Raw genomic sequence first — 54,356 nt, 5'->3', positions numbered from 1 at the left:
GGACCCGCATTCGCAGCGCATCCTGCAGTCCTGCGACTATGCGGGCATGTCGATCACCGAAGAGGACGTCCGCCGCTCGCGCCGGGCCTATTTCGCCAACATCTCCTATCTCGACGACAAGGTCGGCGAACTGGTCGACACGCTCGAGCGGACGCGGATGCTCGATGACACGCTGGTCCTGTTCTGCTCCGACCACGGCGACATGCTCGGCGAGCGCGGGCTGTGGTTCAAGATGACCTTCTTCGAGGGCTCGGCGCGGGTGCCGCTGATGATCGCCGGCCCCGGCGTCGCCCCCGGCCTGCACCTCGCCCCCGTCTCCAACCTCGATGTGACGCCGACGCTCTGCGATCTCGCCGGGATCTCGATGGAAGAGGTGATGCCGTGGACGGACGGCGAGAGCCTTGTGCCCGTCATCAACGGGGCGGAGCGGACGACGCCGGTGCCGATGGAATATGCGGCGGAAGCCTCCTACGCGCCACTCGTCGGCATCCGCGAGGGCAAGTGGAAATACATCCACTGCGAACTCGACCCGGAACAGCTCTACGACCTTTCCGCCGACCCGCTGGAACTGAACAATCTCGCGACTTCGGACAATCCCGTCATCCGGGCGACACTGGAGGCGTTCAGGCAGATGCGTGAGGCGCGCTGGGACATGGAGGCCTTCGACCAGGCCGTGCGCGAAAGCCAGGCGCGACGCTGGGTCGTCTACGAGGCGCTGCGCAACGGCGCCTACTACCCCTGGGACCACCAGCCGCTGCAGAAGGCCTCCGAACGCTACATGCGCAACCACATGAACCTCGACAACCTCGAGGAAACCAAACGCTACCCGCGGGGAGAATGAGATGAGAGCCCAGCCGAAAGCCAGCCACTTCATCGACGGCGCATATGTCGAGGACACCGCCGGCACGCCGTTCGAGAGCCTCTATCCCGCCACCGGCGAGGTGATCGCCAAGCTGCATGCGGCAACGCCTGACATCGTCGAGAAGGCGATCGCCTCTGCCAAGCGCGCGCAGCCGGAATGGGCGGCGATGAGCCCGACGGCGCGCGGCCGCATCCTCAAGCGCGCCGCCGAGATCATGCGCGAGCGAAACCGCGCACTTTCCGAGCTTGAGACGCTCGACACCGGCAAGCCGATCCAGGAGACGATCGTCGCCGATCCGACCTCCGGCGCCGACAGCCTCGAATTCTTCGGCGGCATCGCGGCGGCCGGGCTGAACGGCGACTACATTCCGCTCGGCCAGGATTTCGCCATCACCAAGCGGGTGCCGCTCGGCGTCTGCGTCGGCATCGGCGCCTGGAACTATCCGCAGCAGATCGCCTGCTGGAAAGCCGCTCCGGCGCTCGTCTGCGGCAATGCCATGGTGTTCAAACCGTCCGAGAATACCCCGCTCGGAGCCTTGAAAATCGCCGAGATCCTGATCGAGGCCGGTCTGCCGAAGGGGCTGTTCAACGTCATCCAGGGGGACCGGACGACCGGGCCGCTGCTCGTCAATCACCCTGATGTCGCCAAGGTGTCGCTGACGGGATCGGTGCCGACCGGCAAGAAGGTGGCGGGGGCGGCTGCGTCGTCGCTGAAGCACGTGACGATGGAGCTCGGCGGCAAGTCGCCGCTGATCGTCTTCGACGACGCCGATCTCGAAAGCGCCATCGGGGGCGCGATGCTCGGCAATTTCTATTCGACCGGGCAGGTCTGCTCGAACGGCACCCGCGTCTTCGTGCAGAAGGGCATCAAGCAGAAATTCCTGTCGCGGCTGAAGGAGCGGACGGAGAAGATCGTCATCGGCGAGCCGCTGGACGAGGCGACGCAACTCGGCCCGATGGTGTCGAAGGCGCAGCGCGACAAGGTCATGGACTATATCGAAAAGGGCAAGGCCGAAGGTGCCACCCTTCTCACCGGCGGCGGCATCCCCAACCACGTCTCCGGCGAGGGCACCTACATCCAGCCGACCGTGTTCTCCGACGTCACCGACGAGATGACGATCGCGCGCGAGGAGATCTTCGGGCCGGTCATGTGCGTGCTGGACTTCGAGCATGAGGACGAGGTGATCGCGCGCGGCAATGCCACCGAATTCGGCCTCTCCGGCGGCGTCTTCACATCCGACATCACTCGCGCCCACCGCGTCGTCGACCGGTTGGAGGCGGGGACGCTGTGGATCAACACCTACAACCTCTGCCCGGTCGAGATCCCCTTCGGCGGCTCGAAGCAGTCGGGCTTCGGCCGCGAGAACTCGCTGGCGGCGCTGCAGCACTATTCGGAGCTGAAGACGGTGTACGTGGCGATGGGGCCGGTCGAGGCGCCGTATTGAGGGAAAAAGTCCCCTCCCCAACCCCTCCCCACAAGGGGGAGGGGCCAGACTGCCGAACCCGCCTTGGCCGAAGCAACCCCGCTTCAAGAAGAAGAAGCCGTGGGAACCGGACAGGGTGCGGCAGTTTAAGTCCCTCCCCCTTGTGGGGAGGGGTTGGGGAGGGGTTTGCGGGGACAGGAATTCAAAGGGCAAACGTCATGCAGCAGGCAGACTTCATCATCATCGGCTCCGGTTCGGCCGGCTCGGCGCTGGCCTATCGTCTTTCCGAGGACGGCAGGAACACCGTCATGGTGCTGGAATATGGCGGTTCCGACATCGGGCCGTTCATCCAGATGCCGGCAGCGCTTGCCTGGCCGATGAGCATGAAGCGCTACAACTGGGGCTATCTGTCCGAGCCCGAGCCGAACCTGAACAACCGGCGGATCACGGCACCGCGCGGCAAGGTGATCGGCGGGTCGTCGTCGATCAACGGGCTCGTCTATGTGCGCGGCCATGCGGAGGACTTCAACCGCTGGGAAGCGCTCGGCGCGCGCGGATGGGCCTATGCGGACGTGCTGCCCTACTACAAGCGCATGGAACACAGTCACGGCGGCGAAGAGGGCTGGCGCGGCACCGACGGGCCGCTGCATGTCCGGCGCGGGCCGGTGAGGAATCCGCTGTTCCGCGCCTTCGTCGAGGCCGGCAAGGAGGCCGGCTTCGAGCTCACCGACGACTATAACGGCTCCAAGCAGGAAGGCTTCGGGCTGATGGAGCAAACCGTCTGGCAGGGGCGGCGCTGGTCGGCGGCGAATGCCTATCTCAGGCCGGCGATGAAGCGGCCGAACGTCGAACTGGTGCGCTGCTTTGCCCGGAAGATCGTGATCGAGAACGGCCGGGCCGTCGGCGTGGAGATCGAGCGCGGCGGCAGGATCGAGGTAGTGCGGGCAAACCGCGAGGTGATCGTCTCGGCTTCCTCGTTCAACTCGCCGAAGCTTCTGATGCTGTCGGGCATCGGCCCGGCGCAGCACCTGAAGGATATGGGCATCGAGGTGAAGGTCGACCGGCCGGGCGTCGGCGCCAACCTGCAGGACCATATGGAGTTCTATTTCCAGCAGGTCTCGACCAAGCCGGTGTCGCTCTATTCCTGGCTACCCTGGTTCTGGCAGGGGGTGGCGGGCGCGCAATGGCTTCTGTCCAAGGGCGGGCTCGGCGCCTCCAACCAGTTCGAGGCCTGCGCCTTCCTGCGCTCCGCCCCGGGCGTGAGGCAGCCGGATATCCAGTACCACTTCCTGCCCGTCGCCATCTCCTACGACGGCAAGGCGGCGGCGAAGAGCCACGGCTTCCAGGTGCATGTCGGCTACAACCTGTCGAAGTCGCGCGGCAACGTGACCTTGCGGTCGGCCGATCCGATGGCCGATCCCGTCATCCGCTTCAACTATATGAGCCATCCGGAGGACTGGGAGAAGTTCCGCCACTGCGTGCGGCTGACGCGCGAGATCTTCGGCCAGAAGGCCTTCGATCCCTATCGCGGGCCGGAGATCCAGCCGGGCGAGAGCGTCCAGAGCGACGAGCAGATCGACGCGTTCCTGCGCGAGCACCTGGAGAGCGCCTACCACCCCTGCGGCACCTGCCGGATGGGCGACAGGAACGACCCGCTCGCCGTGGTCGACCCGGAAACGCGGGTGATCGGCGTCGAGGCCCTGCGGGTGGCGGACTCATCGATCTTCCCGCATGTGACCTACGGCAACCTCAACGGCCCCTCGATCATGACCGGCGAGAAGGCTGCCGACCACATCCTCGGCAAGCAGCCCCTGCCCCGCTCCAACCAGGGACCGTGGATCAACCCGCGCTGGGAGACGAGCGACCGGTGAGGCGACGAACGGCGAGGACGATCAGTGGTAGTCGTCCTCGCGCTGGTGGCGGACGGCGGCGATCGTCACAGAATCTTTGCCGTCTATCTTGAACAGCACGATGTAGCCGGACGAGCCGAACGGGACCAGAAGTTCACGAAGCAAAGGGTCGTCTCCGCCAGCCTTCCGGCAAGTGAAAGGGAACTGCCGCAGGACAGCCATCGACGATGTGATCGCTTCCAGCGCCCTTGATGCGGCTTGCTCGTCGCGATCAAGCATATAGGCGTAGAGACGCCTCAGATCCTGGCGCGCCTTCTCCGTCAGCTTGATCGCGTATCTCATTCGGATCGCTTCTCAGCGCGCTTCGCCTCCAGCATCTCTCGCAACTCACCGAGGACCTCCTCGGATGTATAATAGACGCCGGTCCGCCTTGCCTCTTCCAGCGAGGCCAGCCCGCGGGCAATGAACTCCGCCTGCGTCTTGCGGTACTCGACCTGCCGGCGGAGCGAACTCTCCACGAAGGAGGACAGCGTCTCGCCCTCCTTCAGCACGCTCTCGGCGGCTGCGCGCAGTTCGGGTTCGACGCGCAGCGATGGAATGGTGGCGGTCTTCGCGGATCCGGTCGGCATGGCGGCACCTCGTGCGTTGCAATTGCGATGCAGTATGGCCGAGGGCGGGGTTGCGATCAAGCCGGTCAGAGAAACCCGATCCAGCGGCCGGCGACGACGGCGGCGATCCAGACGAGGAGCGAGGCGGTGGCGCCGAGGCGGAGCATGGGGCCCGGCGCGCCGCCTTCCAGCACGGTCTTCCAGCCAGAGCCGCAATGGACGACGGCGACGTTGACGAGGCCAAGCGCGATCAGGCTGAGCTTGGCGAGGAAGGCGGGGTTGGCCGCATATTCGGCCGGCCGGACCGAGAACAGGCAGAGGCCGGTTGCGATGGCGAGCGCGAGGCCGGTGGCGGCGATCCGCGACAGGTAGGGCGCAACGGCTGCAAGCGGGACCGGCCGCGCCAGCCCGAGCAGCCGCAGGTCCAGCGCCAGGATCGCCCCGAACAGCATGCCGATCGACAGGATGTGCGCAGCGTTGACGAAGAGGTACAGCGTCGCCGATCCCTTCAGGGCCATCGCGAGTGCGGATCCCGCGATCCATCCCGGGAGCCAGTCCAGCGCCTGCATGCGCGCCGCCTAGTTCGTCCGGATCCGGTCGGGATAGATATCGAAGACCTTGCCGTTGACGGTGATGCGCACCGCCTTCATCCGCTTCTCGTTGCCATCGAGCGAGCGGTTGCCGAGCACGACGACCTCGTCGCCCGGCTTGGCCGAACCCTCGACGAAGCCCGCCCGCTGCGTCTGGCGCGGATTGCCGAGCTCGATCTTCCACAGACCGTCGCTCGTCGTCTCCACCTCCAACGCGGGATGCGGCGGGGCGATGGTGACCGTGCGGATCGTGCCGGTCAGTTCGGTCTGCTCTTCCTCGGCCCAGCCCCACCCGTGATGGGCGAGCGCTGCGGTGGCGGCGAAGACGACGGCGGCGGCGCCCGCCGTGAACACGGCGTTCCTCAGGTGCATGGCGCGTTCCTTTCCTTCCGATGGCTGGGACCATAGGTAGCGTACCTCCACTGGAAGGCGAACGGGATCACCATTGCTTGATCGGTTGCCCCCGGGCACGTGAACGGTGCCGGCCGGGGACTGACGGCGGAGGCGGAAGTCCTTGCGGGCCGCCGCCTCCGGCGGCCGGCAAGACCGTCAGTAGAACAGCTTCCAGCGGGTCGGACGGAAGGACAGGATCGAACCGTTCGAGGCGGCCGCTTCCAGCGGCACCTCGATCTCGACGTGACAGGGCTCCTGGGAGGAGCCGAGCTCGATCTCGGCGATGCGGGTGCCGGCGAGGCGGCGGCTGGAGGTGACGGGTCCGGTCATGCCCGGCCCCTCCTCGATCAGCGCGACGTCCTGCGGGCGGAAGAACAGGCGCGCCTCGCCGTCGCGCTGCGCCGTCAGCCCGGTCGGGGCGCCATGGAAATGCACAACGCCGCCCTCGACCCTGACCGGCAGGTTGGCGCTTTCGCCGATGAAGGAGAAGACGAAGGGCGAATTCGGCCGGTCGTAGACGTCGTCCGACGAGCCGACCTGCTCGATCTTGCCCTGGCTCATGACGACGACGCGGTCGGCGAGTTCCAGCGCTTCTTCCTGGTCGTGGGTGACGAAGACGGTGGTGTGGCCGGTGCGGTCGTGGAACTCGCGCAGCCAGCGGCGCAGTTCCTTGCGCACCTTGGCGTCGAGCGCGCCGAACGGCTCGTCGAGGAGGAGCACCTTCGGCTCGATCGCCATGGCGCGGGCGAGCGCCACGCGCTGGCGCTGGCCGCCGGAGAGCTGGTTGGGGAAGCGCTTTTCCAGGCCGGTCAGTTGCACCATGTCGAGCAGTTCCAGCGCGCGGCGACGGATCTCGGCCTTGGGCGGGCGCTGCCCCTTGGGGCGGACCTTGAGGCCGAAGGCGACGTTGTCGAGCACGCTCATGTGGCGGAACAGGGCATAGTGCTGGAACACGAAGCCGACGTTCCGTTCCTGCACCGACCGGTAGGAGGCGTCCTCGTTGCCGAAGAAGATGCGGCCCTGCGTTGGCTGTTCGAGGCCGGCGATCAGGCGCAAGAGCGTCGTCTTGCCCGAGCCGGAGGGGCCGAGCAAGGCGATCAGTTCGCCCGATTCGATCTTCAGCGAGACGTCGTGCAGAGCGGGGTAGAGGTCGAATTCCTTGCGGATCTTTTCAACGCGAATTTCCATGTGCGATCTGTTCTTCTCAGTGTTTCTGGCCGGCCGACAGTTCGGAACCGTAGCGGGTTTCAAGGACTGTGCGAAGCACGAGCGTCAGCAGCGCCAGGAGCGCCAGAAGCGATGCGACGGCGAAGGCGCCGACCACGTTGTAGTCGTTGTAGAGGATCTCGACATGCAGCGGCATGGTGTTTGTCAGGCCGCGGATATGGCCAGAAACGACCGAGACGGCCCCGAATTCGCCCATGGCGCGGGCGTTGCAGAGCAGCACGCCGTAGAGAAGCGCCCATTTGACGTTCGGCAGGGTGACGTACCAGAAGGTCTGCCAGCCATTGGCGCCGAGCGAGATCGCCGCCTCCTCGTCGCCGGTGCCCTGGTCCTGCATCAGCGGGATCAATTCGCGGGCGACGAAGGGAAAGGTGACGAAGATCGTCGCCAGCACGATGCCGGGCACGGCGAAGACGATCTGCATGCCATACGACTTCAGGATCGGTCCCAGGAAGGAATTGGCGCCGAACAGCAGCACGTAGACCAGGCCCGAGATGACCGGGGAAACCGAGAACGGCAGGTCGATCAGCGTGATCAGGAACGACTTTCCGCGAAACTCGAACTTGGCGATCGCCCAGGAGGCGGCGAGGCCGAAGAGAAGGTTTGCGGGAACGGCGATGGCGGCGACCAGCAGCGTCAGCCTGATCGCCTTCACGGCGTCTGGCTCCTGCAGGGCCAGAATATATTCCTCCCAGCCCTTGCTGAAGGCCTCGGTGAAGACGATCACCAGCGGCGTGAGGACGAAGAGGGAGAGGAAGGCGAGAACGGCTGCGATCAGCGTCCAGCGGACGGGCGCGCTTTCGGTGATCGGGTTCTTGAAGCGCTCATTGCTCATAGCCGAACCTCCGCCTGCTCCAGGCCTGGATGAAATTGATGAGGAACAGCATCAGAAACGAGATGATCAGCATGACGGTCGCGATCACCGTCGCCGCGCCATAGTCGAACTCCTCCAGCCGGATGACGATCAGAAGCGGAGCGATCTCGGAGACGAAGGGAATGTTGCCGGCGATGAAGATGACGGAGCCGTATTCGCCGATGCCGCGGGCGAGCGCGAGCGCGAAGCCGGTGAGGATCGCCGGCGTCAGGCCGGGCAGGATGACGCGGAAGATCGTCTGGAAGCGGCTGGCGCCGAGCGAGGCCGCGGCCTCCTCGACCTCCTGGCTGATCTCCTGCATCACCGGCTGCACCGTGCGCACGACGAAGGGCAGGCCGATCGCGATCAGCGCCACGACGATGCCGAGCGGCGAATAGGCCACCTTGATGCCCAGCGGCGCGAGCAGGCTGCCGATCAGGCCGTTCGGTGCATAGATCGCCGTCAGCGCGATGCCGGCGACGGCGGTCGGGATCGCGAATGGCAGGTCGACGACCGCGTCGACGATGCGGCGGCCGGGGAAATTGTAGCGCACCAGCACCCAGGCGGCAACGACGCCGAAGACGACGTTGACGACGGCGGCGATCAGCGCGGTCGAAAACGAGATCCTGAGTGCCGCCAGCGTGCGGGGATCGAGGACGAGGCGGAGAAAATCGGTCCACCCGAGAGAAGCCGAACGCCAGGCGAGAGCGGCCAGCGGAATGAGGATGATGAGCGTCAGGTAGGCCAGAGTAAACCCGAGCGTCAGTCCGAATCCCGGAATGACGCTCGGGTTTTTCCAGTGCCACCGCGCAGCGCTGCGGGCGGATGTCATGTGTTGATCGGTTCCCCTCGGTCTCAGTTGCCGGGCTTGTAGACCTGGTCGAAGATGCCGCCGTCACCGAAGAATTCGGGCTGCGCCTTCTTCCATCCGCCAAAGGCCTCGATCGTCACGAGTTCCAGCTTCGGAAACTTCTCCAGCAGCGCGGGATCGACGATGGACGGATCCGACGGGCGATAGAAGTTCTTGGCCGCGAGATTCTGGCCGTCCTTGCTATAAAGATACTCGAGATAGGCGTTGGCAAGCTTTTCCGTGCCCTTGGCCTCGGCATTGCCCTTCACCACGGCCACCGGCGGCTCGGCGTAGACGGAGATCGACGGGGCGACGATCTCGAATTCCTCCGGGCCGAGCTCCTCGAGCGCCAGCCAGGCCTCGTTCTCCCAGGCCAGCAGCACGTCGCCGATGCCGCGTTCGACGAAGGTGGTGGTGGAACCGCGCGCGCCGGTGTCGAGAACCGGAACGTGCTTGAACAGCGTGGTGACGTATTCGGTCACCTTGGCCTTGTCGCCGCCGAATTCCTTTTCGGCCCAGGCCCAGGCGGCAAGGAAGTTCCAGCGCGCGCCGCCTGACGTCTTCGGGTTCGGCGTGATCACCTGGATGTCGTCCTTGATCAGGTCGCCCCAGTCCTTGATGCCCTTCGGGTTGCCCTTGCGGACGAGGAAGACGATCGTCGACGAATAGGGCGTCGACTTGTTCGGAAGCAGCGTGCGCCAGTTTTCCGGGATCTTCTTGGAGTGCTCCGCAATGGCGTCGATGTCGGCCTCGAGCGCCAGCGTCACGACGTCGGCCTCCAGGCCGTCGATGACGGAGCGGGCCTGCTTGCCGGAACCGCCATGCGACTGCTGGATCGAGACGTCTTCGCCGGTCTCGGCCTTCCAGTGGGCGATGAAGGCGGTGTTGTACTGCTTGTAGAGTTCACGGGTCGGATCGTAGGACACATTCAGCAGCGTCGTTTGCGCCCAGGCGGCGGTGAGGCTGCCGGCAGCCAGGCCGAGGCCCAGGGCGACTGCGCTCAAGCGTTTGGAAATAATGGACATTTTCCACTCCCTCTTCGGTTTGTGAACAAACTCTATCTAGTCAGTAGAGTAAGTCAACATTGAAGGCGGACTTCGCAAAAGTGGTTCCCTGCGGCGCTTCGGACTGCAAAATCGTTCCCGTGGCCGGGGGTCCCGGCGACATGCTTCTGCCGCAAAAACGCCGCGACGCGAAACGCGACCGGCACCGAATTGGCCGGGCGGAAGCGGGTTTTCCACCGTCTCCCGGCCCGCAGGACGCGCATTGCCGCGGCACGGACCCCGCCACCTTAGGGCAGAAACCACGCCTGCGGAAGCCGCCGCATCGGGCGGCCATGGCCCCGTGACAATCCGGTCGCCGCCCGGAAACTGGCCCGGTGGCACTCCTGCGAGGCCTTGTGAGAACCCCTCCCCGGGACGGATGGCCTCGACCGCGGGGCGGCAGGATTTCTGTCATCGGCGCGAGATAGAGAGATATTTGCTCTAAGCCAGAACGAATGGAAATCCGTTTTTCTGTCCGCCCCGGAGCCCGCCTGCGATAATCCGGCCAACTTTGGACAGGGTCTTTTCCATGACTGCAATGACGGAACACAGCGCCGCCAGGACGCTCAACGAACAACTGGCCGAACTCGACCTCGCCGGGCGGCTCGCGCTCGTCGCCGGCCTCGGCGGCCGCACCGTCTTCACCACCAGCCTCGGCATCGAGGACCAGGTGATCACCGCCGAGATCGGCCTGAACCGCCTGCCGATCGACGTCGCCACGCTCGAGACCGGCCGCCTCTTCAAGGAGACGTCGGATCTGATCGGCGAGACCGAGGAGCGCTTCGGCATCGAGATCACCCGCTTCCACCCGCAGAAGGACGACCTGGACGCCTACATCGCCCAGTACGGCCTGAACGGCTTCTATGAAAGCGTCGAAGCCAGGCACGCCTGTTGTGGCGCGCGCAAGCTGAAGCCGCTTGCGCGTGCGCTCGAAGGGGCATCCTTCTGGATCACCGGCCTGCGCCGCGGCCAGTCCGGCAACCGGGCGGAGACGCCCTTTGCCGAGTACGACGCCGAGCGCAACCTGATCAAGGTGAACCCGCTTGCCGACTGGGACCTCGACACGATCAAGGCCTACGTCGCCGACAACGCCGTGCCGGTGAACCCGCTGCATGCGCGCGGCTATCCCTCGATCGGCTGCGAGCCGTGCACCCGTGCCATCAAGCCGGGCGAGCCCGAGCGCGCCGGCCGCTGGTGGTGGGAAAACGACGAGAAGCGCGAATGCGGTCTCCACGTTCCCGAGGCCGCCATCCCTTCGCTCAATTCCAGTTCGCTCTAAGGCCCTTTCCCCGGCCGAACAGATTTCCGGAGACCGTCAGAGAATGTCCGATATCCGCAACGAGGCGGAAGCCAAGGGTGCCGCCGCATCCAAGCCGCCGCTCGATCCCCATCTCAAGGCGCTCGAAAACGAGGCCATCCACATCTTCCGCGAGGTCGCCGCCGAGTTCGAACGGCCGGTGATGCTCTATTCGATCGGCAAGGATTCGTCGGTCCTTCTGCATCTCGCCCGCAAGGCCTTCCATCCCGGCCGCGTCCCCTTCCCGCTGCTGCACGTCAACACGGGCTGGAAGTTCGCCGAGATGATCGCCTTCCGCGACGAGATCGTGAAGCGCTACGACCTCGACCTGATCGAGCACGTCAACCCGCGCGGGGCGGCCGAGAACGTCACGCCGTTCACCCACGGCTCGGCCCGCTACACCGACATCATGAAGACCGAGGCGCTGCGCCAGGCGCTCGACGCCGGCAAGTACGACGCGGCCTTCGGCGGCGCGCGGCGCGACGAGGAGGCCTCGCGCGCCAAGGAGCGCATCTATTCGTTCCGCACCCCCGACCACCGCTGGGACCCGCGCAACCAGCGCCCGGAACTGTGGAACATCTACAACGGCATGATCAACCGCGGCGAGAGCGTGCGCGCCTTCCCGCTGTCGAACTGGACCGAGGTCGACATCTGGCGCTACATCCAGGCCGAGAACATCCCGATCGTGCCGCTCTACTTCGCCGAAAAGCGCCCCTTCGTGGAGCGCGACGGCATGATGATCCTCGCCGAGGACCCGCGGCTGGAGCTTCTGCCCGGCGAGACGAAGCAGGAGGGCGTCATCCGCTTCCGCACGCTCGGCTGCTTCCCGCTGACGGGCGCGATCCGCTCGACCGCGACGACGCTCGACGACATCATCACCGAGCTGGAGACCGCCACCGTCTCCGAACGCCAGGGCCGCGCGATCGACCGCGACCAGTCCGGCTCCATGGAAAAGAAGAAGCGCGAAGGGTATTTCTGAAATGACCGCATCGGCAACTGCAACCGTTAGCGCCTTCCCGGCCGTCGAGACCGAGCGCGTCACGCGCGATTCGCGCCCGCTGCGGCTTATCACCTGCGGCAGCGTGGATGACGGCAAGTCGACGCTGATCGGCCGCCTGCTCTGGGATACCAAGGCCGTCAAGGAAGACCAGGCGGCAACGCTCGCGCGCGATTCCTCCGGCAAGCAGAACGATCTCGGACTGCCCGATTTCGCGCTTTTGCTCGACGGCCTGCAGGCCGAGCGCGAACAGGGCATCACCATCGACGTCGCCTACCGCTATTTCTCGACCGACCGGCGCTCCTTCATCGTCGCCGACACGCCCGGCCACGAGCAGTATACCCGCAATATGGCGACCGGGGCCTCGACCGCCGACCTCGCCGTGCTCCTCGTCGATGCCCGCACCGGCATCCTGGAGCAGACGCGCCGGCACGCTACGATCGCGACGCTGATGGGCATCCGCCAGTTCGTGCTCGCCGTCAACAAGATCGACCTGACCGGCTACGACCGCGCCCGCTTCGAGGAGATCAGCCACGAGTTTAGGGAATTGGCGCTGTCGCTCGGCGTCAAGCAGATCACCGCGATCCCGGTCTCGGCGCTGAAGGGCGAGAACGTCGTCTATGACGGCCGCGCCGCCATGCCGTGGTACGAGGGTCCGACGCTGGTCGAGACGCTGGAGAAGGCCACCGCCCGCTCCAACCAGACGGTCGGCTTCCGCCTGCCCGTCCAGCGCGTCTCGCGCCCGGGCGAAAGCTTTCGCGGCTACCAGGGCACGGTCGCCGGCGGCGCGGTCAAGCCCGGCGACAGCGTCGTCGTCGTTCCCTCCGGCATGGTCGCCAACGTCAAGCAGATCGTCACCTTCGACCTCGTGCGCAATGCCGCCGTCGGCGGCGACGCGATCACGCTCGTCCTCGACCGGCAGGTCGACGTCTCGCGCGGCGACATGATCGTCTCGATCGACAGCCAGCCGATGACCGGGCGCAGCTTCGACGCCCAGATCGTCGCCCTGCAGCCGGAAGGCATCGAGCCCGGCAAGCGCTACTGGCTGAAGAGCGGCAGCCGCCGCCAGCGCGTCAGCGTCGCGCCGGTAAGCCAGCTCGACCTGAAGAGCGGTCACTGGACCGCGACCGACAGGCTCGCGATGAACGCCATCGGCAAGGTGGCGCTGTCCTTCGACGAGCAGGCGATCTTCGACACCTACGAGCAGAACCGCACGACCGGCGCCTTCATCCTGATCGATCCCGACACGCACAACACCGTCGCCGGCGGGATGATCACCGGCCGGCATTCCGAGCTTGGCGGCATCCACAAGGACGACGAGCGGGTGATCCTGTCGCTGCCGGCCGATCTCGCCGACAGGCTGATGGCGACCGAGATCTTCGCCAACCGCCGCCACGACGCGGACGTGCGCCACACCAGCGCCGGCCGCGCCGCCGAGATTCTCGCCGACCTCGACGAGTAGGCGGACGTTCCGGAACGCTTTGGCGGGGCCGCAGGTGCGGCCCCTCGCCTGAAGATCGACAAGAAACCGCCTGCAGCGCCGACGTTGCAGGCGGCATTTTTTGGGCCGGACCAGCGGGCAGGCTTCATCCTGCGAACGCGCCTCGCGCGCAGCAAATGCTTGTGCTCGCATCAAGCATCGTGGCATTAGGACGTCTTCCTTCCGGAGACGAGACATGATGAAAACCCGCATGGCCGGACGAGCGTTAAAAGGGCTTGTATTGACCGCATCCCTCCTTGCGTGGATGCCGGCGAATGCGACGCCCGTGCTCGTCGTGGACGCCGACAGCCGCCAGGTGCTCCATCAGGAGGATGCCGACGTGCAGTGGTATCCGGCCTCGACGGCCAAGCTGATGACGGCTCTCGTGGTGTTCGAGGCCCTTCAATCCGGCGAGGTGAGCCTGACGACGCCGGTCACCATGTCGCGCAATGCGATGAAACAGGCGTTTCTGGAGTCCGGCCTGACCGTCGGTCGCGCGATGACGCTCGAAGATGCGCTCTACGCCCTGATCACCGCTTCGGCGAACGACGTCGCGGTCGCGCTTGCGGAGGCGGTGTCCGCCGACGAGGCCTCCTTCGTCCGGCGCATGAACGACACGGCAGCACGCCTCGGTCTTACCGGCACCCATTTCTCCAATCCGAACGGCCTGTTCGACCGGAACACCTATTCGACCGCACGCGATCTGGCGATCCTCGGGCTGGAAGTGGACCGGACGTTTCCCGAATACCGGCGCTTCTTCCTGGCCTCGGCCGTCACGATCGACGGCAAGGAAATCAAGTCCAACAACCTGCTTCTGACCCGCTTCAGCGGCACCATCGGGATGAAGACCGGATTCCTGTGCGCCTCCGGACGAAACTTCGTCGGGCTTGCCACGCGCAACGGAAAGCGCGTCATGGTGGTCATCCTGGGCGCGACCACGGAACGCGAACGCAACGAACGCTCCGCGCAATATCTGACGCAGGCCTTCGAGGGCCGCCTGTCTTCCGCCGCCGGGCCCGTGGACAAGCTGCGAAACCGGACCGACGTCGCCCCGCAGGACATGCGCATCCGCCTCTGTACCGACAAGAGCGCGGCCTACGAGGCGAGCCGGGACGCCCTCTACCCGATGGGCCTTCCGGGCCATGAAACCTATCTGCGCGACCAGATCCCCGCACAGGTGCACGCAATCACGACCTGGGCCGACGACAAGGCCACGGACGTTCCGCTCCCCAAGCCACGCCCGTCCTGACCGCTGACGCCAACCGTTTCCACCAGACGGTCGGCGACAGCCTGTGGTCGGTGTTGAAGCGCGCCGCGATCCTTCGGATTCGTCTTGCGCGCTTCAAGTTGCTGTTGTTCAGCATGTCGCGCAAATCGCCATAGACCTTTGCGCGACATGCTCTCGTCAGACAAAGCTGAAGTCGTCGGCGGTCACGGTTGTGCGCGGGGTCAGCATCGCGAACGTCACCGCATCCGCATCGCCGGTCCCGTCCGCGTCGAACATGAGGCGGCCGGAGGCCTTGTGGTAGATGATGCGGTCGTCGGCATCGAGGGCCGCCTTGCCCCTGACGAAGGCATCCGGATCGAGGGCGCCGGTGGTCGTGCCCGTAAAGACGACGCTGTCCAGCCGGATCTCGTCGGTGCCGGAGGAGAAGTCGATGATCCAGTCGACATTGCCGCGGCCGGGCTTCGTGTCGAAGACGAAGGCATCGCTGCCCTTGCCGCCGATCAGAACGTCGCGGCCGGTTCCGCCGTCAAGCACATCGTCCCCCTTGCCGCCGCTCACGACATCGTTGCCCTTGCCGCCGTCGAGGATATCGTCGCCGGCGGCGCCGCGCAGGCGATCGTTGCCGGCCCCGCCTTCCAGCGTATCGCCGAAGTCACTGCCCGTGATGCGGTCGTTGCCGCCCAGGGCCGCGACCAGCACGGCATGGTCGTAGGCCTTGTAGCTGACGACGTCCTTCGCTCCGCTCAGGGTGACCGTCTCTGCCGGCGGCGCGACTGTGATGGTGATGGTGGCGTAGCCGCTATTGGCCTGGCCGTCGGTGGCGTAGACAGTGAAGGTGTCGGTGCCGGTGAAGCCTGCTTCGGCGGCATAGTCGAAGAGATTGCCGTTCAGGAAGGGATGATAGTGGAGGCTGTCGAAGTAGTGGCCCTGCGGAAAGGGATAGTGGCCCTCCTGAAACCGCGTCTCCTGCGACAGCGTCCCATGGTCCGGGCCGTCGACGACGACGAAGGACAACAGGTCGTAGTCGGCATCCGACGCGGCAAAGGCGACGTCGTCGAGCGTCTGCCCCGGCACAAGGGTGAAGCTCATGTCGGTGGTGACCGGCGCGTGGTTGATGAAGGGATCGGGCTTGAGAACGCCGTCCTCCAAGATGATCTCATGCCTGCCGTACTGGGTGTTCTGGCCGCCGAAATATTCGCTGGCGCCCTGCCAGGCCACGGTGATGTCGTCGGGGCTTTCGGCGGTCACCGACAGGATCTCGGTCGAGCGGTAGGCCGCCCGCGCGGACAGGGTGCGGATATAGTTGCCGTCGTTGTCGAAGACGATCGTGTCCACCGTCGTATATGTCTGGGTGCGGCCTTCATTGGTGAAGGTGGTGAGGGTGAAGAAGCCGTCGAAGACGTCGACGGAGGCGATGTCGATCGAGCCGAACGGGAAGTCGGCGACGGCGCCGACCGGCCCGTGGACCTCGCCGTCGCTCCCGGTGATGCGGAACAGGATCGCATCGGGGCTCTCGTTGTCGACGTCGTTCCAGACATCAAGCTCGCTGCCATTGCTCAAGGTGGGCATCGTGATTTCCTTCGCTCTGGGGAATCGGAGGGTGCGTGTCCTTGGACGGGCGCAGACTAACGGCGCGCGTCAGGCGATCAACCACCCAGATCGGGCGGGGCGGCCGGTTACCGGGCATGGGCAAATCTGTGCGGCGGCGGGACAGGGAGACGGGCTGGGAGAGACGAAGCGACGGATGGGACCGCCGCCCGTCAGACAAGTCCTGCTGCGCCAAGGCGCTCCGTCAGCCAGTCGCGGTAGCCCTCCGCGCGGGCCAGGAGGAGGCGCCGGAGGTATCGGCCATCGAGGGACGGCGCCGCCTGGCGGACATGGGCGACGTCCGCCTTCGCCCGCTCCGTCTCCCCGAGGGCCTCGTGCGCCGCCGCCCGCAGCAGGCGAGCCCAGTGATATTCCGGCAGGACCGCGAGGAAATGGTCGAGCCCGGCGACCGCCCGCTCGAACTCGCCGGACGACAGATGGGCGTCGGCACGGAAGAGAAACACCGGGTGATAGCCGGGGTTGATCTGGTCGGCCTGGTCGAAGGCCGCGTGCGCCTCCTCGACCCGGCCGGCACAGGTCAGCCCCGTGCCCAGCCAGGTGTGGAATTCGGCGTCGTTGGGATTGAGGTCGGTGGCGCGGCGGAGCGCATCGAGACCGGCGCGGATGTCGCCCAGATAGGTCTGCGCAAGGCCGAGGGCGCTCAGCAGATAGGGCTCGCGATCGTTCAGCCGGAGGCCGGCGAGCACGCGGTCGCGCGCCTGCCGGAAGGCCTCCTGCGGGTCTTCGGTCCAGCCGTTGAAGGCGCAGTGGAAATCGGCCCAGGCCAGGCTCTCGCGGACGAGCACATGGCGCGGATCGGCTTCGAGCAACCGGTCGCACAGCCGGCGCGCCAGCACCATCCCCGCCCTCGTCGGCCGCTGGATGTGATAGAACACCTGCAAATAGAGCTGTTCGGCGCCGGCATTCTCCTGCGGCTCGGCATCGGCGTCGCCGGCGGCATGCCACATCAGGATCTGGTACAGGCTGCCGACAATGGCGCGGATCAGCCTGTCCTGCCCGTCGGCGGCATCGAGCGCTGTCGCCGGATATCGGCGGCTCCAGATCTGCGTGCCGCTGAGCACGGAGACCAGTTGCACCAGCACCGCCCCGCCCTCCTGCGCGGCTTCGCAGGACAGTTCCACCACATAGGCCGCATTCACGCGGCGACCGATCTCCTCGATCGTGAGATCCTTCGTCCTCAACGCCAGCATCGTCGCCGCCGCGACCACCGAAACGGGCGAGAACCGTCCCAGTTCGGCGATCATCCGCCGCGTCAGCGTCTCCGTGACGCTGTCGAGGGCGTCGTTGCGGGAGAGATTGACCATCGGCAGGACGGCGACCCGCGGCCGGTTCTGCGCTGTGGGACTGTAGGCCGGCGGGCCGTCCGGGGCCAGGATGCCGCCGGCCTCGCCACGGATGTGGTCCACGAGTTTCCGCGTCTCGGGGTCCATCGGGACGCCGAGGCCGCTCTCCAGCAGCGCCTGCAGCGTATCGCAGTGGCGCAGGGCGCGGGCGCGCTCGCCGCGTTCGAGGTGGCCGCGCAGGATGACGCGGTGGGCGGGCTCGTGATAGGGATCGTGCAGCAGGGTGCAGCGGGCCGCAGCCAGCGCCTGCCCGGCATCGCCGGCCTTCTCCATCGCCACGGCAAAGGCCGTCAGGCAGTCGATCAGGCGGTCGCGGTGACGGTCGCGTTCGATGTGCAGCCACGTATCGAGCGTCTCGTCCTGGAAGCTCAGCCCCTCCAGGAACTCGCCGTCATAGCTGTCGCCGGACAGGTCCAGCCATCCGGTCGCGGTCGCTTCCGCAAGGGCATCGACATCGCAGGCGAGCGCGCCCTTCTCGATCCAGCCGGCGGCATGGTCGATCACGACGGGCGACGGGCCGTGGCCCTCGACGGCGTGGCGGATGGCGAAGAGGGCCTGCCTGAGGCTGTTTCGCGCATGCTCCTCGTTCTGCTCGGGCCACAGGAGGCCCGCGAGCTTCGAGCGCGGGACGGGCTTGCCGCCGGCCAGCGCCAGCATGGCGATCAGGACACGGTGCTTGCGTGACGGAATGGCGATGCTTTCGCCAGTCGGGGCGAGCAATTGGAACCGGCCATACAAGCGCAGTGAGAAGCTCATCCGGTCCTCGCAGAAAGCCCGAATCCCGTCCTTCATGTAACGCTAATTTAACGGCGCAAAAGCGGCAAGCTGGCATAGTCGGACCCTTATACCAACCTGCACTGATATTGACCGCTTGCGTGGGACCGCCTGCGGTCATCCGGCAAGGAGCATACCGCAGAGCGATGCCTCGGCATCGGTCGAGGATTGCGACGCTTCCGGTAGCCGACAGGCGGCCCACCCGGAGGGCCGGGCGCTTTCGGTCAATATCAGTGCAGGTTGGTATTACCAGGCTGAACGCGGGGGCAGAGGTTCGGGTATGATCAGAACACTTCTGGGGATGATGGTCGCATTGGGGATGACGGCCGCACCGGCCGCCGGTGCGGCCCCTTGCGTCGATCTGGCGCTGGTGCTGGCCATCGACGGATCCGGCAGCATCACGGATGACGAATTCGCCTTCCAGACGAGCGGGATCGCGACCGCGCTCCGCACCGGCGAGGTCGGCCATGCGCTGGCAGCGGCGGGCACGGTGGCGCTCTCGGCGATCTTCTGGGGCGACGGCGAATTCGCGGTGCAGAAGGTGCGCTGGCACGTCGTTCAGGGTGGCATCGGGCTGGAGGCGTTTGCCAGCGAGATCGAGCGGGCGCCGCGCACGGTCTACGGCAATACCGATATCGGCAGCGGGATCTGGAACGCGCTGGACATGCTGGCCGATCCGAAATTCTGCGCGGCCCGGACGCTGATCAACATCTCCGGCGACGGCCGGGAGACGATCGCACCCAAACGGCGGCAGGTCGCGTCGCTGCCCTCGGCGCGCCAGCGGGCGCAGAAGATGGGCGTCACCATCAACGCCCTGACGGTATCGGAGGACGTGCCGGACCTTGCCGCCTATTTCGAAAGGTCCGTGATCGTCGGCGCAGGCGCTTTCGTGATGGATGTCAGGCGCGGCAGCGATTTCACCGCGGCATTCAGGAGGAAGCTGGTGCGGGAGCTGTCACCGCAGGCGGTGGCCGCCCTTGAGGGGCACGGCGCCGGACGCTCTGGCGATCCGGCGCCGTGGTCGGCTCAGAAATAGAAATACCAGATCAGAAGCACGACGAAGAGCGGAACGCCCATCAACCACAGAAGCAATGCCCGAAGCATATTGTTCTCCCTTTGCAAAAACGCTGGGGAGAGAACGAGCGACCGGGCCCTTTGTTCCTTGGTGCCCCGACTGGTCCCTGGCGCCCCGCGTTTGCCCTGCCGCCGGTATAAACGGAACGGCCCCCGCGCCTTCTTGTGCGCGGGGGCCGCTTGTCATGTCCTGTGCAGGGCCTGCGCCGTCAGCGCGTGGCCAGGGCCTCGTCGGCGGTCTCCTCGTTCGGCACGCGGGCGAAGTAATTGGCGATCAGTGCGCCGGAGATGTTGTGCCAGACGCTGAAGATGGCGCTCGGGACGGCTGCGACCGGAGAGAAATGCGCGTTCGCCAGGGCCGCTCCCAGGCCGCTGTTCTGCATGCCGACCTCGATCGCGATCGCCTTGCGCTTGGCAACCGAAAGTCCAGCCGCCTTCGCGGCGAGATAGCCCAGCATATAGCCGATGCCGTTGTGCAGGACGACGACGAGGAAGATCAGCAGGCCGGTGCTGGCGATGGCGGCCTTGCTGGCGCCGACGACGGCGGCGACGATCAGGACGATGCCGGCGACGCTGACGAGCGGCAGCGCCGGGACCGCCTTGGTGACGATGCCCGGCACCAGCTTCTGCAGGGCAAAGCCCAGCGCCAGCGGCAGCAACACGACCTTGATGATGCTGATCAGCATCGCCATGGCGTCCACCGGCAGATACTGGCTGGCAAACAGCCAGACGAGGAACGGCGTCACGATCGGGGCCGCCAGCGTGGTGACGCTGGTGCAGGCGACGCTGAGTGCTACGTCGCCCTTCGAAAGATAGGTCATGACGTTGCTGGACGTGCCGCCGGGGCAGCAGCCGACGAGGATGACGCCGGCAGCCACTTCCGGCGACATCGGGATCAGCATCGTCAGGATCACGGCGATGGCCGGCATGATGACGAACTGCGAGACGACGCCGATGCCGACTTCGATCGGGCGCCGGGCCACCTCGCGGAAATCGTCGAGCGACAGGGTCAGGCCCATGCCGAACATGATGATGCCGAGCAGCGTGACGATGTAGGGCGTCAGTTGCTTGAACGTGTCGGGGAGGACGAAACCGAGGATGGCGAAGAGGATGACCCAGAGGGCGAATGTCTTTCCGACGAAGGCGGAAAGGGATGCGATGGCTTTCACGACAGTCTCCAAAACGAAAAATCCGCCCCGCAGTACGCCTGCGGGACGGAGGTTTCAATCGCAAATCTCACAAACTTGCTTCCAGCCGCCCTCCGGCGACAGAAACTATCGTTCGCGGAAGGCCTTGGCGAAATAATCGGCAAGCGGCTTGACCAGATACTCCAGCGGCGAGCGCTCGGAGGTCTGGATGAAGGTTTCGACCGGCATGCCGGGCATGACGTGCTTGTCCTCGCCGAGCTTCAGCATCTCGCCGGCATCCGGCTTGATCTCCGCCTGGTAGTAGGTCGCACCCGTGCGCTGGTCCTGCAGCACGTCGGCGGCCACCTTGGTGACGTGGCCGAAGATCTCCGGCGTCGAGCGGTGGTCGAAGGCGCCGAAGCGGATGTGGGCCACCTGGCCGACATGGACCTGGTCGATCTGGGTCGGCGAGATCTGCGTCTTGATGACGAGGTCATTTTCCTGCGGGATGATGAACATCAACGCATCGGCCGGCTTGATGACCGAGCGCAGCGCATGCACCTGCATTCCGAGCACCACGCCCGGGACCGGGGCGGTGATGTCCATGCGGCTCAGCGTCTCGTGCTTGGCGGTGCGGTTTTCCTTCAGTTCGGCGATCTTGGCCTCGATCTCGCGCAGCGACGTCGTCGCCTCCTCGCGCATGTCGGAATCGATGTTGAGGACCGCAAGCTCGATCTCGGCGACCTTGCCGGCGTTCTCGGCGATGCTCGACTTGGCCTGGCTGATCGTGCCGGAGATCTCGGCCTCCTCGCGCTGCAACTGCAGCACGCGGCTGGCGTTCGTCAGCGACTGCTTCAGGAGCTTGTTCTGCGCTTCCAGTTCCTGGCTGATCAGCCCGAGCTGGGTATCCAGGGCTGCGATACGGCTGTCGAGACCCTCGTTCTGCTTGGCGATCTGGTTCTTGCGCTCGGTCAACTGGCCGATCTGCTTGTCGCGGGTCTCGCGGCGGGCCTTCATCAGGCGGGTCTGGCCGTCGATGATCTCGGCCACTTCCGGATCGGTCTTGGCACGCTCGACCATTTCCGGATCGAAGCGGATCTCGTCCTTCTCGTCCTGCTCGGCGATCAGGCGGGCGGCAGTGCCCATCAGGCTGTAGAGCTGGCTTTCGATGACTGCGAGTTCCGACTGGTCGAAGGTGTCGTCGAGGCGCATCAGCACGTCGCCGGCATTGACCCGGTCGCCTTCGTGCACGTTGATCTTGCCGACGACGCCGCCGGTGAGGTGCTGCACGACCTGGCGGTTGCTCGCCACCTCGATGATGCCGCTGGCCACGACCGCGCCGTTGATCCGGGTGAAGGCTGCCCATGCCGCCATGCCGCCCAGCAGTACGAAGACGGTGGTGTAGCCGATGAGAGCGTAGTTGCGCCCGCTCCAGGTCTTGTTCATGGTACTCATATCCTGTTCCGTCTGGTGCCGTCAGGCGTCCTACTTGTTGCTGCCGCCGGTGCCGGTGCCCGGGACGACCTGGGCATGGTTGCGCAGGTGCGCGCGCAGCACTTCGTCGCGCGGGCCGAAGGCGAGGCGCTGGCCGTTCTCGAGGATGAGAATGAGGTCGCATTCCTCGATCGCAGCCGGCCGGTGCGCCATGATGACGACGGACTTGCCCTCGGCCTTGAGATTGCGGATGGCGAGGTTCAGCGCCATCGAGCCCTCGGCGTCGAGGTTGGAGTTCGGCTCGTCGAGCACGACCAGCACGGGATCGCCGAAGAGCGCGCGGGCGAGGCCGACGCGCTGCTTCTGGCCGCCCGAGAGGCGTCCGCCATTGGGCGGCAGGCGGGTGTCGTAGCCATCCGGCAGGCGCAGGATCATGTCATGGGCGCCGGCCTTCTTGGCCGCCGTCACGACCTTCTCCGCATCCGGATTGACCTGCATGCGGGCGATGTTCTCGGCGACCGTGCCTTCGAAGAGCACGACGTCCTGCGGCAGGTAGCCGACGTGGTCGGCGAGCCCGTCGAAGCCGTACTGCTCGAGCGAGGCGCCATCGAGGCGGGCATTGCCGCCGGCCGGCGGCCAGATGCCGGTGAGGATGCGGGCCAGCGTCGACTTGCCCGAGGCGCTCTGGCCGATGACGCCGAGCGCCTGGCCGGGGGCGAGCTCGAAGCTCAGCATGCGCAGGGTGGCGACCTTCTCGCCCGGCGGGATGGCGGTGACCTGGTTGACCTCGAGGATCGCGCGCGGCTTGGGCAGGGCCGTGCGGCTCTCCTCTTCCGGCACCTTGGACAGAAGCTCCGACAGCTGCCGCCAGCCCTGGAAGGCGCGCTGGACCAGCGACCACTGGCCGATGGCGCCCTCGATCGGGGCGAGCGCGCGGCCGATGATGATCGAGCTTGCGATCATGGCGCCGGCCGAGATCTCGTTCTGCAGCACGAGATAGGCGCCGAGCGCCAGGATCGCCGACTGCAGGAAGACGCGGAAGGTCTTGGACGAGATGGCGTAGAAGCCGTTGCTGTCGCTGTAGCGGATATTGGCCTCGAGCGCGCGGTCGCGCAGCACCTGCCAGCGGGCGGCGACCGAGCGGCGCATGCCGAGCGCGCGAACGGTGTCGCTCTCCTTCTGCAGCGTCTGGGTCATCTCGTCGCTCTGGCGGCCAGCCACCATGGCGCGTTCCTGATCGCCCTTGGTGCCGTTCTGGTTCAGCCAGGTGAGCGCCACCAGGACCAGGCCGCCGGCAATGCCGAGGATGCCCATCCACGGATGGAACATGAAGATGACGAAGAGGAAGAACGGCGTCCAGGGAATGTCGAAGACGGTGAAGACCGCCGGCGACGACAGCACCTTCTGGATGGCGTCGAGGTCGCGCATGCCGGTCAGCGTGGAAATGCCGCGGGCGTTCAGCCCGGTGCGGTCGAGCACGGCGTTGAACACGCGCTTGTCGAACTTCGCCTGGAACTTCGCGCCGACGCGGGCTGCAAGGCGGGCGCGGATATGGTCGAGCACGCCCATGATGGCAAAGAGGCCGACGATCAGGCCGGTCAGCGCCACCAGCGTCGCCTCGGACCGCGAGGCGAGCACGCGATCGTAGATCTGGAGCATGAACAGCGGCCCGGTCAGGACCAGAAGATTGACGAAGAAGCTGAACAGCCCCATCGCGAGAAACGCCTGGGCGCTCTCCTTCAGTGCGGCGCGAAGTTCGTCCGCACCGGCAGTGTCAGCATGAATTGCCACGTTTTGCCCTCTTTCCACCGATGGTCGGCATCGACATCAAAACACGAAAAACCTGCCACGCCGGTCCGTCAGGGCGGCCCGCGACAAAGGCAGGTGTGTCGTCTCAGAGTAAAGACGATATACGATCGGTATTATTCACAAATCAATAGTACAAAATGGCGGCAAAAGGGCATTTTAGAGACATCTAAAGCAAAATTCTACCATGTCGTTCAATTCGGCACGGCTAAACCCGTTTTGCCTCGTCTGCCCCGGAAATGGGCTCCCCTGCCGCCGGTTGCGTGCCGGCTTCGTCCCCTGCCCCTTCCTGCGCCCCCGCGCTGTCCGTTACCAACCGCCCAAGTATATTAAGAACCACGAGACAGGCAAGGGTTGAGAAGGCGGCAATCGCCCAGTACCCGAGCCCGACCGACAGGCCGACGCCGCCGGAAAGCCACATTCCGGCCCCGGTGGTCAGGTTCCTGACCTTGCCTTGCGAGAAGATGATCATGCCGGCGGCGAGAAAAGCGACCCCCGAGGTCACCGCCTCGACGACCCGCAAGGGGTCGATGCGCACCTGCTGGTCGTCGAGGTGATGCAGGTGCACCATCTCGACGGAGATGACGGCGATGACCGCGGCGGCGAGGCTGACGAGGATGTGCGTGCGCAGGCCGGCGGGGTGGTTGCGCGTCTCGCGCTCGAAGCCGATCAGGGCGCCGAGCAGGACGGCGCCGGTCAGCCGGGCGAAGATCACCGCCAGCGGCAGCTCGGTCGTCGCGAAGATGTCATCGAGGATCGCCTGCATCCCCGACGAACGCGCACGCCCGGCGGAAGTTCCGCCCCGCCCGCATCGCATCCGCACCCGGCCGCGCGGATTGCCTCCGGGCCAGCCCGGGCACCGGCCTGCCCGGCGGGCGGCATGCGTGAATTTTTTTGATTTTTTCCGCTTGTCGAAACCGAAACCCTGTTCTATACGGACGCCGCTGGTCACGGAGTGTAGCGCAGCCTGGTAGCGCACCTCGTTCGGGACGAGGGGGTCGAGTGTTCGAATCACTCCACTCCGACCAGCTCGAAAAGCCCGCGGAAGCGGGCTTTTTTCGTTTTCGGCATGGCCAGACGGACCTAGTCGCCCGCCCCGCGGATGCAGAAGGCGCCTGCGAGCAGCAGCAGGGCGGCGCATTGCATGAGAAACATCGGCAGTTCAGGTGACATGGCGTGATCCTCTTTATCTTGAAGAGGTGGAGCAGTCGTGCTGTCCGTCAATCGCCCGTCGGCGATCATTGGCCGAAATCGGGCACATAAAGGCACTGCGTCCGGCCCTTGGGCCCGAAATTGCCGAGGCCGGCGCAGCGATGGAAGCGGCCGTCGGGAGAGTGCTTGATTGGCCAACTGTCATAGCCGATGACCTCGCCGGTGGTGCGCACCAGCCAACCCTCCTTGGTCGCCAGGATCTCCTCGTCGGGAACGGGCATGCAATCGCGGTTGGAACAGCATTCCAGGTCGTAGAAGCTGTGCGCCCGGGCGAGCCGCGGGCCACCGGACGCCATGGTGCCGCCCACCACGACGACGAACACGAGAACAGGGCGTACCAGTCGCATGCGTCCCTCCTCCTCCTCCGGCCCGGCCTGCGGTCGGTTGCGGCACGCCTGAGCGGCTGGCCCGCGCCGGTCGCTCCCTGGCAGCGGCCCCGAATCCGGATCCCGAATTCGGGCGACCTTCCGCAGAATGCGTGCGGATATTGGCAAGATCGCGCCCGGTCGCGGCGGCGGACGCCTTTTTTCGCGGCAGGGTGAGCGGACGGGCGCGTGGCGCGGCGTGCTTCAGGCGGCGGTGGCGCCCGGGCGCATCGCGCTCTTCAGCCGGCTTGCGGCGAGCGCATAGCCGCCGGCCGCACCGTCGATGAAATGGACGTGGTCGCGCGCGAGCGGGGTGGGCACGACGCAGGTCATCAGCGCGGACGCCTGCCGGTGCAGGCCGAAATGGCAAAGGCCGGCGAGACGCGCCTCCTCCAGCCGCGCCTCGATGGCCTCGATCCGCTGCGGCTCGAGATCGAGCGTCATCTTCAGGCCGTCGTCGAACTTGCGGAAATCGGAATTGGCGACGATATCGTCGCGGTAGCGGCGCGGGTCGAAGCGGCCGAGGGTGAGACCGAACAGGGTCAGCACCCGCATCAGCACATATTGCAGGGCGATGAAGAGCTTGCGCCGCCAGCGCCGTCCCGGCGGCACGGCCGCCCGCGCCTCCATGTCCAGCGAGGCGCGGCTGATGCCGAGTTCGAGGCCTTCGACGTCCAGCGGCCGGCCGCCGCGCGTCTGGCTGGCGGCGAGTGCGACGACGTCGGCGATCAGGGCCCGGAAGGCCTCCTCGGAGGCCCCTTCGGCGGGAACGGCGATGATCGAGACGATCTCGCCGTTGCGGGCGGAAATCGGGTTCCAGCGGCAGGAAAGGCCGACGAGTTCGGGGCGGGTTCCGGGCGGCGCCATCGGATTGGTTTCCAGCCCCGCCTTCATGCGCCGTTCCGCCCAGGCCGCGCCGCCGCCGGCGAACATGGCGTAGGAGACGAGGTCGCTCGCCGCATAGCGCGCCACCAGCACCTCCTGCCCCGCATCCCGGATCGCGGCGACCGGCACGACCGCACCGCGCATGACGAAGCCGAGCTCCTCCAGCGACCAGCGCTGGACGGCCGACAACCCGCTCCTTGCGGCGCCGGCCAGCGACGGCGGAACCGCGACCATCGCCCCGTCGCCGCCGAAGGCATAGGGCAGGTCGTGGCGGCCGGTCGCGTTCAGGACGCCGGAAATAACGCTGGCGCCGGCCATGTTGACGGCCTTGTAGCGGCCGGCCTCGATCGCTCCGGTGGAATCGACGATGTCGGCCAGCACCAGCACCCAGCCGTCCGGCAGCGGATGATAGTTGCGCGCGTCCGCCACGTCCTCGAAATCCGAGAAACTCGGGAGATTGCGGAAGAAGTCGTCGCTGCTGCCGTCGGCCATGGGATCAGCCTAACATGGAAGAGTGCGGGGTCGTTGCGCCGGTGTCGTCTATAAATGGGATATAGCAAGTCTCGACGATGCGTCCCATAGAACCGAAGGGTACCTGTCATCGCGATCCGGTACTACGTCACCTGTCGTTTCGGATGATTGCGTCCGGCCGATCACGTCACTGGCAGACGTCGACCCAGGTGCCGCCGACAAGCTGGACCATCTTCTCGGTGGGGATGCGGACGGCGGCATTGGTGGCGCCGGCGGCGGGCACGACCTCGTCGAACGGCTTCAGCGAGACGTCGCAATAGATCGGGATCTCGGAGGGAAGGCCGAAGGGGCAGACGCCGCCCACGGGGTGGCTGGTGACGTCCACCACCTGCTCGGCATCGAGCATGCGCGCCTTGCCGCCGAAGCGATCCTTGAACTTGCGATTGTCGAGGCGGGCGGTGCCGCTGGCGACGATCAGCATCGTCTCCTCGCCGACGCGCAGGCAGATCGTCTTGGCGATCTGCCCGGGCGCGACGCCATGCGCGGCGGCGGCGAGCGCCACGGTGGCCGAGCTTTCCTCGGTCTGGAGGATTTCGATCTCGGGCGCATGCGCCTGAAAGAACTTGCGGACGGATTCGAGTGTCATGGCGTCATGGATACCGGGGCCGCGCCGCCGAGGCAAGCGCCGGCAACCTGCGCGGGCGGCCGCCTGCCGTCGTGCCCCCCTCGCAACCCATCGCGAAAGTGTTGCAATTCGGCCGAACTTCAAGGCGCGGTGAGGTGGACAAGCGGCGGCGGGGCAAGAAGCGATTCCCCTGGAGCCATGGCCTGCGCTAGAGCACGGATCGCGCTCCCAAGAGCTTCGCCCGCACAACGCCCGCACAACGCCAAAGGATTTGGCCATGACCTTCCGCTTCGCCCTCCTGGCAGGCCTCGCGCTTGCCGTCACCGGTTGCACCTCCGTTGCGCCGTCAGCGCCGACCACGCCGCTCGAGAGCCGCTGGGTCGGCCGCACCGCCGGCGAGTTCTTCGCCGCCTACGGCCCGCCGATCAACGACATCGCCGGCGCGAGCGGCATGACCCTCTATGCCTGGCGCGGCGGCTACATCAACCGCAGGGCCTGCCAGGTCGAACTCGCCGTCAGCGAGGATTACCGGATCCGCAAGATCCGCACCGTGATCGACCGCAAGGACCCGAAGGGCGGCCCCTCGCACTGCGAACGGGTCCTGGACGCCGCGCCCAAGGCCTGAACGAAGGCCGGGCGCTGACGAGAGATCGGAGAAGTGGAGACATCACATGCCCGCCTTCGATCGCCTCTTCGACGACGTCGACCTTGCCGGCTTCTACGACCTGGAGAACGGCTGGGGCGCAGACCTCGACACCTGCCGCGCCCTTGCCGCCGATGCCGGGTCGGTGCTGGATCTCGGCTGCGGCACCGGCGAACTGGCGGTCTCGCTTGCCGGCGGGCGCCGCGTGGCAGGCGTCGATCCGGCCGCGGCCATGCTCGACATCGCCCGCGCCAAGCCGGGCGCTGCGGCCGTGTGCTTCATCGAGGGCGACGCGCGCGCGATCCGCCTCGGCGAGACCTTTGACCTGATCGTCATGACCGGCCACGCCTTCCAGGTCTTCCTGACGGAGGCCGACCAGCGCGCCGTGCTCGCCACCATCGCCGCCCATCTGTCGCCTTCCGGCCGCTTCGTCTTCGACAGCCGCAACCCCGCCGTCCGCGAATGGGAGGAATGGGTGCCGCAGGCCTCGGAGCGCGACCTCGTCCACGACCGGCTCGGACCGGTGACGGCCTGGAACGACGCGGCGCACGATCCCGCGACCGGCATCGTCACCTACGAGACGCACTATCTGGTCACAGCCGACGGGCGGCAGCTTTCGGCGACATCGCAGATCCTGTTTTCAGACAGGGACCGGATCGAGGCCCTCCTTGCCGAAAGCGGGCTGACGGTCCAGCGCTGGGCGGGCGACTGGCAGGGCGGGGACTGGCATCCGGGCGCGCCCGAGATCATTCCGATCGGCGGCCTTGCAGCGAATTGACGACAGGCGCCCCCCCGCAGAAGGCCCGCAATCCCGGCCCGCGCTAACCGATCGTTAAAATTTTAGAATATCCTTTTATTCTGCAATAAGCGCGTTTCTTAAGCCGGCGGCAATAGGCGGGGGGCGATCATGGCGCCATGCTGGAGGGCGTATGATGCACCCGAAATTTGCCGAGCATAGGCAGGGCGACCAACGTCGCGGCCTGCCGCTTGTGTCAGCCATTCCGGGCCTGATCTGTGTCGGGCTCGTGTTCTTCATCTTCGACATGCTGAGCGGCGCCGGGCTGGTCGCCGCCTTCGGCGCAGCCGTGGCCGATTGCCAGATCAAGGGCAATATCGACCTGGTCGACGGCACCCGCGCCTACTACCTGCCCGGACAGGATCGCTACGGCGCGATCCGCATCCACCCGGCCGACGGCGAGCGCTGGTTCTGCAGCGAGGAGCAGGCGGTGGCCGCGGGCTGGCACCGGGCACTGCGCTGAGGCAGGCCGGGGACCGCCGCCGGCGCCCCTGCCCCATCGGTGCGCAAGGGCCGCGTCATCCGGATTCATAGTGTCACGGTGCGTGGCGCCTGCAGCCCTCCCCGCGGCCGCATCACGGGTCGAAGGGGTAGATCTTCTTCCAGTCTTCCTTCATGTCGACCACCTGCCAGCCGCGTTCGCCGGCCTCGTCCAGCGCCTTGTCCAGCCTGCCGAAATGCGATTCCCGGTCGTAGGCATATTCGCGGACGGCGTCGGTGTGGTGGACGATGATGCCGAGCGAGGGGTGATTGCCGCTCGTCACCCAGCGCAGCATCTCGTAGTCGCCGTCCGAATTGCCGGCGGCGAAGATCGGGCGCCGGCCGATGAAGGTGTTGATGCCGACCGGCTTGCCCGGGCCGTCGTCTATGAAGTCGATCTTCGGCAGCCGCTCCAGCACCGGCTTGTCATCGACGACCCTGTACTCCGTCACGATCGAACTGCCGACCACCTGTTCGGGCGGAACCCCGTAGGCGCCCTCCGTCATCGGCCGCATGAACTCGATGCCGCCGCCGGAGACGATATAGGTCTTGAAGCCGTTGGCGCGCAGGTAATCGAGCAGCTCGATCATCGGCACGAAGGTCATCTCGTCATAGAGCTTGCCGGTCTTCGGATGGCGGGCGGTGGCAAACCAGTTGGTGACGATCGTCTCGAAGGCCTCTGTCGTCATGCCGGCATGGGTGACCATCGCAAGCTCGACGAGGCCCTTCTGGCCGCTGTCGGCGATGGCTGCGAGGTCGCCGGCGAGGATCGAGCGGAACGGCTCCTTCTCCTGCCATTCGGGATGCTCCGGCGCCAGCGCCTTGACGCGGTCGATGATGAAGCCGAGCTGGAAATAGAACGGCTGCTCCGACCACAGCGTGCCGTCATTGTCGAATACCGCGATGCGCTCGGCCTGCGCCACGTAGTCGGGACCGCCCTCGGTGGTGACGCGCGTCACGAAATCGACGATCGCCTGCCGCCGCGCACCGTCGTTCCAGGACGGCAGGTCCTGCGCCAGCGCGGTTGCGGGAAGAACGAGGATGATGAAAAGCACGCGCAGGGCACGGGACACGACACAGGACATGGCTCTCCTCCAGCGGCCACGGGCAGCACGGTGCAACGCCGGTTCCCCACGCCGAGACGGCCACTCTATCAGTCCAGCGACAGTAATGCATCCCGCACCGCAATCTGCGGTGCCGAGGCCGGGGCAGCTCGAAAGCCCGCCCCGCACCGGTCCTACCGGTCCGGAAAATGCTCGACATGGGTCTCGGCCGTCCGGCCGAAATAGACGACGCGGCGGCCGAAGAAGGAGACGATGTAGCCGGCGCAGCCGTGTGCCTTCGCGTTCTGGCAGAAGCCCCTGTAGGTGTAGTCGGGCCCGTTCGCCTGCGCCCGCCGCACCTCCGCCTCGAGGCCGGCTGCGTTGAACCTGGCGGCGACCTTGCCGTCGGAGGGCTCGTTGCCGAGGACGACGCTGTCGCCATCGGGGAGATAGTAGGTGGTGGTGGCGCACCGGTAGTCGACGAGATATCCCTCGAAGCCGGCGGCCATCAGCGTGTCGACGATCCCGGGAAAGGCCATCGTGCCGGCATAGGAGGCCGAGAGGCATTTTTGGGCAATCATGTCCAGATGCGCGTCCATGGCGCACTCCTTTGTCGGTGTGTGTTGTCGTTACTTCGTGCGGCGGCGCGATCCAGGGTCAGGACCTAGTCGGTCGTAACCACCGCCAGCCCCCGCCCGGCGACGATCTTCCTCAGGAGCCTGTCGAGTTCGCCGCGCTCCTCCACTTCGAGCACGCCGAAGAATTCCGTGTCGTTGCGGTCGGCGAGTGCTGCCAGCATCGGCACCCGAGCGCGGCCCGCAGGCTTCAGGGCGAGCGTCTGGGTGCGCTTGTCCGCAAGGCTCGCGCCGCGCTCGACCAGATCCTTGGCGATGAGCCGGTCGGCAAGCTTCGAGATCGCCCCCCTCGTCATCCCCATCGCTTCGGCAAGCGCGGACGGCGAGACCGTCTCGAAGTCGAAGAGCATCCGCATGAACACCCACTCCGCGACCGTCACCCCCTCGTCCTCGAGCTTGCGCGCAAAACCCTGCGAGACATTGTTCGACACCGCCCGGAGCCAATAGCCCAGGTGGGTTTCGAGGGAGGATACGGATGCTGCTTCGTTCATGTCGGACCCATTTGTTGACTAGGAAAGTATATGGGCTTTGTTTCCTAGTCAACTATAAAGATTGATGGGAGCCGGGAAGGGGATATGTGTGGCGGATCGGAGGCAGAGCATAAAGATGGCTGGGGCGCCAGGATTCGAACCTGGGAATGCCGGTACCAAAAACCGGTGCCTTACCGCTTGGCGACGCCCCAGCATGCGGGCCGAAGGCCCTGCAGGCCGGAGCCTGATAGCAAAGGCAAAAGCGGCGGACAATCCATAATGTCGGTCGGGCGCAAGTTTCTTTGGCGACTGTCGGGGCGTGATGCCGGCAGGGAGCGACGGGCGGGGATGATCGGTCCCGGGCCGGTCCCCGGGGCCGGCTTTTTGTGGCCGCGGTTCGGCGGCGCGGACGGGTGCTCGCCGGCTGCGATGCGGCTGGATGTTCACCGGTGGCGGCGCGGGCGGGTGTTCGTCCGCTGCGGGGAGCGCCTGGCCGCGGGGCGGCAGCTTTCGGAGGCGACAGCCGAAAGCCTCGAATTTCGATTCTTCAATGTGCCGGGCTTATCGGCTAGTGTCGGGCGCATGCGGCCAGACCGTTGTCCTTCCCCTGGCCGGCCATGGCGCCGGCGTTCTTTTCGGAGATCCGCATGAGCCCGTTCCGCGCCCGCCCGCCGGCCACCTCGACGCTTCTTCTCGATGACGCGATGGTCCGGGTGACGCGCTGGGACTTCGAGCCCGGTGCCGATACCGGCCATCACGTGCACGGGCTCGGCTATGTGGTCGTGCCGATGACGGACTGCGACTTCCTGATCGAGGAGGACGGCGGCGCGCGGCGGGTGCGGCAGGCGGCAGGCGCCGTCTACCGGCGCGAGGCGGGCGTGGCGCACAACGTCGTCAACGGCGGCGACCAGCCGATGAGCTTCATCGAGATCGAATACAAGTGACGTGGCAATGCAGCTGGCCAGTGCGGTTCTGGCCAGTGCGGTTGGCCGGCGAGACGGGCCAGCGAGGTGACCCAATGATGCGGGCCGACGGATCGAGCAGGAACCGGCCGAAAAAAATGGACCCATGGTGCGGGTTGACGGACGGCCCGGCGGAACCGGCCAGCGAGGATGAGACAGACGTGACAGACGTAGACAAGGACGTAGAAAAGCAAACGGCCCCCGCCTTCGACCTGGCCTTCCGGCCGGCGCATGGCGAGGCGGTGCCGGTGGCGGACAAGGTCCAGCGCATCACCGTCAACAATCCCGGCCCCTTCACCTTCCACGGCACCAACAGCTATATCGTCGGCGACCGGTCCGTGGCGGTGATCGATCCCGGCCCGGAGGACGAGGCGCATTTTGCAGCGCTGATGGCGGCGCTGAAGGGCCGCGAGGTGACGCATATCGCCGTCAGCCACACCCACCGCGACCATTCCCCGCTCTCCCGGCGGCTGAAGGCGGAGACAGGCGCGGTCATCGTCGCCGAGGGGCCGCACCGCTCGGCCCGGCCCCTGCACGCGGGCGAGGCCAACCCCTTTGCCGAGAGCTCGGACACCGACTTCGTGCCGGACATCGCGCTCGCCCACGGCGAACGCGTCGACGGCGACGGCTGGTCGCTGACGGCGCTCCTGACCCCCGGCCATACCGCGAACCATGCGGCCTTCGCCCTGGACGGCACCGGCATCCTGTTTTCGGCCGATCACGTGATGGCCTGGGCGACGACGATCGTGGCGCCGCCGGACGGCTCCATGGCCGACTACATGGCCTCGCTCGACACGCTGATGCAGCGCGACGACCGGCTCTACCTGCCCGGCCACGGCGGGCCGGTGACCGATCCGGCCTCGTTCCTGCGGGGGCTCAGGATCCACCGCAAGATGCGCGAATATGCGGTGAAGGAGCGCATCCGCAAGGGCGACCGGCTGATCGCCGACATGGTCCGGGCGATCTACAAGGATACCGACCCGCGCCTGCATGGCGCCGCGGCCCTGTCGGTGCTGGCGCATCTGGAAGACCTGGTCGAGCGCGGCGAGGTCGTCACCGACGGTCCGCCGCTGCTGAAGGGGATCTACCTGCCGGCGTGAGGGTTCCGGCACGGCCCAGCCCCAGCGCCTGTCACGGCGCCGTAACCCGGCAGCGTCAGTTGCCCGCGATCCCCAGCAGTTCGGCGTCCAGCGCCTTCAGGTAGCGGTCGGCGAAGGCGGCGCCGAGGCCGAGGTCGTGCGGGCCGTAGCGCGAGGCGACGCGCATGTCGACCAGGGCCGTCTCCTCCTCCTCGCGCAGGCGGATGGAGACGTCGAAGCGGAAGCCGAAGACCAGCGAACGCCATTCGCCCTGCAGCAGCACGTCGTTCGGCCCGCCGATCCGCGGCAGGAAGCCTTCCTCCAACGGCCGGGCGGAGGGGACCGGGACGACAGTGATCGCGCTCTCGCCGCCCGTGTCCCCGTCCGGCTTGACAGCGAGGTCCTCGAGGTCGGAGATGACGTTTTCCAGCCCCGCCTCACCGGTAAAGACGATGCCCTGCTCGTCGGCGACCTTGCGCACGCCCTCGAGCACGCGGTCGAGCGCGCCCTCGTAGCGCCGGCCGGTCAGTTCGGGATAGGCGGCCGCCTGGATCTCGCGGTCCTGCAGCGTCACCGGCGGGCGGGCCAGAAAATCCTGACGGGCGACGGGCACCTTCAGCCATGGCGGCGAGGCGAAGGGATCCGTCGTCACGTCGTAGATCATCGGCCGGGTGACATAGGCATAGGCGGCGTAGCCAGCGATCGCAAGCGGCGGGGCGGCGAGAAGAAGGGCCAGGAAGGCCGCCTTGCCGCCGCGCGCGCCGACCCGCCAGAGCCGGATGAAGCCGACGCCGGCAAGGACGACCGCCAGCGCCGAAAGGGCAGCGCCGCTTGCCGCCAGCACCAGGAAATGCGGTGTCGTCAGCGGCCCGAAGCGATGGGAAAGGGCAGCGGCGAGGAAGACGACCAGCCCGATCCAGGCGAGGCGCCGCGCCCAATGGGCGGAATGGGAATAGGGCCGTTCATATCGAATGACCATTGCCATCGGGCCGATCCTCGCTGCCAGTCTCGCGCCAGTCCGGGGGAGCCGGAGCGCGCCTTCGATTGCTTCTCGAGGATACGCGCTCGGCACGCATCCTCAAATCCCGAATATCTGCAAGGAACCTTCCGGCTCCGTCGGCGTTCTCATGTCGGTCGCCGGGTCGAACCGGCGCCCGGCGCAGTATTGCCGTGCATACTGATGGCAGGGATGGTCGCGTTTCGTCAATGCGGCCGCCACACTTATAAGTGGAACATGACGCAAAGGCCCGGTTTGTGCTTGTGTGCCGCAAAATTGCCACGCTCCTTAACGATTTTTTCCTGGGGACAGGTCAGACGGACAAGCAACAGGGAGAGGTTTACCGATGCTGCAGACACCGACGAGCGTTCAGGCACAGCCCCTGGCGCTGCCGCCGCCATCCGAAAATCCGGCCAATGATCCGGCCGACGACGCGGTCCCGGCCCTCGAACTGGTGGAACTGGAACTGTCGCTTGACGGCCTCACGGTGGACGAAGAGGGCGGCTTCTCCGAAGCGGTCCGTCGCGCCGCCGGCACGCTCGGCGGCGAATTCCTGTTCGACCTGCCGGCTTCCGGCCTTGCCGAGGACTGCCAGCGCATCGCCGCCCTTCGCATCCCCGAGGCGAACGGCAAGGGGATGAAGATCGTCTTCGCCCTGCTCGACGGCAGCGCGATCCGGGTCGAGGATCCGGGCGAGGAAACGAGCGACCTGAAGAACTTCGCCCATTCCTTCGTCGGCGTTCTGGAACGCATGCGGCGATCGCTGCAGTAATACCGACCTGCAGCCGCCTTGCAGCGGCCGGTGCGGCCCCTATATTTCCTTCATGACGAGGGCGGTCTTCCGCCGCCATGGAGGTCGGAATGCGCGCGCCCATCCTGTTCTCGGTGGCTGCGGCAGCCGCATTGCTCGCGGGCTGCCAGACGATCACGCCCGAACAGCGGCGCGCGGCCGACGAGCGGCAATGCCTCGACTACGGCTTCAAGCGCGGCACCAGCGCCTTTGCCACCTGCCTCCAGCGCATAGACCTCAATCGCGACGCCGACCGTCGCGCCTTCCTCTATGGCGATGCCGGCTGGTACGGCCCCGGCCCCTACCGCCGCTGGTACGGGCCCGGCTGGTAGAGGTCGGCTTCCCGACAGTCCCCGATCGCTGCGGTCAGCAGCCGTTGCGGCGCCCGGCAAAGGCCGCCTGGGCGGCGGCGAGGCGGGCGATCGGCACGCGGAAGGGCGAGCAGGAGACGTAGTCGAGCCCGGCGTCCTCGCAGAAGTGGATCGAGGCCGGATCGCCGCCGTGCTCGCCGCAGATGCCGAGCTTGAGGTCATTGCGGGTGCGGCGGCCGCGCTCGGCGGCGAGCTGGATCAGTTCGCCCACGCCGTCGAAATCAAGCTGGACGAAGGGATCGCGCTCGACGATGCCCTTCTGCAGGTAGGTATTGAGAAATTGCGAGGCGTCGTCGCGCGAAATGCCGAAGGTGGTCTGCGTCAGGTCGTTGGTGCCGAAGGAGAAGAACTCGGCCGATTCGGCGATCACGTGGGCGCGAAGGGCCGCGCGCGGCAGCTCGATCATGGTGCCGACCAGATATTCGATGTCGACGCCGGCCTCGGCGATGACCTCCTTCGCCACCGCCTCGATGCGGGCCTTGACGTAGTCGAGCTCGCTCTTCAGGCCGACGAGCGGCACCATGATCTCGGGCACGACGGCGGCACCGGTGTCCCTTGCCGCCTGACAGGCCGCCTCGAAGATGGCGCGCGCCTGCATCTCGGCGATCTCCGGATGGGAGATGGCGAGGCGGCAGCCGCGGTGACCGAGCATGGGATTGAACTCGTGCAGCGCATCGACGCGCTGACGCAACTCAACCGGATCGAAGGAGAGGCTGGCTGCGACCTCGGCGATCTCCTCGTCGGTCTTGGGCAGGAATTCGTGCAGCGGCGGGTCGAGCAGGCGGATCGTCACCGGAAGCCCGTGCATGATCTCGAACAGCTCGACGAAATCCGAGCGCTGCATCGGCAGGAGCTTGGCAAGGGCCGTGCGCCGGCCGGTCTCGTCCTCGGCGAGGATCATCTCGCGCATGACGTTGATCCGCCCGTCCTCGAAGAACATGTGCTCGGTGCGGCAGAGCCCGATGCCTTCGGCGCCGAAGGAGCGCGCGGCGCGGGCGTCGGCGGGCGTCTCGGCATTGGTGCGCACCTTCATCCGGCGGGTCGCATCGGCCCATTCCATGATGCGGCCGAAATCGCCTGACAGTTCCGGCTGCAACATGGGGATCGCGCCTTTCAGCACCTGCCCCGAGCCGCCGTCGATGGTAATGACGTCGCCCTTCCTGAGGGTCACGCCCTGCGCGATCAGGAGCTCGTTGCGCAGGTCGACGCGCAGGGTTCCGGCACCCGAGACGCAAGGGGTGCCCATGCCGCGGGCGACGACGGCGGCGTGGCTGGTCATGCCGCCGCGGGTGGTCAGGATGCCTTCAGCGGCATGCATGCCGTGGATATCCTCCGGGCTGGTCTCGACCCGCACGAGGATCACCTTGCGGCCTTCCTCCTGCGCGTGGACGGCCTCTTCGGAGGTGAAGACGATCTCGCCGGTGGCAGCCCCCGGCGATGCCGGCAGGCCGGCGCCGATCACCTCGCGGCGCGCGCGTGGATCGATCGTCGGGTGCAGGAGCTGGTCGAGCGATGCCGGATCGATGCGGGCGACGGCCTGCTCCTTGCTGATCAGCCCCTCCTCGGCCATGTCGACGGCCATCTTCAGGGCCGCCTTGGCCGTGCGCTTGCCGGAGCGTGTCTGCAACATCCACAGCTTGCCGCGCTCGATGGTGAACTCGAGGTCCTGCATGTCGCGATAGTGCCGCTCGAGCCTCGTGCAGATGTCGGTGAACTCGGCAAAGGCTTCGGGCATCAGCTTTTCCAGCGAGGGCCGGTCGGAGCCGGACGCGATGCGGGCGCCTTCGGTGATGTTCTGCGGCGTGCGGATGCCGGCGACGACGTCCTCGCCCTGCGCGTTGACCAGGAACTCGCCATAAAGCGCATTCTCGCCGGTGGACGGATTGCGGGTGAAGGCGACGCCGGTGGCCGACGAATTGCCGAGGTTTCCGAACACCATGGCCTGCACGTTGACGGCGGTGCCCCATTCGGCGGGGATGTTGTGCAGGGTGCGGTAGGTGACGGCGCGCGCGTTCATCCAGCTGGAGAAAACCGCGCCGACCGCGCCCCACAGCTGGATCTCGGGATCCTGCGGGAAGCTCTCGCCCAGTTCTTCCTCGATCGTCTCCTTGTAGCGGGCGATGACGTGCTGCCACTCCACGGCGGAAAGCTCGGTATCCTGCTCGTGGCCGAAGCGGGCCTTCTCGTCCTCCAGGATCTCCTCGAAGACCTCGTGGTCGAGCCCCATGACGACATCGCCATACATCTGGATGAAGCGGCGGTAGCTGTCCCAGGCGAAACGGGCGTCGCCGGCGTCGTGGCCGAGCGCCTGGACGGTCTCGTCGTTGAGGCCGAGATTGAGGACGGTGTCCATCATGCCCGGCATCGAGGCGCGTGCGCCGGAACGGACGGAGAGAAGCAGCGGCCGCTCGTTGTGGCCGAAGGTGCGCCCGGTGATCTCCTCCATCCGGCGAAGGCCGTCGCGAACCTCGTTCTTCAGGCTGTCGGGAACGGTCCGGCCGTTTGCGTAGTAGTGGGCGCAGGCATCGGTGACGATGGTGAGACCGGGCGGCACCGGCAGGCCGAGATTGCACATCTCGGCAAGATTGGCACCCTTCCCTCCCAGGAGATCGCGATCGGCCGCAGCCCCCTCGGCGCTTCCCCCGCCGAAGGTATAGACCCACTTCTGCATTGCTGTTCTCCACCCGAAACAGTCTATTGTGACAGATTTACAGCATATGGCACGAATTGGGAACGGATCGGAAGGCAGAAAATGCTGCGCCGCAACATCACGCGACGAAGGTCGGAGCCAAGGGCGGCTCAGACAGGCGGAAAGGCACCGGGCCGGCCATCGCAGGGCCGGCTACGGCGCCCGGATCTCCGTCAGTTCTCCTGGACCGACAGGCCGTCCTTGCCGATCTGGATCTCGACCCCGTCCGGCTTCTTCTCTTCCTGGTAGGCATAGTAGGAAAAGCCGGCGACGACGACGATGAGCGCGCCGATGATCATGTAGAGTGCGTTTCTTGACATCAATGTCCCCTTCCTGCCCGGCCCTGACGGCCGGCGCGAGGATGAATGCCGGAGCCGGGGATTGGTTCCGCTCAGGTGTCGAAAAAGGCCGGGAGGGTGTTCTGGCGGGCGTGAAGAACGCGGATCACGAGGATGGCGTCGCGGAACACCGTGTAGAAGACGATATGCTCGCGATAAGGAAAGGAGCGCAGACTGCCTGGCAGTTCCTGCCGCAACCGGCCGCTTTCCGGCCTGGCACTCAAGCGGCCGAGAAGATCGAACAGGCCGCCCACATAGGCTTCCGCCTGAGCATCACCCCAAGTTTCCAGCGTATAGGCGAGAATGGCATCGACATCCGCCTCCGCGCTGGCGGTAAACTGGTAGGCCGGAGCGCTCAGGAGAGAGCAGACCGGGCGCGCGCGAGAAACGCCGCCGCCGTGACGGCCCTGTGCCGACCGCTTTCCATGTCGTCCAGGCCTTCGCCCACCTTCTCCCGGAGCCGACCGATATAGGCCTCATGCAGGCGAAGCGCATCGTTGACGACGGCGCTGGCGTCATCGAAACGGCCGCTTTCGACCTCCTCGTCGATATACTTCTGCAGTTCCTTGCTGATCGAAACGTTCATCTGGCGCCTCCGGGACGACCGCAACTATAGCATGAAGGCTGCCTGCTCGAAAGCAGCTCCCCCCTACACCGCCTCGCGCAGTTGCTCGGCCGTCTGCAGGTCGACGGAGACGAGTTGGGAGACGCCCTGCTCGGCCATGGTGACGCCGAACAGGCGGTTCATGCGGGCCATGGTGATCGGGTTGTGGGTGATGATGACGAAGCGGGTCTCGGTCGAGGCCGCCATCTCGTCCATCAGGTTGCAATAGCGCTCGACATTGTGGTCGTCGAGGGGCGCGTCGACCTCGTCGAGCACGCAGATCGGTGCGGGATTGGTGAGGAAGACGGCGAAGATCAGCGCCATCGCCGTCAGCGCCTGCTCACCGCCCGAGAGCAGCGTCATCGTCTGCGGCTTCTTGCCCGGCGGGCGAGCAAGGATCTCGAGGCCGGCATCGAGCGGGTCCTCGCTCTCGATCAGCTGCAGTTCCGCAGTCCCCCCGCCGAAGAGATGGGTGAACAGCCGCTGGAACTGGGCGTTGACCACGTCGAAGGCGGCGAGCAGCCGCTCGCGACCCTCGCGGTTCAGGCTCTGGATCGCCGAGCGCAGCTTGCGGATCGCCTCGATGATGTCCTCGCGCTCGGTGACGATTGTCTGCAGCCTCTCCGACAGTTCCTTCTGCTCTTCTTCGGCGCGCAGGTTGACCGCGCCCAGCCGCTCGCGCTCGACCTTCAGCCGGTCGAGCTCCAGCTCGGTGTCGCGCGGGTCGGGCAGCGGCCGGTCGGAGGCATGCTCGGCGAGCTTCAGCGCCTCGTGCGGGGCGCAATGAAGGCCCGCGCGGATGCGGGCCTCGCCGTCGAGACGGCGCTCGCGGGCCGACACCAGCCGCTCCTCCGTGCGGCCGCGCTGCTCGCGGCATTCGGCCAGTTGCGACAGTGCCGTCGCCGCCGCTCGATCGGCCTCGCGCTGGACGTTCTCGGCTTCCTGCAAATGGTCGGCGGCGGCGCGGCGGGCCTCCTCGGCGCGGGCGAGCTCGCTCATCAGCGCGCGGCGGCGGTCCTCGATCTCTTCCGGCGCCTCGGCGATGCGTTCGGCCTCATCCTGCGCCTCGGCCTCGCGCTCGCGCAGCGAGGCGATGTGGCGCTCGGCATTGGCGGCGCGGTTGCGCCAGGTCTCGCGCTCGCTGGCGATCGCCGCCAGCCGGCGCTGCCGCTCGGCCATCTCGCGGGCGAGCCCGTCATGGAAGGCGCGCGCCTCGGCAAGGGCGGCGCGATCGGTGGCGACGGTCGCGGACTGGCCGGAAAGCCTGAGATCGAGCGCGGCGATGTCGGGCGCATCCTCCAGCGCCGCGCGTGCCTCTTCCAACTGGTCGCCCGCCTCCTCCAGCTGGGCCTGAAGCTGGGCGCCGGTCTCGTCGAGCACGGCGCGGCGGCGGATCAGTTCGCCGGACGCCCGCTCGGCGGCGTCGAGGGCGTCGCGCGCCTCGGCCAGCGCCCGGACGGCAAGCCGCTGCGCCTCGCGGCCGTCCTGCTGGACCTGGGCGGCGACGCGGATCGCAGCACCGGCATCGGCGAGGCGGGCCTCGGCAGCTGAAAGGGCGGCGCGCGCCTCGTCCAGTCCGCCCTCCAGTTCGCGCAGGCGGTTCTTCTGCGCCAACCGCAGGGCGGCGGCACTCGGCGCATCGGCGCCGGCGATGTGCCCGTCCCAGCGGAACACGGCGCCTTCGCGGGTGACCAGCCGCTGGCCGGGCCTGAGGCTTGCGAGAAGGGAGAGCGCCGTCGCCTCGTCCGCAACGACGCCGATCTGGCGCAGGCGGCGGGTCAGCACGTCCGGCGCGCGGACATGGGCCAGAAGCGGCACCGTGCCATCGGGCAGCGGCGCATCGGCCGCGCCGTCTCCGACAAGGCGCCAATGGGCGGCGGCGGCGGTATCGGCGGGCGAATCCAGATCGTCGCCCAGCGCTGCGCCGAGTGCCGTCTCGAAGCCCTTGTCGACCTGCACGTCTTCCACGACCGGCGAAAACGAGCCGCCGGCGGCGCCCGCCTCCAGCATGCGGCGGATCGTGCGCGTCTCGGTCTCGATCGCATTGACACCGCCGCGGGCGGTCTCGACCGGACCGCGGGCCTCGACCTCGGCGGCGCGCGCCTCCTCCAGCGCCTCCTCGGCCTCGGCCAGCCGCTCGCCGGCCTCTTCGAGCGCCGCCTCGGCCGACTGCACGTCCTGGCGCTTGCGTTCGGGATCCGGCAGGGCGGCGATGCGCTCGGCAATGGCGGAAATCTCGGCCTCGAGGTTCGAAAACTGCTGGGCGAGCCGCGCCTGCCGGTCGGAAAGGTCGCGAATGGTCTTTTCCAGCTGGTTGCGGACGGCCTGTGCCTCGGCGCGCTCGGCGGTGATCTCGCCCAGCACCTGCTCGCTCGCAGACAGGCGATGGGCGGCTTCGTCCATCGCCTCGCGGGCGGCGGCTGCGCGGTCGTCGGCCTCGCCCAAAATGTCGCAGATCTCCTGCTCCTCTTCGGCTAGCCGCTCCAGCGCCTGCGCATTGTCTGCGACCATCGCTTCCTCGCGGGCGATGTCCTCGGAAAGCTGCGCGAGCCTGCGGGCCAGTTCGTCGCGGCGGCGCAGAAGGCGGCCGGCGTCCTCCTCCAGTTGTGCGCGGGCGATCTGCAGGCGTTGCAGCGCGGCTGCGAGCTTCGCCTCGTTCTCGCGCAGCTCCGGCAGCTTCAGGCTGGCGACCGCCTGGGCCTTGGCCGCCTCCATCTGCGCCTGCGCGCGCTCGGCCACGAGCGAGGTCGCCTGGTTCAGCTGGCTCTCGGCCTCGCCTTCGGCCTCCTTCGCCTGCGCCCAGCGGATGTGCAGCAGCATCGCCTCATGGCGGCGGATGTCGGCCGACAGCATCTTGAAGCGGTTCGCCTGGCGCGACTGGCGCTTGAGGCTGTCGATCTGGCTCTCGAGTTGCGAGGTGACGTCGTCGAGACGCTCGAGATTGGTTTCGGCGGCGCGCAGGCGAAGCTCGGCCTCGTGGCGACGCGAATGCAGGCCCGAGATTCCGGCCGCCTCTTCCAGCAGCTGCCGGCGCGCCTGGGGCTTGGCCTGGATCAGTTCGCCGATCCGCCCCTGCCCGACCATGGAGGGCGAGCGGGCGCCGGTGGAGGCATCGGCGAAGAGAAGCTGCACGTCCTTGGCGCGCGCCTCCTTGCCGTTGATGCGGTAGACCGAGCCCTGCTCGCGCTCGATGCGGCGGGAGACCTGGATCTCGTCGGCATCGTTGAAGGCCGCGGGCGCGGTGCGGTCGAAATTCTCCAGGTAGAGGCCGACCTCCGCGGTATTGCGGGCCGGGCGGTTGCCGGAGCCGGAGAAGATCACGTCGTCCATGCCGGACGCGCGCATGTTCTTGTAGGAATTCTCCCCCATCACCCAGCGCAGCGCCTCGACGAGGTTCGATTTGCCGCAGCCGTTCGGCCCGACGACGCCGGTGAGCCCCCGCTCGATGACGAACTCGGTCGGCTCGACGAAGGACTTGAAACCCTGCAGGCGGAGCTTGGTGAATTTCATGGGGCATGCCCTCCCTTCTCCCCCGCGGGGAGAAGGTGGCCCGAAGGGCCGGATGAGGGGGAAGCGAAGCGCTCGGGTTCCCCCCTCATCGCCTCGCTACGCTCCGGCACTTCTCCCCGATGGGGAGAAGAGATCTGCGGCAACGCAGGCGCACGACTTCCCCCGGCGCCCGCAAGGATTGCGGGACCAGTCTCAGAGCTTGCTGTCGATGAGGGCCGACATGACGTCAACCGACATATCTCCGGAATAGCGCTGTCCGTTGACGAGGAAGGTCGGCGTCGCCGCGACACCGAATTCCTTGGCACCGCGCTCGCGTACCGCGTTCACATCATCGAGAAGTTTCTGGTTCGTCAAGCAGGCTTCGAAGCTCTGCTGTGTAAAACCGGCCAGCTTCGACATCTGCAGCAGCGCATCGCGGCCGTTTTCGGCCGCGGCCCACTGTTCCTGCTGCTTGAACAGCATGGAGATCATCGGGAAATACTGCTCCGGCGGGGCGCAGCGGGCGAGCATGAAGGCGGCTGCGGCGCGCGGGTCGAAGGGGAACTCGCGCAGGATGAAGCGCACCTTGCCGCTGTCGACATACTTGGCCTTGATCGCGTCGAAGGTCTCGTTGTGGAACTTGGCGCAGTGCGGGCAGGTCATCGACATGTATTCGACGATCGTCACCGGCGCATTGGCATCGCCGATCGCCATTTCCGGAAGCGGGCCGGGCTCCAGCACCTTGGCCATGTCGACGTCGCCGTCGGAGGCCGGAAGCTCGACGCTTGCCGCCGGCGCAGCCTGCGTGGTCCCTGTCTGGGCGGCTTCGGTCTGGGCGGTCTCTGTCTGGGCTGCCTCTGTGGTCGCGGCCGGGGCTGCGGCAGGGGCCGAAGCGGTATCGGCGCCTGCGGCCGGAGCGGGCTGCGTCGCAGCGCTCTCGGTGGTCGCCTGGCTCTCCGGAGCCGCCGAGGTCTCCTTCTTCTCCTCGCTGCAGGCGGCGAGCGTAACCGCCAGCGCAGCCACGGCGACGCCACCCATAAGACGCTTGAACGGGCTCATTGCGGAAAGGGACATGGTCTCTCCTGTAGGGACAAGTAAAAATGCTTCGATCGCCGGGATATACCGGCTTCATGTTGCGAACAAGCTGTGCCCACACCATGACCTTCAAAGAATTGTGACCTTGTGATGTTGTGCCGCAGCCCTCACCGCCGCGGTTCGCCCTTGCGGCCGAGGACTGCGGTGCCGAGCCGCTTCAGCGCCGCCTTCAGCGCGTCGCCCTCGATCCCCTCGACCAGTTCGTCCAGGTGACGCGCCGCCGCGCCGGTGAGCGGCCGCGGGGGGCGGCGGCGCCTTGCCGGCGGCGTCACCGGCTTCTGCACGATCCTGATCTGCCGGATCGCGGGATAGCCGAAGAAGCCGTTGATGCGCTGGATGAGCTCGCCCTGCTGATGCGACAGAAACAGCGCGCGCGAGCCCTCGCAGGCGATCGTCAGCGTGCCGGGCTGGTGGCCGCCGTCCTCGCCGGCCATCTCCGATACCCGTCGCGGCCAGGCGATCTTCTCCGGCCGGCTGCATTCCGCGAACGCACTGCCGGCGATCTCGTCCCAGGAGCCGAGCAGCATGGTGCTGATGCCGGCGCGCCTTGCGAGCACGGGATCGATCAGGCCGTTGGCGACCTCGCTGATCTGCTGGGCACCCTTGCGGGCGGGTCGGGAATTCACGTCAGGCACTCCACAGGCACTCAAGCGGAAAATATTCCTCGACAGGCGAGATTTGCCTTGAAGAAACGGCGCTGCTTCGCCAGTTATACGCTTCCTTATCGCGTCCAGGCAAACTGATGACGAATTCGCCCGCCGCAGACCAGACCGGAAAGATCGTCGCCTGGTACGACCGGCACCACCGCGACCTGCCCTGGCGCATCTCGCCGCCGATGGCGGTCCGCGGCATCCGGCCGGATCCCTACAGGGTCTGGCTTTCGGAGGTGATGCTGCAGCAGACCACCGTGCAGGCGGTGAAATCCTACTTCGCGCTGTTCACAGCCAAATGGCCGACCGTCACCGACCTCGCCGAGGCAGAGACCGAAGATGTCATGAAGGCCTGGGCCGGGCTCGGCTACTATGCGCGGGCCCGCAACCTGAAGAAATGCGCCGAAGCCGTGGCGTTTTCGCATGGCGGGCGCTTCCCCGATACCGAGGAGGGCCTGAAGGCCTTGCCCGGCATCGGCGACTATACCGCAGCCGCCATCGCCGCGATCGCCTTCGACAGGCCGGCGGCCGTCCTCGACGGCAATGTCGAGCGCGTCATCTCGCGGCTGCACGCCGTCGACGCCCCCCTGCCCGGCTCCAAGCCGCTGATGCGCGCCCTTGTGGCGAAGATGACGCCCGGCGAGCGGCCGGGGGACTTCGCCCAGGCTATGATGGACCTCGGCGCCACGATCTGCACTCCGCGGCGGCCGGCCTGCGCACTCTGTCCGGTGAACGGATCCTGCACCGCCCTTGCGAGCGACGACCCGGAGCGCTTTCCGGTGAAGGCGGGGAAGAAGGAAAAGCCGGTGCGTCTCGGCGCTGCCTTCGTCGCCGTCGACGAGACGGGTGCGGTGTTCTTGCGCAAGCGGCCGGGCCACGGGCTGCTCGGCGGCATGACCGAGGTGCCGAACACCGACTGGACGGCAAGGCAGAACGGCGCCACCGGCGCAGACGCCGCTCCCTTCGATGCGGCGTGGCACGATTGCGGGACGGTCGTCCACGTGTTCACGCATTTCGAGTTGCGCCTGACGGTGTTCCGCTCCAGGGTCGGCCGCGCGACCGCCGCAGGGCATGTCGCGGGACCGGGATGGTGGGAGCCGGAGGAGAGCCTTGCAGGAGAGGCGCTGCCGAGCGTCATGAAGAAAGCAATCGCACAGGCTATTCCGGACGCGTTCCAGCCGCGGCTCCGTTCGCAAGCGGCCATGCAATCGAGAGGGTAAGCATCCCATGACCATCGAAATCCATCACATCGTCTTCGACATCGGCCGGGTGCTGATCCATTACGACCCCCACATCCCGTTCAGCCGACTGATCCCCGACGATGCGGAGCGCAACTGGTTCTTCGCCAATGTCTGCACGCACGACTGGAACCTGGAGCAGGACCGCGGCCGGGCCTGGGAAGACGCCGAGGCGCTGCTGATCAGCGACTATCCCGACCACGAGGAAAACATCCGCGCGTTCCGCAGGCACTGGCAGGAGATGGTCTCGCACGCCTATGTCGAGAGCGTCGCGATCATGGAGACGCTGGTGTCCGACGGCCGCGACGTCACCATGCTGACCAATTTCGCCGCCGACACCTTCAGGGAGGCGCGCAAGCTCTACCCCTTCCTCGACCTGCCGCGCGGGGTGACGGTTTCGGGCGAGATCGGCCTGATCAAGCCGGACGCCGCCATCTACGAGCGGCATGCGCGCGACTTCGACCTCGTACCGGCGCACACGCTCTTCATCGACGATGCGGAGAAGAACGTCGAAGGGGCGCGCGCCGCCGGCTGGAACGCCGTGCACTTCACGGATGCCGAGAAACTGAAGAGCGATCTCGCCGCGCACGGCATCACGCTCTGACCACGTCGCCTGACAAACCGGGCCAGTTGACGAAAAACGCCCGGGGCCGTTGCCGGTCCCGGGCGTTTTCGTCTCTCCGGGACTGAAGGTACGAAACCGGAAAGACGGAAGCTCTGTCTGTCTGCCGCCGACCTTAGGCCCGGATGGTTAACCGCCGCTGAACACCGGCCGCCAAAGCGGGTATTCTCCGAACATTCGCAATGACTTGCATTCCCACACCCAAGGAAAGGGCGTTGAGCTACGTACCGCAACGGAGACAGGATGTGATGTCTGGAGAGAAGACGCGCGAGCGGCGCCTCGAGGATGGGCTTCCGGCCGGATATCAGCAGCGGGAGCGATTGTTGGGACGAACGATGTTCATCTGCAGTTCGTGGGCGGAAGCATAGCGGCCGAGTATCTTGATCAGCCTTTGCTCTTCCCTCCGGCTGACGCCGGCCTTGCGGCAGTATTCGGAAACCTCCCAGACACGCTTCGCCTGTTCCGGATCGAGGTTGCCGATTTCGATATGCCTCATGATCGCCTCCCGCTTTACACGTTAAGAATGCAATCCGACGCCCCAGGTTCCACCGGTTTTCTGATTGTTGTCGGTGGCCGTCATTTCCTCCCGCTATGGACCAGGGCATTGTGCCCACACCGTCGCGGCTTTGTCCATGTCTACCTGCGGGCGAATTGCCGCAAGCCTCGCGCGTGCGCCCGAAACTGCCACGACCTCCGGCGCAGGGAACGCCGAAGGCCGCGACGGGAGGTATGCTTTGGCGGTCCGTTTCGTCGCCGGCTCAGCCTTCGAGCTTCGCCATGTCGCTGCGGATGACGGAACGGAGCGCGTCGATCGGCTTCAGTTCGCTGCCCTCGGCATAGTGCCAGAAGGTCCAGCCGTTGCAGGCATCCAGTCCCTGCACCTTCGCGCCGACGCGGTGGATCGAGCCGGCATCCGCTCCCGAGGCAATGGTGCCGTCGGCGCGCACGATGGCGCTGTGGCGGCGGCGCGCGTCCGTCAGCACCGTACCGGGGGCGATCAGGCCGCTTTCGACCAGCGTGTTGAAGGCGACACGCGGTTCGGCCTTCTTGCCGGTCATGACCGTCAGCGTCTGGTTGCCGAGCGGCTGGACCGCGTTGATGCGGGCAAGGGCCGCATCGATGTAGTCCTGCTCACGCTCGATGCCGACGAAGTGGCGACCGAGACGCTTGGCGACCGCACCTGTCGTACCGGAGCCGAAGAAGGGATCGAGCACGACGTCGCCGGGCTTCGAAGACGCCATGATGACGCGGGCGAGCAGCGCCTCCGGCTTCTGCGTCGGATGGACCTTCTTGCCGTTCTCGTCCTTCAGGCGCTCGCCGCCCGAGCAGATCGGAAACAGCCAGTCGGAGCGCATCTGCACGTCGTCGTTGGCCGCCTTCATGGCGTCGTAGTTGAAGGTGTAGCCCTTGGCCTTGGGATCGCGGCTCGCCCAGATCATCGTCTCGTGCGCGTTCTGGAAGCGGCGGCCCTTGAAGTTCGGCATCGGATTGGTCTTGCGCCAGACGACGTCGTTGAGGATCCAGAAGCTGAGGTCCTGCAGCGTGGCGCCGACGCGGAAGATGTTGTGGTAGGAGCCGATCACCCAGATGGTGCCGTTCGGCTTGAGCACGCGGCGGCAGGCGAGCAGCCAGGCGCGGGTGAAGGCGTCGTAGGCCTCGAAGGAGGCGAACTGGTCCCATTCGTCGTCGACGGCATCGACGAGGCTCTGGTCGGGCCGGTGCAGGGTGCCGCCGAGCTGGAGGTTGTAGGGCGGATCGGCGAAGATGACGTCCACCGACTGGTCCGGCAGGGCGTCGAGCGCTGCGACGCAGTCGCCGCGGATGATCGTGTCCAGCCAGCCATTGGGGCGGACCGAACGGGCTTCTGCAAGCGAAAGAACATGGGACATCGGATACTCGCTGATACGCTTACTCGGGTACGAATTTGCTGGCCCTTATGGTTACCGAAGTTGGTTACCGAAGGGTGAAGGCGGACAGCGCAGCCAGCGAAATAATCGCCGAATGGAAATGCGTCCGCCAATGCGGTAGAACTGCGGGCATGAGAAAGAGCGAGGCGATCGAACGGCTGTTGAAGAACGAGGACGCGATCCGCGCCCTCGGCGCCACCTCGCTCTACCTGTTCGGCTCGGTCGCCCGCGACGAGGCCGGACAGGAAAGCGACGTCGACCTTTTCATCGACTATGATCTTGGGCGGCGGTTCTCCCTCGTCGATCTCGCCGGCATCAAGCTGTTTCTCGAGGACCAACTGGCGACCGGGGTGGATGTGACGACGCGCGACAGCCTGCATCCGAAGCTGAAGAACAGGATCGAGACCTCGGCGATCCGTGTCTTCTGATGGCACGCGACATCGAAGTGATCCTCACCGAAATGCTGGAGACGATCGCACTGATCGAGACCGCGCTCGCAGGAATGACGCGCGACGATTTCGGCAGGGACGACATTCTCCGGCTTGCGGTCCAGCGCGCTATCGAGATCGTTTCCGAGGCGAGCAGGCACATCCCCGACGCGATGCTCCGGCAGGCGCCGGACATCCCGTGGCGGTCCATCCGCGGCATGGGCAACATCCTGCGCCACGAATACCACCGCATCGCCGACGACGTGATCTGGAATGTCGCCGCGCATGACCTGCCCGCCCTGAAGACAGCGCTTCTCGCCCTTCGGGCATCGATCGACGGCCCCCGTTAGCCGCCCCTCTCAGGCCGCATCGTGCGTCGTCCGGCTATCTTCCGGCGCCCCGTCGCGCTCGAACATGCCGTAGTCGCGCAGCACCTGGACCACCCGCAGGCGATAATCGGCGAAGACGCCGTTGCGGCCGGCCTTCTGGGCCGTGCGGTGATCGGCGCAGTTGCGCCAGGCCGCAACCGCGGCCTCGTCGCGCCAGAAGGACAGGGACAGGATCTTGCCCGGCACCGACAGGCTCTCGAAGCGCTCGATTGCGACGAAGCCGTCGATCTCCTCCAATTGCGCCACGAGGCTTGCGGCGAGGTTCAGATAGACGTCTCGGCGGCCGGGCGCGGGCGCGACCTCGAAGATGACGGCGATCATCGCTGCACCCGATCGGCATGCGGCATCGAGACGTTCTTCAGGAAGATGCGGTCCTCCTTGAGGATGAAACGCTCGCGGCGGGCGAAGGCGTAGTTCTCCGCCCCCAGCGGATCGGCGGCGAGCCGGGCGCGATAGGCCTCGTAGGCGGCGAGGCTTTCGATGGTGTAGACGCCGTAGGCGGTCGTCGCCGAGCCCTCGTGCGGGGCGAAATAGCCGATCAGGCCGGCGCCGTTCCTCGGGATCGCCTCGCCCCAGTTCCTGGCATAGGCGGCAAACTCCTCCTTCTTGAACGGGTCGATCTCGTAGCGGATGAAGCAGGTGATCATCGTTGCGTCCTTCTCTGTTTCGATGACTGCAGGATGGCATGTTGCGCAGCTGCAATGCTTCGGTTACGATCGAAGTATGAAAGAAGGACCGGACATTGCCCAGATCGGCGCGCTGATCGGCGATCCCGCCCGCGCCAACATGCTGACCGTGCTGATGGGCGGCCGGGCGCTGACGGCGACGGAGCTTGCAGGCGCAGCCGGCATCACCCTTTCGACGGCGAGCTCGCATCTAGCGAAGCTGGAAGCGGGCGGCCTCGTCAGCCAGCGCAAGCAGGGACGGCATCGCTATTTCGCGCTCGCCGACGACGAGGTGGGGCTGATGCTGGAGGGGCTGATGGGCTTTGCCGCCCATCGCGGTTTCCTGCGCGCCCGGCCCGGCCCGAAGGATCCGGCGCTGCGCAAGGCGCGCGTCTGCTACAACCACCTTGCCGGCGACTTCGGCGTGCGCATGCTCGACCGGCTGGTCGCCGACGGGCATGTCGCAATCGACGGCGACGATGCGGCGCTGACTGCCGAGGGCGAAGCGAAGATGGCCGGGATCGGCATCGACGTCACCGGGCTCAGGAGCCAGCGGCGGCCGGTCTGCCGCACCTGCCTCGACTGGAGCGAGCGGCGCTCGCATCTTGCCGGCTCGCTCGGCGAGGCCTTGCTTTCGCGCTTCATCGAGATGGGCTGGGCGAGGCGCAGCGAGGATAGCCGCGCGATCCGCTTCACGCCGAAAGGCGAGCGGCAATTCCTCGACCTGTTCCCGCAGCCGGAGCGCCGCTGAGCAAGGCGGCATTTCCGAAAACCGAATCGAATTCGGGGCTTGGCGGGCGACCTTCACAGTTCGATTCGCTCCGTTGCGGCAGCGCGTGAAGCGGCTGCGGCGACACTTCAACAGCCTTCGCCGGTGGCCGGCGACCTGCCCACGAGGACGCCGGGAAAGCCGTGGGCTGAGACGCGCGAACAGAGATCGCCCCACTCGCAGCCGCTGCAGGCGGTGCGCAGATCACCGCCGGCGAAGGCGGAGCGCAGGCGCTCCAGCAGCGCCTCGTCCAGCACGATGGTCGTGCCTGCGGCCGCGGCCGTCCCGGTGAGGACGGATACGGCCTCCGCTGCCTGCCGGTCGCGCCCGGCAACGCTTTCGTCGCGGCAGTGGGTGTCGCCGTCCATGAGCGGTGCGCAGATGTCGTCCGGCCCCTCGACGACGAGGATGGTCTCGCCCGCCGAAAGCCGGCGGGCGATCGCCCTGTAGTTGTCGACGAAGGCGGGGCTGTAGCCCTTGCCGACGAAGGTCAACATGCAGAGCAGGTGATGGGCGCGGAGCCGGACGGTCACGGTGCGTGCTGCCGGTCAGGACAGGTCGTGCACAGGCCGGGGTGCGACGGCCTTGAGCACGGCGGCGGCGAGCGCGGACTTCAGCAGCGCGCCGAGCACGAAGGGGACGACGCCCAGCATCAGCGCCTTCTCCAAGCCGATCAGCGTCGCCAGCCACGCGCCGCCGAGCGCCAGGCAGAAGATGTTGGCGGCAAAATGCGCCGCGAAGCTCGCAACGATCCGGCTTCCGGTCCAGCCGCGTTCGGCCAGCCAGCCGACCATGGCCGCCATCAGCGGGAAGGAGACGAGGTAGCCCGCGGTCGGCCCGGCGAAATGGGCGATGCCGCCTGCCCCGCCGGCAAGCACCGGCAGGCCGGCCATGCCCTCGCCGAGCCAGGCCAGCACGGTCAGCGTGCCGAGCCGCCAGCCGTAGAGCGCGCCGATCATGGTGACGGCGAAGGTCTGCATCGTGATCGGCACCGGCACCATCGGCACGCTGATGCGCGAGGCGAGCGCCAGCGCCAGCGTGCCGGCCAGCACGAAGGCGATGCGCATCGGCACCGAGCGCGCATTGAGGCGCAAGGGATCGAAACCGGACGGGCCGGCGGCAGCGAGTTGGAACATCAATATCCTCCTGACGAGACTTATAGATAACCGGAATAATTATCTATAATTTTGAAGCTAGGCCGAAAATCGCCGAGCCGTCAAGCAGGAGAACGGCGGCACGGGCGCGGCGCCGGCAGGCAAAACGCGCGCAAATGCCCCGGAAATTCGGACTTTCGGCGCGAGAAAAGAATTATAGATAACTCACAGATTGCGCGTCCGACGACCCGGACAACCGCCCGTCAGCCGACGATCGAGAAGATCTCGCGGGTCTCGCCGGTGGCGTTGCGCACGGGCGTGCGGCCGATCCACTGCACGTGGCGGCCGAGGATCGAGACGGCCTCCTCGCCGTTGCCGTTCCCGAGTGCTGCGAGGATGGCGCGATGATCGTGGTCGGTGCGCGGCTGCCAGCTCGACTGCCAGGCGGAAAAGAGGAAGCGGGCGCTGGCGGCATGCAGGTCGTCGATCGAGGCCATGAGGCGCGGCATGGCGCAGGGCTCCAGGATCAGGCGGTGGAAGGCGCGGTTGGCCGCCTCCCAGGCGCGCACGTCGCGCGCGGCATCGGCCGCCGCGGTCGCCTCGGCCGCCCGATCGAGGATGGCAGGCGTCAGGTTGGCAATGGCGTGGCGCAAGGCCAGCACCTCGAGCGCCGCGCGCATCTCGGCCACCTCGCGCACCTCGGCCAGATCGAAGGCTGCAACGCGCACGCCGCGGCGCGGCTCGCTGACGGCCAGCCCCTGCGCCTCCAGCCGCCGGAACGCCTCGCGGACCGGAACATGGCTGGCGCCGAATTCCTCGGCCAGATGGTCCTGCCGCAACCGCGCGCCGGGCGGCAGCGCGCCGGAGATGATCCGTTCGGCGAGAACGCGGCTGATGCGGCTTGCGATCGTATCGTCTTGGCTGTTCGTCATGCGCTACTGATAGAAGGCCCGGCCGGGCCTGTCGAGCGCGCCGATGCATGTCCGAGGCCGGCAGCCGATGTTGAGCTTTGCGGCCGCATCGTATACATGCCTCCGCATATCCATCTTGCGCCGCACCGCGGTCGCGCCGGCGTCACGCCCCTCCCGATAGGACAGTTTCCATGGAAGGTTTCGACCTCATCATTTTCGATTGCGACGGCGTTCTCGTCGATTCCGAAATCATCGCGGCGGAGGTCGAATCCCGCCTCCTGACCGAAGCCGGCTATCCGATCGGCGTCGAGGAAATGGGCGAACGCTTCGCCGGCATGACCTGGCACAACATCCTGCTCACCATCGAGCGCGAGGCCTCCATCCCGCTTTCGGCAACGCTGCTCGACAAGTCGGAGAAGCTGCTCGACGCGCGGCTGGCCAACGAGGTCAAGGTGATCGACGGCGTCAAGTTCGCCCTGTCGCGGCTGCGCCGTCCCTATTGCATCTGCTCCAACTCGGCATCGCACCGGCTGGACCTGATGCTGACGCGGGTCGGGCTGAAGGAGATCTTCGCGCCGCACATCTATTCGGCCAAGGACCTCGGCCCCGACCGGGTCAAGCCGAAGCCGGACATCTTCCTGCACGGTGCGGCCCAGTTCGGCGCCGATCCGGCCCGCACGCTGGTGGTCGAGGATTCCGTGCACGGCATCCACGGGGCGCGGGCCGCCGGCATGCGCGTCGTCGGCTTCACCGGCGCCTCGCACACCTACCCCTCGCATGCCGACCGGCTGACAGACGCCGGCGCCGAGACGGTGATCTCGCGCATGAGCGACCTGCCGGGCGTGATCGCGGCACTGGCGGAGTGGCAGGAGGCGATGTGAGGGTGAGGCAGTAGGCATGTATCCCTCGGGGCGACGGAACTACCCCGCCGCAAGAGGGGCTTCCATGAAAATGAGATGGTTGTGCAGTTCGGGAGGCGCATCGTAGTAGGGCGCGATCTCTTCGAAACCGAGAGAGCGGTAGAGGCCAAGCGCCTCATCGTGGTTGCGCCCGGTATCCAGCCGCATGATGGCGTAGCCCCGCTCGGCAGCGACGCGCACGATGCTTTCGGCGAGGCGACGGCCGAGCCCCAAGCCCCGCCCCTCCGGGCTGATGAACATGCGCTTCATCTCGCAGGTGCGGTCATCGATCCGCTGCATCATCACGCAGCCGACCACCTTTCCGTTCAGGCGGGCAACAAGGATATCTCCATCCGGAGCCGCATGAATCCTCGGCAGGCTGTCCAGAAGCGCGGCCCATTGTTCCGGCGTGTAGTAGCGGTCGACGAACCAGGCGTTCTCGCCATAGCGTGACCGGCACCAGTCGAGGAAGCCGTTGCACAAGGCTCGAATGGCAGGGAAGTCGTCAGGTACGGCTGGACCGATCTGTGAGTTCTGTTCCACCTCTGCACCTCGCTCACGAGTTCTGCATCGGCAAGCGAACACTCCTTCCCGCGTTGCATGGACGCCGAAAAGAAGGCCGCGGTCGTGCTGGGCCCGAGCAATCCTGCACCGGGAGCTTGGAAATTCTTCCGCCCGGCGCCAAGTGCCCAAGCCATCATCAACTCTAGTCGAAACGCGTCTTGCGGACAATCTGCAGCAGCCTCGCCCGGCAAGCGCCGGAAGGCGCCCCAGCTATTGGCTATTGGCTATTGGCTATTGGCTACTGCCTCTCTTCACTGCGTATTGTACGGCCCCTCGTCGAAGCCGACGTAGATCTTGGAGAAGCTGCCGGCGCCGCC

At 66.7% G+C, this 54,356-nt stretch carries 58 protein-coding genes and 2 tRNA genes (2 of these 60 only partly in view); 22 read left to right on the top strand and 38 right to left on the bottom strand.

The features are described from left to right. The 3 genes from betC to betA form a co-directional block, all read left to right on the top strand. On the top strand, positions 1-841 hold the 3' portion of the coding sequence (gene betC, locus LQK81_RS02155; protein WP_230803025.1) for a choline-sulfatase. The gene continues 689 nt to the left of window position 1, outside the view; the window shows 841 of its 1,530 coding nt (coding positions 690-1,530); the start codon falls outside the window, past its left edge; its stop codon occupies positions 839-841. Between the two features lies 1 nt (position 842). Continuing rightward, positions 843-2,306 (top strand): betaine-aldehyde dehydrogenase, encoded by a 1,464-nt coding sequence (betB, locus tag LQK81_RS02150; protein ID WP_230803024.1) that lies wholly within the window; start codon positions 843-845, stop codon positions 2,304-2,306. Between the two features lie 197 nt (positions 2,307-2,503). Further along, a complete protein-coding gene (betA, locus tag LQK81_RS02145; RefSeq protein WP_230803023.1) occupies positions 2,504-4,156 on the top strand; it encodes a choline dehydrogenase in 1,653 nt (550 codons plus the stop codon). Between the two features lie 21 nt (positions 4,157-4,177). Here the strand turns inward: betA and LQK81_RS02140 are convergent, their stop codons facing one another. The 8 genes from LQK81_RS02140 to LQK81_RS02105 form a co-directional block, all read right to left on the bottom strand. After that, on the bottom strand, positions 4,178-4,477 hold the full coding sequence (locus LQK81_RS02140; RefSeq protein ID WP_230803022.1) for a type II toxin-antitoxin system RelE/ParE family toxin: 300 nt from the start codon (positions 4,475-4,477) through the stop codon (positions 4,178-4,180). Next, positions 4,474-4,764, bottom strand: coding sequence for a YlcI/YnfO family protein (locus tag LQK81_RS02135; RefSeq protein ID WP_230803021.1), 291 nt, complete (start codon positions 4,762-4,764; stop codon positions 4,474-4,476). The genes LQK81_RS02140 and LQK81_RS02135 overlap by 4 nt, the downstream gene beginning before the upstream one ends. 65 nt (positions 4,765-4,829) lie before the next feature. Then, positions 4,830-5,312 carry a DUF6644 family protein gene (locus tag LQK81_RS02130; RefSeq protein ID WP_230803020.1) on the bottom strand — a complete coding sequence of 161 codons (483 nt, stop codon included), beginning with the start codon at positions 5,310-5,312 and terminating at the stop codon, positions 4,830-4,832. 9 nt (positions 5,313-5,321) lie between these two features. After that, complete coding sequence (locus tag LQK81_RS02125) at positions 5,322-5,705, bottom strand: DUF6152 family protein (protein ID WP_230803019.1); 384 nt, start codon at positions 5,703-5,705, stop codon at positions 5,322-5,324. Between the two features lie 177 nt (positions 5,706-5,882). After that, on the bottom strand, positions 5,883-6,914 hold the full coding sequence (locus LQK81_RS02120; RefSeq protein WP_230803018.1) for a sulfate/molybdate ABC transporter ATP-binding protein: 1,032 nt from the start codon (positions 6,912-6,914) through the stop codon (positions 5,883-5,885). A gap of 16 nt (positions 6,915-6,930) precedes the next feature. Continuing rightward, entirely contained in the window at positions 6,931-7,785 is an 855-nt protein-coding gene (gene cysW, locus LQK81_RS02115) for a sulfate ABC transporter permease subunit CysW (protein WP_230803017.1), read from the bottom strand. Beyond that, complete coding sequence (gene cysT, locus LQK81_RS02110; protein WP_230803016.1) at positions 7,775-8,635, bottom strand: sulfate ABC transporter permease subunit CysT; 861 nt, start codon at positions 8,633-8,635, stop codon at positions 7,775-7,777. Before cysT ends, cysW begins: the two co-directional genes overlap by 11 nt. 23 nt (positions 8,636-8,658) lie before the next feature. Further along, positions 8,659-9,678: a sulfate ABC transporter substrate-binding protein gene (locus LQK81_RS02105; RefSeq protein WP_230803015.1), complete on the bottom strand. Its 1,020-nt coding sequence runs from the start codon at positions 9,676-9,678 to the stop codon at positions 8,659-8,661. A 547-nt stretch (positions 9,679-10,225) separates the two neighbouring features. Between LQK81_RS02105 and LQK81_RS02100 the strand changes: the two genes are divergently transcribed. From LQK81_RS02100 to LQK81_RS02085, 4 genes are all read left to right on the top strand, one after another. Further along, on the top strand, positions 10,226-10,975 hold the full coding sequence (locus LQK81_RS02100) for a phosphoadenylyl-sulfate reductase (protein WP_230803014.1): 750 nt from the start codon (positions 10,226-10,228) through the stop codon (positions 10,973-10,975). A gap of 43 nt (positions 10,976-11,018) precedes the next feature. Then, positions 11,019-11,972, top strand: a complete 954-nt coding sequence (gene cysD / locus LQK81_RS02095; protein ID WP_230803013.1) for a sulfate adenylyltransferase subunit CysD — start codon at positions 11,019-11,021, stop codon at positions 11,970-11,972. Position 11,973: 1 nt separating this feature from the next. Continuing rightward, positions 11,974-13,452: a sulfate adenylyltransferase subunit CysN gene (gene cysN, locus LQK81_RS02090; RefSeq protein ID WP_230803012.1), complete on the top strand. Its 1,479-nt coding sequence runs from the start codon at positions 11,974-11,976 to the stop codon at positions 13,450-13,452. Between the two features lie 259 nt (positions 13,453-13,711). Then, complete coding sequence (locus LQK81_RS02085; RefSeq protein WP_230803011.1) at positions 13,712-14,719, top strand: D-alanyl-D-alanine carboxypeptidase family protein; 1,008 nt, start codon at positions 13,712-13,714, stop codon at positions 14,717-14,719. Positions 14,720-14,875: 156 nt separating this feature from the next. Here the strand turns inward: LQK81_RS02085 and LQK81_RS02080 are convergent, their stop codons facing one another. Together LQK81_RS02080 and LQK81_RS02075 are read right to left on the bottom strand one after the other, a co-directional pair. Continuing rightward, positions 14,876-16,267, bottom strand: coding sequence for a calcium-binding protein (locus LQK81_RS02080; protein WP_230803010.1), 1,392 nt, complete (start codon positions 16,265-16,267; stop codon positions 14,876-14,878). 191 nt (positions 16,268-16,458) lie between these two features. Beyond that, positions 16,459-18,405, bottom strand: coding sequence for a BTAD domain-containing putative transcriptional regulator (locus LQK81_RS02075; protein WP_230803009.1), 1,947 nt, complete (start codon positions 18,403-18,405; stop codon positions 16,459-16,461). 298 nt (positions 18,406-18,703) lie between these two features. Between LQK81_RS02075 and LQK81_RS02070 the strand changes: the two genes are divergently transcribed. After that, the gene (locus LQK81_RS02070) at positions 18,704-19,459 is read left to right on the top strand and encodes a DUF1194 domain-containing protein (RefSeq protein WP_230803008.1); all 756 of its coding nucleotides are present in this window, start codon (positions 18,704-18,706) and stop codon (positions 19,457-19,459) included. Between the two features lie 247 nt (positions 19,460-19,706). On the opposite strand, the gene LQK81_RS02065 is transcribed toward LQK81_RS02070, so the two are convergent. The 4 genes from LQK81_RS02065 to LQK81_RS02050 form a co-directional block, all read right to left on the bottom strand. After that, a complete protein-coding gene (locus LQK81_RS02065; protein ID WP_230803007.1) occupies positions 19,707-20,666 on the bottom strand; it encodes a bile acid:sodium symporter family protein in 960 nt (319 codons plus the stop codon). A 105-nt stretch (positions 20,667-20,771) separates the two neighbouring features. Continuing rightward, positions 20,772-22,079: an HlyD family type I secretion periplasmic adaptor subunit gene (locus tag LQK81_RS02060; RefSeq protein ID WP_230803006.1), complete on the bottom strand. Its 1,308-nt coding sequence runs from the start codon at positions 22,077-22,079 to the stop codon at positions 20,772-20,774. Positions 22,080-22,109: 30 nt separating this feature from the next. Further along, entirely contained in the window at positions 22,110-23,849 is a 1,740-nt protein-coding gene (locus LQK81_RS02055) for a type I secretion system permease/ATPase (RefSeq protein ID WP_230803005.1), read from the bottom strand. A gap of 223 nt (positions 23,850-24,072) precedes the next feature. After that, positions 24,073-24,630: an MgtC/SapB family protein gene (locus tag LQK81_RS02050; protein WP_230803004.1), complete on the bottom strand. Its 558-nt coding sequence runs from the start codon at positions 24,628-24,630 to the stop codon at positions 24,073-24,075. A gap of 185 nt (positions 24,631-24,815) precedes the next feature. On the opposite strand from LQK81_RS02050, the gene LQK81_RS02045 reads away from it, so the two are divergent. Beyond that, positions 24,816-24,892 (top strand) — tRNA-Pro (locus tag LQK81_RS02045). A gap of 210 nt (positions 24,893-25,102) precedes the next feature. On the opposite strand, the gene LQK81_RS02040 is transcribed toward LQK81_RS02045, so the two are convergent. The 3 genes from LQK81_RS02040 to LQK81_RS02030 form a co-directional block, all read right to left on the bottom strand. Further along, positions 25,103-25,423 carry a hypothetical protein gene (locus LQK81_RS02040; protein WP_230803003.1) on the bottom strand — a complete coding sequence of 107 codons (321 nt, stop codon included), beginning with the start codon at positions 25,421-25,423 and terminating at the stop codon, positions 25,103-25,105. A 222-nt stretch (positions 25,424-25,645) separates the two neighbouring features. Beyond that, positions 25,646-26,818: a DUF3095 domain-containing protein gene (locus LQK81_RS02035; RefSeq protein ID WP_230803002.1), complete on the bottom strand. Its 1,173-nt coding sequence runs from the start codon at positions 26,816-26,818 to the stop codon at positions 25,646-25,648. Positions 26,819-26,984: 166 nt separating this feature from the next. Then, complete coding sequence (locus LQK81_RS02030) at positions 26,985-27,443, bottom strand: YbaK/EbsC family protein (protein ID WP_230803001.1); 459 nt, start codon at positions 27,441-27,443, stop codon at positions 26,985-26,987. Between the two features lie 256 nt (positions 27,444-27,699). On the opposite strand from LQK81_RS02030, the gene LQK81_RS02025 reads away from it, so the two are divergent. The 3 genes from LQK81_RS02025 to LQK81_RS02015 all read left to right on the top strand — a co-directional run bounded on the left by LQK81_RS02025 (position 27,700) and on the right by LQK81_RS02015 (position 29,324). Beyond that, on the top strand, positions 27,700-28,047 hold the full coding sequence (locus LQK81_RS02025; RefSeq protein WP_230803000.1) for a hypothetical protein: 348 nt from the start codon (positions 27,700-27,702) through the stop codon (positions 28,045-28,047). 46 nt (positions 28,048-28,093) lie between these two features. Beyond that, on the top strand, positions 28,094-28,843 hold the full coding sequence (locus LQK81_RS02020; RefSeq protein WP_230802999.1) for a class I SAM-dependent DNA methyltransferase: 750 nt from the start codon (positions 28,094-28,096) through the stop codon (positions 28,841-28,843). 154 nt (positions 28,844-28,997) lie between these two features. Beyond that, positions 28,998-29,324, top strand: coding sequence for a sunset domain-containing protein (locus tag LQK81_RS02015; protein WP_230802998.1), 327 nt, complete (start codon positions 28,998-29,000; stop codon positions 29,322-29,324). Positions 29,325-29,436: 112 nt separating this feature from the next. Here LQK81_RS02015 and LQK81_RS02010 read toward each other — a convergent pair whose 3' ends face one another. The 4 genes from LQK81_RS02010 to LQK81_RS01995 form a co-directional block, all read right to left on the bottom strand. Next, positions 29,437-30,426 (bottom strand): HAD family hydrolase, encoded by a 990-nt coding sequence (locus tag LQK81_RS02010; RefSeq protein WP_230802997.1) that lies wholly within the window; start codon positions 30,424-30,426, stop codon positions 29,437-29,439. 152 nt (positions 30,427-30,578) lie between these two features. Continuing rightward, a complete protein-coding gene (locus LQK81_RS02005; protein ID WP_230802996.1) occupies positions 30,579-30,983 on the bottom strand; it encodes a DUF1398 domain-containing protein in 405 nt (134 codons plus the stop codon). A gap of 65 nt (positions 30,984-31,048) precedes the next feature. Next, positions 31,049-31,510 carry a MarR family winged helix-turn-helix transcriptional regulator gene (locus tag LQK81_RS02000; RefSeq protein ID WP_230802995.1) on the bottom strand — a complete coding sequence of 154 codons (462 nt, stop codon included), beginning with the start codon at positions 31,508-31,510 and terminating at the stop codon, positions 31,049-31,051. Positions 31,511-31,626: 116 nt separating this feature from the next. Next, a tRNA-Gln gene (locus LQK81_RS01995) sits at positions 31,627-31,701 on the bottom strand. A gap of 435 nt (positions 31,702-32,136) precedes the next feature. Here LQK81_RS01995 and LQK81_RS01990 point away from each other — a divergent pair. Together LQK81_RS01990 and LQK81_RS01985 are read left to right on the top strand one after the other, a co-directional pair. Next, positions 32,137-32,433: a cupin domain-containing protein gene (locus LQK81_RS01990; RefSeq protein ID WP_230802994.1), complete on the top strand. Its 297-nt coding sequence runs from the start codon at positions 32,137-32,139 to the stop codon at positions 32,431-32,433. Positions 32,434-32,612: 179 nt separating this feature from the next. Further along, complete coding sequence (locus tag LQK81_RS01985; protein WP_230802993.1) at positions 32,613-33,551, top strand: MBL fold metallo-hydrolase; 939 nt, start codon at positions 32,613-32,615, stop codon at positions 33,549-33,551. Positions 33,552-33,606: 55 nt separating this feature from the next. Here LQK81_RS01985 and LQK81_RS01980 read toward each other — a convergent pair whose 3' ends face one another. Beyond that, positions 33,607-34,509 carry a DUF1499 domain-containing protein gene (locus LQK81_RS01980; RefSeq protein ID WP_230804377.1) on the bottom strand — a complete coding sequence of 301 codons (903 nt, stop codon included), beginning with the start codon at positions 34,507-34,509 and terminating at the stop codon, positions 33,607-33,609. A gap of 364 nt (positions 34,510-34,873) precedes the next feature. Between LQK81_RS01980 and LQK81_RS01975 the strand changes: the two genes are divergently transcribed. Together LQK81_RS01975 and LQK81_RS01970 are read left to right on the top strand one after the other, a co-directional pair. Beyond that, positions 34,874-35,299, top strand: coding sequence for a hypothetical protein (locus tag LQK81_RS01975; RefSeq protein WP_230802992.1), 426 nt, complete (start codon positions 34,874-34,876; stop codon positions 35,297-35,299). Positions 35,300-35,388: 89 nt separating this feature from the next. Continuing rightward, a complete protein-coding gene (locus LQK81_RS01970) occupies positions 35,389-35,649 on the top strand; it encodes a hypothetical protein (RefSeq protein WP_230802991.1) in 261 nt (86 codons plus the stop codon). A gap of 34 nt (positions 35,650-35,683) precedes the next feature. On the opposite strand, the gene ppdK is transcribed toward LQK81_RS01970, so the two are convergent. The 7 genes from ppdK to LQK81_RS01935 form a co-directional block, all read right to left on the bottom strand. Beyond that, positions 35,684-38,359: a pyruvate, phosphate dikinase gene (gene ppdK / locus LQK81_RS01965; protein WP_230802990.1), complete on the bottom strand. Its 2,676-nt coding sequence runs from the start codon at positions 38,357-38,359 to the stop codon at positions 35,684-35,686. 191 nt (positions 38,360-38,550) lie between these two features. Next, a complete protein-coding gene (locus tag LQK81_RS01960; protein ID WP_230802989.1) occupies positions 38,551-38,697 on the bottom strand; it encodes a hypothetical protein in 147 nt (48 codons plus the stop codon). 71 nt (positions 38,698-38,768) lie between these two features. Beyond that, complete coding sequence (locus LQK81_RS01955; RefSeq protein WP_269064672.1) at positions 38,769-39,074, bottom strand: type II toxin-antitoxin system RelE/ParE family toxin; 306 nt, start codon at positions 39,072-39,074, stop codon at positions 38,769-38,771. Beyond that, entirely contained in the window at positions 39,071-39,301 is a 231-nt protein-coding gene (locus LQK81_RS01950) for a type II toxin-antitoxin system ParD family antitoxin (protein WP_230802988.1), read from the bottom strand. Before LQK81_RS01950 ends, LQK81_RS01955 begins: the two co-directional genes overlap by 4 nt. 63 nt (positions 39,302-39,364) lie before the next feature. Continuing rightward, positions 39,365-42,829: a chromosome segregation SMC family protein gene (locus LQK81_RS01945; RefSeq protein ID WP_230802987.1), complete on the bottom strand. Its 3,465-nt coding sequence runs from the start codon at positions 42,827-42,829 to the stop codon at positions 39,365-39,367. Positions 42,830-43,021: 192 nt separating this feature from the next. Continuing rightward, positions 43,022-43,882 (bottom strand): DsbA family protein, encoded by an 861-nt coding sequence (locus tag LQK81_RS01940; RefSeq protein WP_230802986.1) that lies wholly within the window; start codon positions 43,880-43,882, stop codon positions 43,022-43,024. A gap of 128 nt (positions 43,883-44,010) precedes the next feature. Further along, positions 44,011-44,529, bottom strand: coding sequence for a DUF721 domain-containing protein (locus LQK81_RS01935; RefSeq protein WP_230802985.1), 519 nt, complete (start codon positions 44,527-44,529; stop codon positions 44,011-44,013). Positions 44,530-44,645: 116 nt separating this feature from the next. Here LQK81_RS01935 and mutY point away from each other — a divergent pair, with 116 nt between their 5' ends. Both mutY and LQK81_RS01925 read left to right on the top strand, forming a co-directional pair. After that, a complete protein-coding gene (mutY, locus tag LQK81_RS01930; RefSeq protein WP_230802984.1) occupies positions 44,646-45,773 on the top strand; it encodes an A/G-specific adenine glycosylase in 1,128 nt (375 codons plus the stop codon). A 7-nt stretch (positions 45,774-45,780) separates the two neighbouring features. Then, on the top strand, positions 45,781-46,395 hold the full coding sequence (locus LQK81_RS01925) for an HAD family hydrolase (RefSeq protein WP_230802983.1): 615 nt from the start codon (positions 45,781-45,783) through the stop codon (positions 46,393-46,395). A gap of 322 nt (positions 46,396-46,717) precedes the next feature. Here the strand turns inward: LQK81_RS01925 and LQK81_RS01920 are convergent, their stop codons facing one another. Next, positions 46,718-46,909: a hypothetical protein gene (locus LQK81_RS01920; RefSeq protein ID WP_112593443.1), complete on the bottom strand. Its 192-nt coding sequence runs from the start codon at positions 46,907-46,909 to the stop codon at positions 46,718-46,720. A 262-nt stretch (positions 46,910-47,171) separates the two neighbouring features. Continuing rightward, complete coding sequence (locus tag LQK81_RS01915) at positions 47,172-48,302, bottom strand: site-specific DNA-methyltransferase (protein ID WP_230802982.1); 1,131 nt, start codon at positions 48,300-48,302, stop codon at positions 47,172-47,174. A 149-nt stretch (positions 48,303-48,451) separates the two neighbouring features. On the opposite strand from LQK81_RS01915, the gene LQK81_RS01910 reads away from it, so the two are divergent. Beyond that, positions 48,452-48,748 (top strand): nucleotidyltransferase family protein, encoded by a 297-nt coding sequence (locus LQK81_RS01910; protein WP_230802981.1) that lies wholly within the window; start codon positions 48,452-48,454, stop codon positions 48,746-48,748. After that, positions 48,748-49,098 (top strand): HepT-like ribonuclease domain-containing protein, encoded by a 351-nt coding sequence (locus LQK81_RS01905; RefSeq protein ID WP_230802980.1) that lies wholly within the window; start codon positions 48,748-48,750, stop codon positions 49,096-49,098. Before LQK81_RS01910 ends, LQK81_RS01905 begins: the two co-directional genes overlap by 1 nt. A gap of 9 nt (positions 49,099-49,107) precedes the next feature. Here LQK81_RS01905 and LQK81_RS01900 read toward each other — a convergent pair whose 3' ends face one another. Both LQK81_RS01900 and LQK81_RS01895 read right to left on the bottom strand, forming a co-directional pair. Beyond that, the gene (locus tag LQK81_RS01900) at positions 49,108-49,458 is read right to left on the bottom strand and encodes an antibiotic biosynthesis monooxygenase family protein (RefSeq protein ID WP_230802979.1); all 351 of its coding nucleotides are present in this window, start codon (positions 49,456-49,458) and stop codon (positions 49,108-49,110) included. Next, complete coding sequence (locus tag LQK81_RS01895) at positions 49,455-49,784, bottom strand: NIPSNAP family protein (RefSeq protein WP_230802978.1); 330 nt, start codon at positions 49,782-49,784, stop codon at positions 49,455-49,457. Before LQK81_RS01895 ends, LQK81_RS01900 begins: the two co-directional genes overlap by 4 nt. A gap of 76 nt (positions 49,785-49,860) precedes the next feature. Between LQK81_RS01895 and LQK81_RS01890 the strand changes: the two genes are divergently transcribed. Next, a complete protein-coding gene (locus LQK81_RS01890; RefSeq protein ID WP_230802977.1) occupies positions 49,861-50,553 on the top strand; it encodes an ArsR/SmtB family transcription factor in 693 nt (230 codons plus the stop codon). A 107-nt stretch (positions 50,554-50,660) separates the two neighbouring features. On the opposite strand, the gene LQK81_RS01885 is transcribed toward LQK81_RS01890, so the two are convergent. The 3 genes from LQK81_RS01885 to LQK81_RS01875 all read right to left on the bottom strand — a co-directional run bounded on the left by LQK81_RS01885 (position 50,661) and on the right by LQK81_RS01875 (position 52,597). After that, positions 50,661-51,104, bottom strand: a complete 444-nt coding sequence (locus LQK81_RS01885; protein WP_230802976.1) for a DUF1284 domain-containing protein — start codon at positions 51,102-51,104, stop codon at positions 50,661-50,663. Between the two features lie 15 nt (positions 51,105-51,119). Next, a complete protein-coding gene (locus tag LQK81_RS01880; protein WP_230802975.1) occupies positions 51,120-51,707 on the bottom strand; it encodes a biotin transporter BioY in 588 nt (195 codons plus the stop codon). 221 nt (positions 51,708-51,928) lie between these two features. Further along, the gene (locus LQK81_RS01875; protein WP_230802974.1) at positions 51,929-52,597 is read right to left on the bottom strand and encodes a GntR family transcriptional regulator; all 669 of its coding nucleotides are present in this window, start codon (positions 52,595-52,597) and stop codon (positions 51,929-51,931) included. 170 nt (positions 52,598-52,767) lie between these two features. Here LQK81_RS01875 and LQK81_RS01870 point away from each other — a divergent pair, with 170 nt between their 5' ends. Then, positions 52,768-53,457 (top strand): HAD family hydrolase, encoded by a 690-nt coding sequence (locus LQK81_RS01870; RefSeq protein ID WP_230802973.1) that lies wholly within the window; start codon positions 52,768-52,770, stop codon positions 53,455-53,457. Between the two features lie 39 nt (positions 53,458-53,496). Here LQK81_RS01870 and LQK81_RS01865 read toward each other — a convergent pair whose 3' ends face one another. Together LQK81_RS01865 and LQK81_RS01860 are read right to left on the bottom strand one after the other, a co-directional pair. Further along, positions 53,497-54,018: a GNAT family N-acetyltransferase gene (locus LQK81_RS01865; RefSeq protein ID WP_230802972.1), complete on the bottom strand. Its 522-nt coding sequence runs from the start codon at positions 54,016-54,018 to the stop codon at positions 53,497-53,499. A 272-nt stretch (positions 54,019-54,290) separates the two neighbouring features. After that, positions 54,291-54,356, bottom strand: partial view of a hypothetical protein gene (locus LQK81_RS01860; protein WP_230802971.1) — the 3' portion only. Its footprint extends 480 nt past the window's final position; only the last 66 of its 546 coding nucleotides appear in the window; its start codon lies off the right edge, out of view; the stop codon is at positions 54,291-54,293.

The sequence above is a fragment of the Rhizobium sp. GN54 genome, from assembly GCF_021026345.1.
Lineage (GTDB): Bacteria > Pseudomonadota > Alphaproteobacteria > Rhizobiales > Rhizobiaceae > Mycoplana.
The sequence above is the reverse complement of the archived record's forward strand: the minus strand, read 5'-3'. Positions and strand labels throughout refer to the sequence as shown.

Bases quoted from the DNA above. Each gene is read 5' to 3' on its own strand.
- betB (WP_230803024.1), top strand. From the start codon at position 843: ATGAGAGCCCAGCCGAAAGCCAGCCACTTCATCGACGGCGCATATGTC.
- betA (WP_230803023.1), top strand. From the start codon at position 2,504: ATGCAGCAGGCAGACTTCATCATCATCGGCTCCGGTTCGGCCGGCTCG.
- LQK81_RS02140 (WP_230803022.1), bottom strand. From the start codon at position 4,477: ATGAGATACGCGATCAAGCTGACGGAGAAGGCGCGCCAGGATCTGAGG.
- LQK81_RS02135 (WP_230803021.1), bottom strand. From the start codon at position 4,764: ATGCCGACCGGATCCGCGAAGACCGCCACCATTCCATCGCTGCGCGTC.
- LQK81_RS02130 (WP_230803020.1), bottom strand. From the start codon at position 5,312: ATGCAGGCGCTGGACTGGCTCCCGGGATGGATCGCGGGATCCGCACTC.
- LQK81_RS02125 (WP_230803019.1), bottom strand. From the start codon at position 5,705: ATGCACCTGAGGAACGCCGTGTTCACGGCGGGCGCCGCCGCCGTCGTC.
- LQK81_RS02120 (WP_230803018.1), bottom strand. From the start codon at position 6,914: ATGGAAATTCGCGTTGAAAAGATCCGCAAGGAATTCGACCTCTACCCC.
- cysW (WP_230803017.1), bottom strand. From the start codon at position 7,785: ATGAGCAATGAGCGCTTCAAGAACCCGATCACCGAAAGCGCGCCCGTC.
- cysT (WP_230803016.1), bottom strand. From the start codon at position 8,635: ATGACATCCGCCCGCAGCGCTGCGCGGTGGCACTGGAAAAACCCGAGC.
- LQK81_RS02105 (WP_230803015.1), bottom strand. From the start codon at position 9,678: ATGTCCATTATTTCCAAACGCTTGAGCGCAGTCGCCCTGGGCCTCGGC.
- LQK81_RS02100 (WP_230803014.1), top strand. From the start codon at position 10,226: ATGACTGCAATGACGGAACACAGCGCCGCCAGGACGCTCAACGAACAA.
- cysD (WP_230803013.1), top strand. From the start codon at position 11,019: ATGTCCGATATCCGCAACGAGGCGGAAGCCAAGGGTGCCGCCGCATCC.
- cysN (WP_230803012.1), top strand. From the start codon at position 11,974: ATGACCGCATCGGCAACTGCAACCGTTAGCGCCTTCCCGGCCGTCGAG.
- LQK81_RS02080 (WP_230803010.1), bottom strand. From the start codon at position 16,267: ATGCCCACCTTGAGCAATGGCAGCGAGCTTGATGTCTGGAACGACGTC.
- LQK81_RS02075 (WP_230803009.1), bottom strand. From the start codon at position 18,405: ATGAGCTTCTCACTGCGCTTGTATGGCCGGTTCCAATTGCTCGCCCCG.
- LQK81_RS02070 (WP_230803008.1), top strand. From the start codon at position 18,704: ATGATCAGAACACTTCTGGGGATGATGGTCGCATTGGGGATGACGGCC.
- LQK81_RS02060 (WP_230803006.1), bottom strand. From the start codon at position 22,079: ATGAGTACCATGAACAAGACCTGGAGCGGGCGCAACTACGCTCTCATC.
- LQK81_RS02050 (WP_230803004.1), bottom strand. From the start codon at position 24,630: ATGCAGGCGATCCTCGATGACATCTTCGCGACGACCGAGCTGCCGCTG.
- LQK81_RS02040 (WP_230803003.1), bottom strand. From the start codon at position 25,423: ATGCGACTGGTACGCCCTGTTCTCGTGTTCGTCGTCGTGGTGGGCGGC.
- LQK81_RS02035 (WP_230803002.1), bottom strand. From the start codon at position 26,818: ATGGCCGACGGCAGCAGCGACGACTTCTTCCGCAATCTCCCGAGTTTC.
- LQK81_RS02030 (WP_230803001.1), bottom strand. From the start codon at position 27,443: ATGACACTCGAATCCGTCCGCAAGTTCTTTCAGGCGCATGCGCCCGAG.
- LQK81_RS02025 (WP_230803000.1), top strand. From the start codon at position 27,700: ATGACCTTCCGCTTCGCCCTCCTGGCAGGCCTCGCGCTTGCCGTCACC.
- LQK81_RS02020 (WP_230802999.1), top strand. From the start codon at position 28,094: ATGCCCGCCTTCGATCGCCTCTTCGACGACGTCGACCTTGCCGGCTTC.
- LQK81_RS02015 (WP_230802998.1), top strand. From the start codon at position 28,998: ATGCACCCGAAATTTGCCGAGCATAGGCAGGGCGACCAACGTCGCGGC.
- LQK81_RS02010 (WP_230802997.1), bottom strand. From the start codon at position 30,426: ATGTCCTGTGTCGTGTCCCGTGCCCTGCGCGTGCTTTTCATCATCCTC.
- LQK81_RS02005 (WP_230802996.1), bottom strand. From the start codon at position 30,983: ATGGACGCGCATCTGGACATGATTGCCCAAAAATGCCTCTCGGCCTCC.
- LQK81_RS02000 (WP_230802995.1), bottom strand. From the start codon at position 31,510: ATGAACGAAGCAGCATCCGTATCCTCCCTCGAAACCCACCTGGGCTAT.
- LQK81_RS01990 (WP_230802994.1), top strand. From the start codon at position 32,137: ATGAGCCCGTTCCGCGCCCGCCCGCCGGCCACCTCGACGCTTCTTCTC.
- LQK81_RS01980 (WP_230804377.1), bottom strand. From the start codon at position 34,509: ATGGTCATTCGATATGAACGGCCCTATTCCCATTCCGCCCATTGGGCG.
- LQK81_RS01975 (WP_230802992.1), top strand. From the start codon at position 34,874: ATGCTGCAGACACCGACGAGCGTTCAGGCACAGCCCCTGGCGCTGCCG.
- LQK81_RS01970 (WP_230802991.1), top strand. From the start codon at position 35,389: ATGCGCGCGCCCATCCTGTTCTCGGTGGCTGCGGCAGCCGCATTGCTC.
- ppdK (WP_230802990.1), bottom strand. From the start codon at position 38,359: ATGCAGAAGTGGGTCTATACCTTCGGCGGGGGAAGCGCCGAGGGGGCT.
- LQK81_RS01960 (WP_230802989.1), bottom strand. From the start codon at position 38,697: ATGTCAAGAAACGCACTCTACATGATCATCGGCGCGCTCATCGTCGTC.
- LQK81_RS01950 (WP_230802988.1), bottom strand. From the start codon at position 39,301: ATGAACGTTTCGATCAGCAAGGAACTGCAGAAGTATATCGACGAGGAG.
- LQK81_RS01945 (WP_230802987.1), bottom strand. From the start codon at position 42,829: ATGAAATTCACCAAGCTCCGCCTGCAGGGTTTCAAGTCCTTCGTCGAG.
- LQK81_RS01940 (WP_230802986.1), bottom strand. From the start codon at position 43,882: ATGTCCCTTTCCGCAATGAGCCCGTTCAAGCGTCTTATGGGTGGCGTC.
- mutY (WP_230802984.1), top strand. From the start codon at position 44,646: ATGACGAATTCGCCCGCCGCAGACCAGACCGGAAAGATCGTCGCCTGG.
- LQK81_RS01925 (WP_230802983.1), top strand. From the start codon at position 45,781: ATGACCATCGAAATCCATCACATCGTCTTCGACATCGGCCGGGTGCTG.
- LQK81_RS01920 (WP_112593443.1), bottom strand. From the start codon at position 46,909: ATGAGGCATATCGAAATCGGCAACCTCGATCCGGAACAGGCGAAGCGT.
- LQK81_RS01915 (WP_230802982.1), bottom strand. From the start codon at position 48,302: ATGTCCCATGTTCTTTCGCTTGCAGAAGCCCGTTCGGTCCGCCCCAAT.
- LQK81_RS01910 (WP_230802981.1), top strand. From the start codon at position 48,452: ATGAGAAAGAGCGAGGCGATCGAACGGCTGTTGAAGAACGAGGACGCG.
- LQK81_RS01905 (WP_230802980.1), top strand. From the start codon at position 48,748: ATGGCACGCGACATCGAAGTGATCCTCACCGAAATGCTGGAGACGATC.
- LQK81_RS01900 (WP_230802979.1), bottom strand. From the start codon at position 49,458: ATGATCGCCGTCATCTTCGAGGTCGCGCCCGCGCCCGGCCGCCGAGAC.
- LQK81_RS01895 (WP_230802978.1), bottom strand. From the start codon at position 49,784: ATGATCACCTGCTTCATCCGCTACGAGATCGACCCGTTCAAGAAGGAG.
- LQK81_RS01890 (WP_230802977.1), top strand. From the start codon at position 49,861: ATGAAAGAAGGACCGGACATTGCCCAGATCGGCGCGCTGATCGGCGAT.
- LQK81_RS01880 (WP_230802975.1), bottom strand. From the start codon at position 51,707: ATGTTCCAACTCGCTGCCGCCGGCCCGTCCGGTTTCGATCCCTTGCGC.
- LQK81_RS01875 (WP_230802974.1), bottom strand. From the start codon at position 52,597: ATGACGAACAGCCAAGACGATACGATCGCAAGCCGCATCAGCCGCGTT.
- LQK81_RS01870 (WP_230802973.1), top strand. From the start codon at position 52,768: ATGGAAGGTTTCGACCTCATCATTTTCGATTGCGACGGCGTTCTCGTC.